Source organism: Streptomyces sp. B5E4 (genome assembly GCF_039871555.1).
In the GTDB taxonomy this organism is placed as follows: domain Bacteria; phylum Actinomycetota; class Actinomycetes; order Streptomycetales; family Streptomycetaceae; genus Streptomyces.
The window spans coordinates 1-57,671 of sequence record NZ_JBDPMI010000042.1; the positions used below are offsets into that span (position 1 = coordinate 1).

The 57,671-nt window shown below is 73.9% G+C and carries 13 protein-coding genes (1 of these 13 running past the window's edge); 5 read left to right on the top strand and 8 right to left on the bottom strand.

Features of this window, described 5'->3' with window-relative positions; genetic code table 11:
* A partial coding sequence (locus ABGA99_RS33685; RefSeq protein WP_347584115.1) for an SDR family NAD(P)-dependent oxidoreductase occupies positions 1–9,209 on the top strand: 9,209 nt, incomplete at its 5' end.
* A 190-nt stretch (positions 9,210–9,399) separates the two neighbouring features.
* Here ABGA99_RS33685 and ABGA99_RS33690 read toward each other — a convergent pair.
* Entirely contained in the window at positions 9,400–10,014 is a 615-nt protein-coding gene (locus tag ABGA99_RS33690) for a hypothetical protein (RefSeq protein ID WP_347577761.1), read from the bottom strand.
* A gap of 40 nt (positions 10,015–10,054) precedes the next feature.
* Positions 10,055–11,071, bottom strand: coding sequence for a 3-oxoacyl-ACP synthase III family protein (locus ABGA99_RS33695; protein WP_347577760.1), 1,017 nt, complete (start codon positions 11,069–11,071; stop codon positions 10,055–10,057).
* 316 nt (positions 11,072–11,387) lie between these two features.
* Here ABGA99_RS33695 and ABGA99_RS33700 point away from each other — a divergent pair, with 316 nt between their 5' ends.
* From ABGA99_RS33700 to ABGA99_RS33710, 3 genes are all read left to right on the top strand, one after another.
* The gene (locus ABGA99_RS33700; protein ID WP_347577759.1) at positions 11,388–12,572 is read left to right on the top strand and encodes a cytochrome P450; all 1,185 of its coding nucleotides are present in this window, start codon (positions 11,388–11,390) and stop codon (positions 12,570–12,572) included.
* A gap of 167 nt (positions 12,573–12,739) precedes the next feature.
* Positions 12,740–17,431 (top strand): type I polyketide synthase, encoded by a 4,692-nt coding sequence (locus ABGA99_RS33705; protein ID WP_347584116.1) that lies wholly within the window; start codon positions 12,740–12,742, stop codon positions 17,429–17,431.
* A 43-nt stretch (positions 17,432–17,474) separates the two neighbouring features.
* Complete coding sequence (locus ABGA99_RS33710) at positions 17,475–18,953, top strand: FAD-dependent monooxygenase (RefSeq protein WP_347584117.1); 1,479 nt, start codon at positions 17,475–17,477, stop codon at positions 18,951–18,953.
* Positions 18,954–19,068: 115 nt separating this feature from the next.
* Here the strand turns inward: ABGA99_RS33710 and ABGA99_RS33715 are convergent, their stop codons facing one another.
* Together ABGA99_RS33715 and ABGA99_RS33720 are read right to left on the bottom strand one after the other, a co-directional pair.
* A complete protein-coding gene (locus ABGA99_RS33715) occupies positions 19,069–20,517 on the bottom strand; it encodes an FAD-dependent monooxygenase (RefSeq protein WP_347577756.1) in 1,449 nt (482 codons plus the stop codon).
* Positions 20,514–21,536 (bottom strand): 3-oxoacyl-ACP synthase III family protein, encoded by a 1,023-nt coding sequence (locus tag ABGA99_RS33720; protein ID WP_347584118.1) that lies wholly within the window; start codon positions 21,534–21,536, stop codon positions 20,514–20,516. Before ABGA99_RS33720 ends, ABGA99_RS33715 begins: the two co-directional genes overlap by 4 nt.
* 288 nt (positions 21,537–21,824) lie before the next feature.
* Between ABGA99_RS33720 and ABGA99_RS33725 the strand changes: the two genes are divergently transcribed.
* A complete protein-coding gene (locus ABGA99_RS33725; RefSeq protein WP_347577754.1) occupies positions 21,825–22,739 on the top strand; it encodes a methyltransferase domain-containing protein in 915 nt (304 codons plus the stop codon).
* A 126-nt stretch (positions 22,740–22,865) separates the two neighbouring features.
* Here ABGA99_RS33725 and ABGA99_RS33730 read toward each other — a convergent pair whose 3' ends face one another.
* From ABGA99_RS33730 to ABGA99_RS33745, 4 genes are all read right to left on the bottom strand, one after another.
* Positions 22,866–24,128 (bottom strand): MFS transporter, encoded by a 1,263-nt coding sequence (locus ABGA99_RS33730; RefSeq protein ID WP_347584119.1) that lies wholly within the window; start codon positions 24,126–24,128, stop codon positions 22,866–22,868.
* Entirely contained in the window at positions 24,125–24,544 is a 420-nt protein-coding gene (locus ABGA99_RS33735; RefSeq protein WP_347577752.1) for a nuclear transport factor 2 family protein, read from the bottom strand. Before ABGA99_RS33735 ends, ABGA99_RS33730 begins: the two co-directional genes overlap by 4 nt.
* A complete protein-coding gene (locus ABGA99_RS33740; RefSeq protein WP_347584120.1) occupies positions 24,537–42,356 on the bottom strand; it encodes an SDR family NAD(P)-dependent oxidoreductase in 17,820 nt (5,939 codons plus the stop codon). The genes ABGA99_RS33735 and ABGA99_RS33740 overlap by 8 nt, the downstream gene beginning before the upstream one ends.
* An 81-nt stretch (positions 42,357–42,437) precedes the next feature.
* Positions 42,438–57,671, bottom strand: the 3' portion of a protein-coding gene (locus ABGA99_RS33745; RefSeq protein ID WP_347584121.1) for an SDR family NAD(P)-dependent oxidoreductase. Its footprint extends 1,542 nt past the window's final position; the window shows 15,234 of its 16,776 coding nt (coding positions 1,543–16,776); its start codon lies off the right edge, out of view — the gene reads right to left on this strand; it ends in the stop codon at positions 42,438–42,440.

The window sequence follows — 57,671 nt, forward strand, 5'->3', positions numbered from 1 at the left end:
CCCTCACCACCGCCCTCGCCACCGTCCACACCACCCACACCCCCCTCACCTGGCCCACCACCACCCACACCACCCACCTCCCCACCTACGCCTTCCAACACCACACCTACTGGCTCCACGACACCCCCACCACCGCCGACCTCACCACCACCGGCCTCTCCCCCACCGAACACCCCCTCCTCGGCGCCGAGGTCGAGCAGGCCGACGGCGGCGGGATGCTGCTCACCGGGCGGCTGTCGCAGGCCGACCACCCCTGGGTCGCCGACCACCTGATCCTCGGGGAGACCGTGCTTCCCGGCACGGCCCTCGTCGACCTCGCCCTGCACGCGGCCCGACGCGTCGGCTGCGACGCCCTTGAGGAGCTGACGCTCGAAGCCCCGCTCCACGTACCTGAGTCGACCCCTGTGCAGGTGCAGGTGCTCGTCGGTGCTCCGGACGCGACGGGCGGCCGTACGCTCGCGGTGTACGCGCGTCCGGTCGGTGCGGGCGACACCGCGTGGTCGCGCCACGCCCAGGGGCGGCTGGCAGTCGACTCGCCGAACACCGCCGGGCCGGGTGACGCGCAGTTCTCCGTCGGCGACGCCCGTACTCTGCCGGTTTCCGACGCGTACGCGACGCTGGCCGGGCGGGGGTATGTCTACGGACCCGTGTTCCAGGGCCTCACCGCGGCGTGGCAAGGCGACGGCGAGACCTTCGCCGAGGTGCGGCTGCCCGACGCGGACGCGGACGACCCCCGGTTCGTACTCCACCCCGCACTCCTGGACGCCACCCTGCATGCCGTGCTGCTCCACGGCCTCGCGGCCGGCGACGAGCCCGAACAGCACCCCGACGACGGCCTGCTCCTGCCCTTCGCCTGGTCCGGCGTGCGCGTGCACCGCGGGCCGGTCGCCGCGGCCCGGGTACGGATCAGGCCTGCGGGCGCCGATACGGTCTCCCTCACAGTCACGGACGAGGCGGGTGAACTGCTGGCCTCCGTCGAGTCGCTGGCGTTCCGCCGCGCCTCCTCCGCACAACTGGCCTCCGGCCAGGGCGAATCCGCGCAGGCGGAACACCACGCCGTCGAGTGGTCCCCGCTGCCCGCCGGTGCCCCCGCCGGTGCCCCGGGCGGCTGGGCGTGCGTCGGTTCCGCGCCCGGCGGACTGCCCGACGCGCCGCCCCCGTACGGTGACGTGGCGGCCCTCAGCGCCGCGGTCGCCGCCGGGATGCCCGCCCCCGACGTCGTCACCCTCGCCGTCCCCCCGACCGACGACGACCCCGCTGCGGCGGCCCAGCAGACCGCCGAAGCCGTCCTCGCCGCGCTCCGCGACTTCACCGCCGACGCCGCTCTCGCCGACGCGACGCTCGTCGTCGTCACCCGCGGTGCCGTGGCGGCGGGGGAGGGGATCGCTCCGAACCTCGCCGAGGCAGCCGTCTGGGGCCTGGTCCGCAGCGCCCAGGCCGAACACCCCGGCTCCTTCCTGCTCGTCGACCTCGACCCCGACCCGGCGGCCGGGAGCCCGGCCGATCTGACGGCCGTCGTGCGCCGCGCTCTCGCCGCCGACGAGCCGCAGGTCGCCCTCCGTGGCGACCAGGTCCTCACCCCGCGCCTCGTCCGCCGCGCGCTTCCCGCGGACGCCGCCCGGAACCCCTGGCAGGACGCCGGCACCGTGCTCATCACCGGCGGTACCGGCGCCCTCGGCGCCGTGGTCGCCCGGCACCTGGCCGAGCGCCACGCCGTGCCGCACCTGCTCCTCGTCAGCCGCCGCGGCGCCGACGCCCCGGGTGCGGCCGAACTCGTCGCGGAACTGCGCCGGTCGGGGACCGAGGCCACCGTCGCCGCCTGCGACACCACGGACGCCGACGCTCTCGCCGCCCTCCTGACCACCGTCCCGGCGGAGCACCCGCTCACCGGCGTCGTCCACGCCGCGGGCGTCCTCGAAGACGGCGTCGTGGCCACCATGACGCCCGAGCAACTGCGCCGCGTCCTGCACCCGAAGATCACGGCCGCGCTCCACCTCGACCGGCTGACCCGCGACCTGGACCTGACGGCCTTCGTCACGTTCTCCTCGATCTTCGGCGTCCTCGGCAACGCCGGCCAGGCCAACTACGCCGCGGCGAACGCCTTCCTGGACGCGCTGGCCCACCACCGCCGAGCAGCCGGCCGGGTCGCCACGTCACTCGCGTGGGGTCTCTGGGACACCGACTCCGGCATCACCCGGGACCTGGACGCCGCCGACATCGCCCGTATGGCACGCAACGGCGTCCTCGCCCTCACGCCGGAGGAAGCGCTGCCGCTGCTGGACTCCGGCTGCGGTACGGACCACGCCCTGCTCGTCCCGACGCGCTGGCACCTCCCCACCCTGCGCGCCAGTGCCGCGACCGGCACCCTCCCGGCCCTGCTGCGCCACCTCGTTCCCGCGCCCGCGCGCCGTGCCGTGTCCGCCGGTACGGGAGCGGGAGACGCGGCGCCGCTGGCTGAGCGGCTGACGGGCCTCGGCGACCCCGAGCGCCGTGGGCTGGTCCTGGACCTCCTGCGCCGCGACATCGCCACGAGCCTCGGCCACGCCTCGCCCGACCAGCTCGACCTGGAGGCCAGCTTCAAGGCGCTCGGGTTCGACTCGCTCACGTCAGTCGAGCTGCGCAACCGGCTCAGCGCTTCGACTGGCCTGCGGCTGCCGGCCACCCTCCTCTTCGACTACCCGACGCCGGACGGCCTCGCCGCCTACCTGCTGTCGTCCGCCGTCCCCGCGGACGACACCGCGCGCGCCGCGCCGCGCGCGAGCGGCACCGCCGGCCCGGACGACGAGCCGATCGCGATCGTCGGCATGGCCTGCCGCTACCCGGGCGACGTCGCCTCGCCGGAGGACCTGTGGCGCCTGGTGGCCGACGGCACCGACGCGATCACCCCGTTCCCGACGGACCGCAACTGGAACGTCGAGGAGCTGTACCACCCGGACCCCGAGCACAGCGGCACCTCGTACACCCGCGAGGGCGGCTTCCTGCACGACGCGGCCAAGTTCGACGCCGGGTTCTTCGGCATCTCCCCGCGGGAGGCGCTGGCGATGGACCCGCAGCAGCGGCTGCTGCTGGAGACGACCTGGGAGACGGTCGAACGCTCCGGCATCGACCCGCGCACGCTGCGCGGGAGTCAGACCGGCGTGTTCGTCGGCGCGATGTACCACGACTACGCCCGGTGGGCGGAGCAGGCGGCGGAGAGCGTCGAGGGGTTCACCCTGACGGGCACGTTCGGCAGCATCGCGTCGGGCCGGATCTCGTACATCCTCGGCCTGGAGGGTCCGGCGGTGACGGTCGACACGGCGTGTTCGTCGTCGCTCGTGGCCCTGCACATGGCCGCCCAGTCGCTGCGCCAGGGGGAGTGCGACCTCGCGCTTGCCGGAGGCGTCGCGGTGATGTCCACGCCGGGTACCTTCGTGGAGTTCAGCCGGCAGCGCGGGCTGTCACCGGACGGGCGCTGCAAGGCGTTCGGCGCGGCGGCGGACGGCACGGGCTGGTCGGAGGGTGTCGGGCTGCTGCTCGTGGAGCGGCTGTCGGACGCGCGCCGGAACGGGCACAAGGTGCTCGCGGTGGTGCGTGGTTCTGCGGTGAACCAGGACGGTGCGTCGAACGGGTTGACGGCGCCGAACGGTCCGTCGCAGCAGCGGGTGATCCGGCAGGCTCTGGCCAATGCCGGTTTGTCGACTTCGGACGTGGACGCCGTCGAGGCGCACGGCACGGGAACGACCCTGGGCGACCCGATCGAGGCGCAGGCGCTGCTGGCGACGTACGGCGAGGATCGCGAAGATGCACCGCTCTGGCTGGGGTCGCTGAAGTCGAACATCGGGCACACTCAGGCCGCCGCAGGTGTCGGCGGCGTGATCAAGATGGTGATGGCGATGCGGGAGGGGGTTCTCCCGCGGACGTTGCATGCGGACGAGCCGTCGCCGCACGTGGATTGGGCAGCCGGCGGGGTGGAGCTGCTGACGGAGCAGCGGCCGTGGACGGTGGACGAGGAGCGGCCGCGGCGTGCGGGTGTGTCGTCGTTCGGGATGAGCGGGACGAACGCCCATGTGATCGTCGAGCAGGCGCCGGAGTCCGAGACCGCACCCGCGGTGGTGGAGCCGGGTGGCGTGACGGCGTGGCCGGTCTCCGGCCACACGCCGCAGGCGCTGGCCGACCAGGCCCGGCGGCTCCACGGCTATCTGTCCGAGCGGCCAGACGTCACGTCGGCCGAGGTGGCGCACAGCCTGGTCACCGCGCGTTCCGCCCTGGGGCACCGCGCGGTTGTCGTCGGCGGTGAGCGGGACGAACTCCTGGAAGGACTGGCGGCGATCGCAGCCGGCGAACCGTCGGCTCGGGTGGTCAGCGGCGATGCCAGGACCGGTGGGAAGACGGTGTTCGTGTTCCCGGGTCAGGGTGCGCAGTGGGCGGGCATGGCCGCCGACCTGATCGAGACCGAGCCGGTCTTCGCCCAGGCCATCCGCGAGTGCGAGGCGGCCCTTGCCGTCTACGCGGACGACTGGTCGCTCACCGACGTCCTGGCCGATCCCGAGGGCGCGTTGCTGGAGCGGGTGGACGTCGTCCAGCCCGCGCTGTTCGCCGTCATGGTCAGCCTCGCGCGGCTGTGGCAGCACCACGGCATCAGCCCGGATGCGGTCATCGGCCACTCCCAGGGCGAGATCGCCGCCGCCCACATCGCCGGAGCCCTCACACTGGACGACGCCGCGAAGGTCGTGTGCCTGCGCAGCCAGGCCATCCGCGTCCTGTCCGGGCAGGGCACCATGGCCTCCGTCGCACTGCCCCACACCCAGATCGCGGAAGAGATCGCGGCATGGGATGGCAAGCTGTCGGTCGCCGTGGTCAACAGCCCCACCGCCACCGTGATCTCCGGCGACACCGACGCCGTGAAGGCGTACCTCGCTCAGTGCGAGAAGGCGGGGGTACGCAATCGGCTGCTGCCGGTGGACTACGCGTCCCACGGCCCCCACGTCACCGCGCTCCGCGACACCCTGCTCAGCACGCTTTCGGGAATCGAGCCGCAGGCAGCGTCGATCCCGTTCTACTCGACCGTCACCGGCGAGGAGTTCGACACCACCGGCCTGACCGCCGACTACTGGTACACCAACCTCCGCGAGACCGTCCGCTTCCACGACACCCTCACCCGACTCGTCGCCAGCGGCCACACCACGTACGTCGAGACCAGCCCTCACCCGACGCTGACGACCGCCATCACCGACACCGACCCGGCGGTCATCGCCACCGGCAGCCTGCGCCGCCACGAACACTCCCCCACCCAACTCCGCCTCGCCCTCGCCCACCTCCACACCCACGGCACCCCCGTCGACTGGCACCAGCCCCCCGCGCCCCTCACCGACCTCCCCACCTACCCCTTCCAGCACGAGCACTACTGGCTCGACGCCTCCGCCGCCGGGAGCGGCGACCCCGCCACCCTCGGCCTGCAGAGCGCCGAGCACGCCCTCCTCGGCGCGACCCTCCACCTCGCCGACGACGACAGCCGGTCCACCCTCCTCACCGGCAGCCTCAGCCTCCGTACCCACCCCTGGCTCGCCGACCACGCCGTCAACGGCACCACCCTCGTGCCCGCCGCGCTCTTCCTGGAACTGGCCTTCCGCGCCGGTGACGAGGTCGGGTGCGGGACCGTCGAAGAGCTGATGCTCAACGAGCCGCTGGTCCTCTCCCCGGGTGACGTCGCCCCTGTGCAGGTCACGGTCGGTACCGCGGGCGAGGACGGCCGGTGCGCGTTCGGGGTGTTCTCCCGTTCCGCCGGGGACGCCGAGGCGTGGACGCGCCACGCCGAAGGCGTGCTCGCGCCCGCCGACGACGTCATCGAAGGCACGACCGCCCCCGCGTTCACCGACCCGGCCGACGACACCGCCGGGACCGTCGAAGCGGACGACTTCTACGCCGGGTTGACCGAGCGTGGCTACGGCTACGGCGCCGCCTTCCGCGGTGTCCAGCGGGTCTGGCGTGACGGCGACGGGGTGGCCGCCGAGGTGGTGTTGCCCGAGCAGGTACGGGACGGAGCCGAGCGGTTCGGCATGCACCCGGCGCTGCTGGACGCCGTCCTGCACACCGCCCTCGCGGCCGACGACCCGGCGACGGGCGACGCCAACGGCGTCCTCGTCCCCTTCGTACTCTCCGGCGTGACCCTCGGCCGCAGCGGCGCCTCCACCGTGCGGGTGCGCGTGACCCCCGCCGGGGACGGCGCCGTGCGCGTCGATGCCGTCGATCCCGCCGGCCATCCCGTGCTGTCGGTGGCGTCGCTCGCCCTGCGCCCGGCCGCCGTGCTGGGCGCCGCGGACGCGGCCGGAGCCGATCTGCCCTTCACCGTCACCTGGACACCCGCCCACCTCCCCGCCCCCGCCGGCGAGACGTCCACCACCTGCGGTGTGCTCGGTGCGGATCCCCTCGGTCTGGCCGAGGCGTTGACGGCGGCCGGGGTGCCCGTGGTCACCGTCACGGACACCGACGGTCCGGACCTGGTCCTGCTCCCGGTCGGCGGTCCGGACCCGGACACCGGCGCCGAACCGTCCGCTGCCGCCGTCCGCCGCACCGTAGAAGACGTCCTCGTCGCCCTCCAGACATGGCTGGCCGACGACGCCCCGCCCCGTCCCGAGGCGCGACTGGTGGTCGCCACCCGGGGCGCCGTGGTCGCCGAATCCGGCGAACGGCCCGCCGACCTGGCCGCCGCGACCGTCTGGGGGCTCGTCCGCAGTGCCGTCACGGAGAACCCCGACCGCTTCCTCCTCGCCGACGTCGACGACGACCCCGACTCCCACCGTGCGCTCGTACCCGCCCTGCGCGGCGCCGTGCGCCGCGGCGAGACCCAGCTCGCCCTCCGCAAGGGTGAGACGCTGGTGCCCCGCCTCTCCCGTCTCGCCGGCTCCGGCTCGCTGCTCCTGCCGCCGGACGGCACAGACTGGCGGCTGGAGACGACCGGTCCGGGCACGCTGGAGAAGCTGGCGTTCATCCCGTCCACGCACGCCGAAGCACCCCTCGCACCCGGTGAGATCCGGGTGGCGGTACGGGCGGCCGGCATGAACTTCCGCGACGTGCTGATCGCGCTCGGCGTCTACCCCGGTCGGGCGATCATGGGCAGCGAGGCCGCCGGCGTCGTGCTGGAGGTCGGCGCGGACGTCACGGACCTGGTGCCCGGGGACCGGGTCATGGGCCTGTTCCTCCCCGGCGCCTTCGGACCGGTCTCCGTCACCGACCGCCGCACGGTCGTCCCGATGCCCTCCGGATGGACGTACGAGCAGGCCGCAGCGATCCCCGTGGTCTTCCTCACCGCGTACTACGGCCTGGTGGACCTCGCCGGGGTACGGGCGGGGGAGACCCTGCTCGTCCACGCCGCCACCGGCGGCGTCGGCATGGCCGCGCTCCAGCTCGCCCGCCACTGGGGCCTGGAGGTCTTCGGCACCGCGAGCCCCGGCAAGCGGGAGCTGCTGCGCTCGCTGGGCGTCGACGACCGGCACGCCGCGTCCTCCCGCGACCTGGACTTCGAGGCGGACTTCCGGGAGGCGACGGACGGCAAGGGCGTGGACGTCGTCCTGAACTCCCTGGCCCGCGAGTTCACCGATGCCTCGCTGCGCCTGCTGGCGCCCCGGGGCCGGTTCCTGGAGATGGGCAAGACCGACATCCGCGAGCCCGGCCAACTGGCCGAGCTGCGCGACGACATCAGCTACGACGCGTACGACCTCCGCGAGGTCGACCTCGATCGGATCGCGGAGATGCTGGCCGACCTGCGGGAGCTGTTCGAGAACGGCTCCCTGTCCCCCCTGCCCGTCCAGCCGTGGGACCTGCGCGAGGCCCCGGAGGCGTTCCGGTACATGAGCCAGGCCCGGCACACCGGCAAGATGGTCCTGACCACGCCGCGCCGCCTCGACCCGGAGGGCACGGTGCTCATCACCGGCGGCGTCGGCCTCCTCGGCGGCCTGCTCGCCCGGCACCTCATCACCACGCACGGCGTGCGCCACCTGCTGCTGACGAGCCGCCGCGGCCCGGCCGCGGACGGCGCGGCCGAGCTGCGCGACGAGCTGACCGCCCTCGGCGCGGACGTACGGATCGCCGCCTGCGACGCGGCCGATCGGGACCAGCTCGCCGCCCTGCTGGCCGACGTGCCCGCCACCCATCCGCTCACCGCCGTGGTGCACGCGGCGGGCGTGGTGGACGACGGCCTCCTCGGCGCGCTGGACGCCGAGCGGCTGGAGCGGGTGCTGCGGCCGAAGGTGGACGCGGCGCTCAACCTGCACGAGCTGACCCGGGACGCGGACCTGGCGGCGTTCGTGCTCTTCTCCTCGGCCGCCGGTGTCTTCGGCACCCCGGGGCAGGCGAACTACGCCGCCGCGAACGCCTTCCTGGACGCGCTGGCCGAGCGGCGGCGCGTGGCGGGCCTGCCCGCCACCTCGCTGGCCTGGGGCTACTGGGCCCAGTCCAGCGGGATGACCGCCCACATGCAGCAGGCCGACATCGCCCGCCTGGCCCGGCAGGGCATCGCGCCGCTGGCCGCCGACGACGGGCTGGCGATGTTCGACGCGGCGCTACGGGCCGGCAGCGCCCGGCTCGTACCCGTCGCGCTCGATCTGCCCGCTCTGCGCGGTCAGGCGGAAAGCGGCGAACTCGCCCCGCTGCTGCGCGGCCTGGTACGGGCAGGGGTGCGCCGCACGGCAGCCGCGAGCGAGACGGGGGCCGGCGGACAGTCGCTCGCCGAGCGGCTGGCCGGGCAGCCGGCGGACCGCCGGATGGAGGAACTCCTCGGCATCGTACGAGGCAACACCGCCGTCGTCCTGGGCCACGGCTCGGCCGACGCGCTGGGGGCGGAGCGGAGCTTCAAGGAGTTCGGCTTCGACTCGCTGACCGCCGTGGAGCTGCGCAACCGGCTCAACGCCGCCACCGGGCTTCGGCTGCCCGCCACCCTCGTCTTCGACTACCCCACCCCGCAGACGCTCGCCGAGCATCTGCGGGACGCGCTGGGCCTGGACGGGGCGTCGGCGGCGGAGCCCTCGGTGCTCGGGGAGCTGACGAGGCTGGAGGCCGCGCTCACCGTCCCGCCGGACGACACCGACACCCGTACGGAGGTGGAGAGCCGGCTGCGGGCGCTGCTGCGCCGGTTCGACCAGCCCGCGGACCAGGCGCAGCCGGGATCGGAGTTCGACGACGCCACGGACGACGAGATGTTCGCGATGATCAACCAGGAGCTGGGCCTGGAGTGACGCCGGGCGGCGCGGGGGCCCGGGGGAGCACCGTCCCCCGGGCCCCCGCGCGTACGGGAACACCGGCGCCGTCCGCCGCGTACGGGAAAGCATCCGGGGACACGGGAAAGCCGCCGAGATACGTACCTCGACGGCTTCCGCGGACGGAGGATCGGGCGCCCGTCCGGCGCTCAGCGGTGTACCCCGCGAGTCAGCGGTGCAGCTCGTAGCGGGACTCGGCGGCGGTCATGGAGCTGATCACCCACGACAGGTCGCCGCTCATCCCCGCCCAGGGGCCCTCGTAGCAGGCGACGCGGATGGTGGTGCGGCCACCGGAGAGCTGCGTCTCCATCTCCGTGTAGCCGAAGCCGAACAGCTTGTTGCCCTCCACCGTGGAGGAGACCAGCGAGACCGTGAAGTGATGGCCGGTCTCCGGGTCCTTGCGGATGATCCGCAGCCGGCCGGTGTCGGCGCCGATCTCCTCGCGGTCGGAGTTGTAGATCTTCTCCGTCACCAGGACGAGGTCGCCGACGCTGGGCCCGTCGGGGCTCAGCGGGGTGTACTCGCGGTCGGCCACCTCCTGGATGACCTTGTCCAGCAGGACCCGCTCACCCGGCTCGTCGGGGGCGTCCGGCGCGGCGACCTCCGCGAGCGGCCGCGGCACCGCCGCCGCGACGGCGCGCGCGGTGCTCCGCGCCAGCACCGCGAGGTTCGGCAGCTCCGCGTCCTGCGGGGTGTACTCGGCGTCCACGATCTGGCGCCAGGACGCGACGAGCCCGTCGATGACGGGGTTGTGGGTGAGCGGGGTCTTCGGGTCGATCGTCATGCGGACGGTTCCTTCTCTCGGGCGGTTCCACTCGGGCCGGTCAGGCCGGCTGTTCCAGTGCGTAGCCGGACCTGATCCACTTGCTGGCCTCGATGCTCACGCCGACGGCGCGGTCGCCGGGGCGCAGCCGGGGCAGCAGCAGTTCGAGCTGGAAGTAGGGGATCGCGTTGCCGGTGTTGCCGATCTCGGTGACCCGGCTGATGGCCTCGGTGTCCGTCAGGCCCAGGTGGTCGAGGGTGCGGCTGGTCATCCGCGAGGAGAGCTGCGGCGGCAGCAGGTAGTGCAGTTGCCCGCCCTCCCAGTCCAGCGCGTGCAGCATGTGCTTGAGGGCGTCGGCGGCCATCGGGGCGGCCGTGTTCTCGATGGTCTTGTAGTCCTCCGCGGCGGGCACGCCGTCGGCGGTGGAGGCCCGGCCGAACCAGTAGACGGTCTGGCCGGGTTCGCGGCCGGCGCCGACGAGGCGGGTGTGGACGTGCCGCAGCACGGGGCGGCCCTCGACGGGGTTCGTGCCGAGCACCGCGGCTCCCACGCCGTCGCCGAAGATCAGCCCGTTGACCTGAACCTCCAGCGGGACGCTGGCGGCGTCCACGTCGGGGCTGGTGTGCTTGGCGCTGGTGTCGCCGCCGATGACGAGGGCCGTACGGTACGCGCCGCTGCCCAGCAGGTCGAGCGTGACCTCCAACGCCTGTACGGCGCCGGTGCAGCCGGACTGCAACTGGAAGACGGGCACGCCGCTGATGCCGAGCCGGGCGGCGACCCGGCTGCCCGTGGCCGGCGCCAGATGGTCGGGGGTCGCGGTGCTCATCACCACCACGTCGACGTCACCCGCCGTCAGCCCGGCCTCCGCGAGAGCGCCGCGTGCGGCGCTCTCACCGAGGTCGGTGAGCGTGTGCGTGATCTTCCCGGAGGCCAGGTCGACGGCGAGATGCCGGCTGCGCGTGCCGATGAACTCGTCCACCCACTGCCGCCACACCGTCGGCATGCCGTAGTGGGCGGCGATGTCCTCGTTGGTCACCGGGGAGCCGGGCAGCGCCGTGCCCACCCCGTGAACGTACACCTGGGCATCGTTGTGGGGGACACCCATCCGAAGACCTCCCGGCTGCTGGACGGCGACAAAGAACGGATAACCGTCGGCGCAGAATGCAGAAAGCGCCGAATATCATGTTGATCAGTGGCGCTAAAGCGGGCCTTGTGCCCGGTTAAGGTCTGCGGGATAAAGGCGATTCGGGGCTGTCTCAGCGCTCCTGCACCGACTTATGCTGAGCCCGGTCCGGGCCGCGGCGAGAGTTATGCGTCAGGCGTTTCCTCTTGGTTCAGTCGTCACACGCTGTCCCTTCCCGCCGCCGCGTCAAGAATTCGGTACGGAGTGAGAAATGGCTGAAGAAACCACACCTGGCGCGCCGGGAGCCGAGTCGCCCGACCCCGTTGCGGCCCTGATGGGCAAGCTCGCCATGGGACGTGCCTTCAAGAGCGTCCTGTTCGACGACGACACCAAGACGTGGCAGATCCTTCGCTACGACGACGTGGCCGAGGTGCTCACCGACGCCTCCACGTACTCGGCCGAACTGGACCGCGTGATGCCGCTCGGCACGGTCAACCGCGCCAACCTCGGCTTCATGGACCCGCCGGAGCACAACCGGCTCCGGGCCCTGGTCAGCCAGGCGTTCACCCCGCGCACCGTGCGCGAGCTGGGGGCCCGGATGGAGACCATCACCGAGGAGCTGCTCGACGACCTCGGCGACCGGACCGAGTTCGACCTCATCGCCGACTTCGCGTACACCCTCCCGGTCATCACCATCGCCGAACTCCTCGGCGTGCCCGCCGAGGACCGCTCGCTGTTCCACAAGTGGGCCCAGGCGCGCGCCTCGACGACGAGCGCGGTCACCGACGTCCTCAAGGACGAGAACGTCATGGACGCCCTGCGCGAGCAGACCGAGTACTTCAGCAAGCACGCCCGCGAGCGGGAGAAGAACCCCGGCGACGACCTGCTGAGCAAGCTCACGCAGGCGGAGATCGACGGCGACCGGCTCGACGAGGAGGAGATCGCGAACTTCGCGGGGCTGCTCCTGATGGCCGGGCACGTCACCGCGACCTCCGTCATCGCCAGCGCCGTCCTCGCCCTGGACGCCAACCCCGAGCAGCGGGCCGCCCTCGGCGCCGACCTGAAGCTGATTCCCGGTGCCATCGAGGAAACGATCCGCTACTACCCGCCGCTCAGCCAGGCCTTCCGGGTCACCACCCGCGAGGTGGAGCTGGGCGGGGAGACCATCCCCGAGGGGCAGTTGGTCGTCGCCTGGCTGCTGTCCGCCAACCACGACGAGGGCCGCTTCACCGACCCGCAGCGCTTCGACATCACCCGCGACCCCAACCCGCACCTCGGGTTCAGCCGCGGCGTGCACTTCTGCCTCGGCGCGGCGCTCGCCCGGCTGGAGATCCGCATCGCCCTGGAGGGGCTGTACGGCCGCTTCCCCGGGCTGAAGGTGCTGCCCGGCGCCGAGTGGCACGACAACCTGCGGCTGATCGGCCCGCGGGTCCTGCCGGTGAGCACCGGCCGCTGACCGCGGCGGGACCGGAGCACATGACGGTCACAGGGCCGGGCCGCGCACGCCGCGCGCGCCCGGCCCGCGCGCAAGCGCGTGGAAGTTCGGGTTAGTGGCGCTTTAGCCCGCTTGGTGAGCATGGCCGCCCAAGCCCGACGTGTCGAGGAGCTGAGGGGATCAGCGCGATGGCCAACGAGGAAAAGCTCCTGGACTATCTCAAGTGGGTCACCGCCGACCTGCACGAGACGCGGCAGCGCCTCGCCGACGCCGAGTCCGGACGCCACGAGCCCGTGGCCATCGTCGGCATGGGTTGCCGGCTGCCCGGCGGGGTCCGTTCAGCCGACGACCTGTGGCGGCTGCTGTCCAGCGGCGGCGACGCCGTGTCCGCCTTCCCCCGGGACCGGGGCTGGGACGTCGAGGGACTCTACGACCCCGACCCCGACCGGCCCGGCCACACGTACGTCAAGGAGGGCGGATTCCTCTACGACGCCGCGCACTTCGACCCCGAGGCGTTCGAGATGACGCCCCGGGAGGCCGCCGCTACCGATCCCCAGCACCGGCTGCTGCTGGAGACCGCCTGGGAGACGTTCGAGGACGCCGGCATCGACCCCACCTCCCTGCGCGGCAGCGACACCGGCGTCTTCGCCGGCGTCATGTACAGCGACTACGCCACCCAGGTCAGCAAGGCGCTGGAGGGCTACGAGGGCCACATCAGCATCGGCAGCGCGCCGAGCATCGCCTCCGGCCGCATCGCGTACTCCTTCGGTCTCGAAGGTCCCGCCGTCACCGTCGACACCGCCTGTTCCTCCTCCCTGGTCGCCCTGCATCTCGCGGCGCAGTCCCTGCGGGCGGGGGAGTGCTCGCTGGCCCTCGCGGGCGGCGCCACCGTCATGTGCGGGCCCGGCATCTTCGTGGAGTTCAGCCGCCAGCGGGGCCTGGCCCCCGACGGCCGCTGCAAGCCGTTCGCCGCCGCCGCCGACGGCACCGGCTGGGCGGAGGGCTCCGGGCTGCTGCTGGTGGAACGCCTCAGCGATGCCCGCCGCAACGGCCACCGCGTACTGGCCGTACTGCGCGGCTCCGCCGTCAACCAGGACGGCGCCTCCAACGGCCTCACCGCGCCCAACGGCCCGTCCCAGCAGCGCGTCATCCGGCAGGCCCTCGCCTCGGCGGGGCTGTCGTCCGCCGACGTCGACGTCGTCGAGGCGCACGGCACCGGCACCACCCTCGGCGACCCGATCGAGGCGCAGGCGATCCTCGCCACCTACGGGCAGGGCCGCCCCACCGGCCGGCCGCTGCGGCTGGGCTCCGTGAAGTCCAACCTCGGCCACACCCAGGCGGCGGCGGGTGCGGCCGGGCTGATGAAGATGATGCTGGCGATGCGGCACGACGTGCTGCCCCGCAGTCTGCACATCGACGCGCCCACCCCGCACGTCGACTGGAGCGCCGGCGACGTCGCGCTGCTCACCGAAGACCTGCCGTGGCCCGCCGACGGCGAACGCCCGCGCCGGGCCGGCGTGTCCTCGTTCGGCATGAGCGGCACCAACGCCCACGTCGTCATCGAGGAACCGCCCGCCGAACCGCCCGCCGAACCGGCCGCGCCCACCCCCGAGCGGCAAGGGCCGGTCGTCCTGCGCGTCTCCGGCCATTCCCCGGCCGCGCTGCGCGCCCAGGCCGACCGGGTCCACCGCCACCTGGAGAGCCACCCGGAGCTGCCGCTGCCCGACGTGGCGCACACCCTGGCCGTCAGCCGGGCCACCCTCGACCACCGGGGCGTCGCCGTGGGCGAGAGCCGCGCGGACGTCCTCGCCGGGCTGCGGGCCGTCGCCGACGGCGGCGCCGCGGCCGTCACCGGCCGGTCCCGCGCGGGCCGTACCGCCGTGCTCTTCACCGGCCAGGGCTCCCAGCGCGCCGGCATGGGGCGCGAACTTTACGAGCGGTTCCCGGTCTTCGCCGCCGCCTTCGACGACGTGTGCGCGGCCTTCGCGCCCCACCTCGACCGGCCGTTGCGCGACCTCGTCTTCGCCGACCCCGGCAGCGACGAGGCGGCCCTGCTGGACCGTACCGGCTACACCCAGCCCGCCCTGTTCGCCGTCGAGGCCGCGCTGTACCGGCTCGCCGAATCCTTCGGCGTACGGGCCGACTTCCTGCTCGGCCACTCGGTGGGCGAGCTGAGCGCCGCGCACGTCGCCGGGATGCTGGACCTGCCCGACGCCTGCGCCTTCGTGGCCGCCCGTGGCCGGCTCATGGAGGCGCTGCCCGGGGGCGGCGCGATGGTGGCGCTGCAGGTCGCCGAGGAGCAGTTGCTGCCCATGCTGGAGGGCCGCGAGCACCAGGTCGGCATCGCCTCGGTCAACACGCCCACCACCACGGTGATCTCCGGCGAGGAAGCGGCCGTCGAGGAGATCCGCGCCTTCTGGGAGGTGTGGGGCCACAAGCACAAGCAGCTCAGGGTCAGCCATGCCTTCCACTCCCCGCTGATGGAGCCGATGCTCGCGGAGTTCACCGAGGTCGTCTCGCAGCTCACGTTCCGGCCGGCGAAGATCCCCGTCGTCTCCAACCTCACCGGCAAGGTGCTCGACGCCGACGAGGCCGCGTCCCCGCGCTACTGGGCCGACCACGTACGGCGCACCGTGCGGTTCGCGGACTCCGTCAACCATCTGGCGCAGCAGGACGTCCGCTTCTACCTGGAACTCGGGCCGGACGGCACCCTTACCGGACTCACCCACGACTGCCTGGCGACCGGCGCGGCGCAGAGCGCCGGCGGTGCCGTCCTCGCCGCCGCCCTGCGGCCCGGCGAGCGGGAGGCCACCGCCTTCATCACGGCGCTGGCCCGGTTGCACGCGGGCGGCACCCGGCTGGAGCTGGACCGGCCCGCCGCACCGGCCGCCCAGGAACCGGCCGCGGACGACGACGGGGCGGAGGACGACCTCCCGCCCACCCGGAGCGCACGCGGCACGCTCGTCAAGCTGCCGACCTACGCCTTCCAGAGCCGCCGACTGTGGGTCGACCCGCCGGAGGGCGCCAGGCCGCGCGCGTCCGGCTCCGACGATGCCCCCTTCTGGGACGCCGTCGAGAGCGGCGACCTGGAGCGACTGGCCGCCGCCCTGCACGCCGACGAGAGCCAGCGCGCCCAGTTGGCCGGCCTCCTGCCGGTCCTCACCGACTGGCGGCGCGCCCGCCGCAGCGGATACCGGCTGCGCTGGGACCCGGTCGTCCGGACCGGCCGGGACCCGGCGCCCACCGCGGCCGGCAGGTGGCTCGCCGTCGTCCCCGCCTCCTCGGGCCGTACGCCCGAGGTCGACGCGGTGACCGGCGCTCTCACCTCCGCCGGTCTGGACGTCGTCGCCCTGGCCGCCGACCCGGAGGCGGATCCGGAGCAGACGGTCGAGGAGATCCGCGCCCGGCTGGCCGGAACCCCCGGCGACGCCGGCCGGATCACCGCGGTGCTCTCCCTCCTCGCCCTGGACGAACGCCCTCACCCCGAACATCCCGTGTCCACGGGTACGGCCCTCACCGCCGCCCTGGTGCGCGCGGTGGCCGCCGCGGGAAGGCCGGTACCGGTGTGGGGCCTGAGCCAGGGTGCCGTCACCGTCGAGGGCTCCGACACCCCCCGCCCCGCACAGGCCCCGGCAGCCGCCGTGCTGCACAGCGCGGCGGCCGAGGTCCCCGGCTGGACCGGCGGCGTCATCGACCTGCCCGAGGACCTCGACGACACCGCGGCCCGGCGCCTCGCCGGCTTCCTGGCCGCCGCCGTCGAGAACGGCCGTCCGGGACAGGACAACGCCCCGGCCGCCGAACGCCAACTCGCCCTGCGTGCGTCGGGCTTCCACGCCCGGCGCCTTGCCCCGCTGCCCGCCGACGCCGCCGGGCCCGCCCCGTGGCAGCCCTCCGGGACCGTCCTCGTCACCGGGGCCGACACCCCGTACGGCGCACACGCCGCCCGCTGGCTCGCCCGGAACGGCGCCGACCACCTCGTCCTCCTGGCCGACCGGGCACCCGACGGGCTGGCCGACACCGGGGTGGACGTCACCGTACGGCCCGACCCGGGCGGCGACCGCGCCGCCCTGGCCGCCCTGCTGGCCGAGGCGCCGCCCACCGCCGTCGTCCACGCCGCCGGCGCCGCGCAGACGGACCCGTACGCCGCCCTGACCACCGCCCGCCTCCTGGACGAGCTGACCCGCGAAGGTGACCTGGCGGCGTTCGTCGTCCTCGCCGGGCTCGCGGGTGTCCTCGCGCTCCCCGGCGGCGGCGAACAGGCGCCCGCGTACGCCGCGTCGACCGCCCTGGTGGACGCCCGCCGGGCCGCCGGGCTGCCCGCCGCCGCCGTCTGCCTCGGCCCTCACGCGGACCTCGCCGACCCGGCGGCGCTCGGGCTGCGCCCGCTGCCGGCCGGGCCCGCCGTGGACGTACTCGGCCGGCTGCCCGCGGCCGGCGCCGACACCACCGTCGTCGCCGACGCCGACTGGCCCCGGTTCACCGCGGCCCAGGGCGACGCCCAGCGATCCCTGCTGCGCGACGTCCTGCCCGCGCCCGCGGCCACCGCACCCGGCGCCTCCGGCGCCGACCCGGACGCCGAGGCCGAACTGCTCGACGCCCGGCTGGCGGAGGCCGCCGACGAGGCCGCGGCCCGCGCCGTACTCCTCGACCTCGTGCGGGCCAGTGCCGCCGACGTCCTCGGTCTGGGCGGGGCCGCGGAGATCGACCCGGAGGGCAACCTCACCGAGATCGGCTTCTCGTCGTTCTCCGCCCTCCAGCTCTGCACCCGCCTCAACGCCGCCACCCGGCTCACCCTGCCCACGGTCGTCGTCTACGACCACCCGACCCCGGCTGGTCTCGCCGCGCTCCTGCACGGTCGACTCGCCGCAGCCACACGCTGACCGCCCCGAGCGGCGCGTGGAAGACCTTGGAATGGAGACTCACTTGACTGGCACCGTCGTCATCGCAGGAGCAGGCCCCGTCGGCCTGTTCCTCGCCAGCGAGCTGCGGCTGGCAGGGGTGGAGGCCGTCGTACTCGAACGCTCGCCGAAGGCGAACGAGCACACGATCGGCGGCACGCTGCACGCCCGTACCGCCGACCTGTTCGACCAGCGCGGCATCATGGACACCCTGCGCGCGGGCAAGCCCCCGCTGTGGCCGCGGCTGCACTTCGCGAGCTACTGGCTCGACCTCGAGCCGTACATGGAGGACGAGTACTCGCTGCTCCTGCCGCAGCAGTACACCGAGCAGATGCTGGAGGCCCACGCCGCGTCCTCGGGCGTCGACATCCGCCGCGGCCACACCCTCACCGGGCTCAGCCAGGACGCGGACGGCGTCACCGTGACCGTACGGGCCGACGACGGCGAGTACGAGCTCCAGGCCGCCTACCTCGTCGGCGCCGACGGTGCCGACAGCGCGGTGCTGAAGCTCGCGGACTTCGACGTCCAGGAGACCGGGCCGCGCTGGTACGGGCTGCTCGCGGACATCGCATCCGTCGAGGGCGAGTGGCACGCCGGCAACTACCCCGGCGGGCAGTTCGCCGTCATCCGCTCGCCCCACGAGGGCGGGCCCTCGCGCATCATGACGCTGGAGTTCCAGGAGGACGTGGCGCCGCCGCCCGCGGACGAGCCCGTCACGGTGGACGAGGTGATCGCCAGCACCGAGCGCATCACCGGCCGCACGCCCGTCATCGGCGAGGTCCAGTGGCTGCACCGCTACAGCTACCGCACCCGGGAGGCGCAGAACTACCGCGACGGCCGCGTGTTCGTCGTCGGCGACGCCGCCCACCTGCACGTCGCGTTCGCCGGCCACGGCCTCAACACCGGCCTGCACGACGCCGCCAACCTCGGCTGGAAGCTCGCCGCCGTCCTCTCCGGCCGCGCCGGGGACGCCCTGCTCGACACCTACGACGAGGAGCGCCGCCCGGTCGGCCACCGGGCGTGCGTGTTCACGCAGTCGCAGCTCTCGCTGCTCACCCAGGGCGAGCACTTCGACGTGCTGCGGCAGCTCTTCACCGACCTGGTGAAGCTGCCCGAGGTCAACCGGCACCTCATCACCACGGTGACCGAGGTCCGCTACGCCCTCGACGGCGCCGAGAAGGACGACGCGCACCCGCTGCTGGGCCGCCCCGTGCCCAACGAGCTGGTACGCACCGCGGACGGCAAGTCCACCGCCCTGGCGGAGGCGCTGAAGGCCGGGCGCGGCGCGCTGGTCGACCTCACGGGCGGCTCCGCCGGCCTGCCGGCGACCGACGGCCGCGAGGGCCACCTGGACCGCGTCTCCCTCGCCCCGGCCGAGGGTGTGGGCGCCGTGGCGCTGCTGATCCGCCCGGACGGGTTCGTGGCCTGGGCCGCGACGGCCGAGACCGGCACCGACGGCCTGGAGCCCGCGCTGCGCCTCTGGTTCGGCGAGGCAGCCGCCTGACACGCACGCACGAGAAGGGGCCCGGCCGATCGGCCGGGCCCCTTTCGTCGTATCCGTCGGCGTCGATCGGGTCTGCGGACCGGTGCCGGCGGCTCTGTCGTACGGGCCCTGGGCGTCAGCCGCGGACGGCCGACGGCGCCGGCCTGCGCAGCACCGCGAGGTCCGCGCCGCTCAGCCGCGGCTGCGGGAGCGGCTTCGCCCCCGAGGACGCCGCCGCGCGCACCGCGTCGAGCACCTGCGGATCCTCCAGACCCGACATCGGCTCCGACATCGACATCACACCGGTCATCGCCGCGTTGACCCCCGCGTCGCGGGAGGCGGCGGCCTGGAGCAGGTCCGCGAAACCCGCGCGCGCCGCCGCCCGTTCGGCCAGCCCCGCGTCCGCCGAGGTGATCCGGCAGTCGGGGAACCGCACGTCCTGCGACGTCGCCCACAACCAGGGGTCGTCCACCGCCGCGCTGACCGCGGCCACGGCCTGGCGCGCCCGTTCCGGCGCCGGGCCGTGCGCGGACAGCTCCGCGCGCAGCGCCCGCGCGGCGCGCGCCGCGGCCGTCATGCCGTGCCCGTAGGCCGGGTTGAGCGCGGACATGGCGTCCCCGACGACCAGCAACCCCGCCGGCCAGGCCGTCATCCGCTCGTAGCGCAGCCGCCGGTTGCGGGTACTGCGGGTGGTACGGGGGTCCGTCAGCGGCTCCGCGGCGGCCACCATGCGGGACACCAGCGGGTGCCTCAGGCTGCGCGCGAACGCCGCGAACCCCTCGGCGTCGGCGGCCGGGCGGGCGCCCCGGCTCCCCGACAGCGACACCATCCAGCGGTCGCCCTCGATGGGCACCACGAGGCCGTTGCGCGCCGGCTTGCCGGTCCGGTGGTCGGCGTACAGGCTCACCACGGGGAACGTCGCGGCGCCGTCCCCGGGGGCGCGGAAGATCCGCGTGGTGTACGTCAGTCCGGAGTCGACCGACTCCTCCTCGGCGGCAGGCAGCCCGAAGCCGCCCAGCCAGCTCTGCAGCGCCGAGCCGCGGCCCGTGGCGTCCACGACGAGCGTGGCGGCCAGCCGCTCGCCGCCCGCGGGGCCGGCCGTCGCGTCGGCGTCCCGCGGGCGCAGCAGTACGCCGTCCACGGCCTCCGCGCTCCCCGAAAGCCCGGCGGCGACGGTGCCGTCCAGCAGCGTCACGTTCGGCAGCGCGAGCACCCCGCGGCGCAGCACCCACTCCAGCAGCGGGCGGCTGCACGTGAGCATGAACTGCGTCTCGGGGAAGCGCTCGGCCCAGCCGGCCGCGGCCATCAGCAGCATGTCCTGCTGCACCGCGACCCGCCGCCCGCCGGCCGCGAGCACCCGCTCCGTCGTCCCCGGCAGCAGCTCCTCCACGGCCCGTACGCCGCCCGACCAGAGCACGTGCGCGTGGTCGGCCTGCGGCACGCCCGTTCGCGGGCCGGGCATGTCCAGCGCCACCCGGTCGCGTTCGACGACGGTGACCTCGTCCACGTAGGGCGCCAGCGCCGCCGCGGCCAGCAGACCGGCGACGCTGCCGCCGAGGACGACGGCCCGTACCGGCTCGCTCACGGCACCTCCACGGCGATCCCGCCGCGCGCCCACTCGGTCGCCTCGACCATGAGGCCCACCGCCCGCCCGCCGCCGGACAACCCGGCCAGGGCGTCCTCCAGTTGCAGCAGCATCAGGGCGTTGCCGCAGTTCCCGGCCTCCTCCACCCGGCTGACGCTGCGCACCCCGGCCAGACCCAGCGCCTCGGTCACCCGGTCCGTGACCCGGCCCGAGTGCTGCGGCGGCAGGACGACGTCGACGTCGGAGTCCTTCCACCCGTTGTCGTCCAGCAGCTCCCGCCACGCCTCGGCGGCCAGCTCCGGTACCCGCTCCTCGACGGCCCTCCGGTCGTCGGTGACCGCCGGCTGCCCCGTGTCGGCGTGTGCGCCGAACCACTCCAGGGTCTGGACCGGCGGGCCGCCCGCCAGCCGCGAGTCGACGCTGCGCAGCACCGGCGCGCCCGGCCGCGGCTCCGCGCTCAGCACCAGGCACCCCGCGCCGTCGCCGGCGAGCGCCACCGTCGTCAGCTCGGCCGGGGACAGTCGCTTGACGTCACCGCTCGGGTCGACGTGCTTGACCCAGGTGTCGCCGCCCAGCACCAGCGCCGTACGGGCCCTGCCGCTCGCCAGCCTGCGCACCGCGATCTGCAGCGCCTGCACGAACGCGGAACATCCGCCCTGCAGTTGGTACGTCGGCACCTCGTTGACGCCGAGGCGGTCCGCGACGACGTTGACGGTCGCGGGCATCAGCATGTCCGGCATGCTCGACCCCATCACCATCAGGTCGACGTCCGCCGCGTCCACCCCGGCCGCGGAGAGCGCGTCCTGCGCCGCCGCCGTGCCGAGATCCGCGAGGGAGTGGGTGATCGCACCGGATTCCAGGTCACGGGCCAGATGACGGGAATGGACCCCCACATTCGTCTCGGCCCACCGCACCCAGGCGTCGCCCGTGCCGAGCCGGCGCGCCAGTGCCGCGTTGTCGACAGGGGGACCGGGCAGGGCGGTTTTGACCGCCAGGATGTGGATGCTCCGGGAGTCCATCCCGCTCCTCTCCCGCGCACCACTGCGATGCGCGCCTCGTGGATCTCGCAAGGTCTGACCCCCGGGACACGCCCTGGGCACGACACAGGGGGTGCCGATCGTGCCGCCGCCGGCTAAAGCTGCGCTAACCCGTCGACTTTCAGGTTCGCTTTAGGTGACTCCTAGCCGACCCGACCAGAATTCCCCCATCCCATTTTCCCGCAGAACGGCCGTCAGCACGTGCCGCGGTGAGAGAACTCGGCCGTCGCCAAACCCTGCGGCCTGCTTGGTCAGGAGGAATAGCGAACCATGGCAAGACCGCAGGCATCCTTCCGTGAAGACGTCCGCATGCTGGGCGCGCTCGTCAAGTTCCGTATGGCGAAGGACTGGACGAAGAAGGTCCAGAGCATCTACGAGATGTACCCCCCCGGTCACCTCATGACCGAGAGCAGCACCTACTTCAACCAGGGCTACTGGGAGACCGGCGACGAGACGTACGACGACGCGCAGCAGGCGCTCGCCGGACTGCTCGCCGACGCCGCCAAGATGCAGGCCGGCGACGTCGTGCTGGACTGCGGCTTCGGCTACGGCGACCAGGACTTCTACTGGATGGAGAGCCGGCAGACCAAGCGGATCTCCGGCATCAACATCACGCCGCAGCACGTCGAGTACGCGAGCGCCCGCGCCGAGCGCGAGGGCGTCACCGACAAGCTCACCTTCCAGCTCGCCTCCGCCACCGAGATCCCCTTCCCGGACAACACGTTCGACCGGGTGGTCTCGCTGGAGTCGGCGATGCACTACCAGCCGCGCTCCACGTTCTTCGAGGAGGCCTTCCGGGTGCTGCGTCCCGGCGGCGTCCTGGCCACGGCCGACATCGTGCCCATGCCGCACGCGGGGCCGCGTGAGGACATCAAGTCGCACGCGATCGGCTGGCTCAACTGGACCGTCGACGAGCGCAACTGGCACGACCGCGACGTCTACGCCACCAAGCTGGGCGAGGCGGGCTTCGAGGACGTCGACGTCACGACCATCCAGCCGAAGGTGTGGGAGCCGTGGCGCGCCTTCATCACCAACAAGATGGCCGACCCCGCGTTCAAGAAGACCGTCAGCAAGCTCTACTTCCGCGTGCTGCAGAAGGCGTGGGCGAACCCGGAGCTGCTCAAGCGGGAGCTTGAGGACGTCGACTACATCCTGTCCTCGGCCACCAAGCCGATGGACGCCTGACGATCCGGCAGCAACACCACGTGGGGGGCGGTCCTTCAAGGACCGCCCCCCACCTTGCCGTTCCGGCCGTACGAAGCTCACGACACGGCGCCGGTACGCACCGTCAGTACGCGGCGCCGGACACCGTCAGGACACCGACCGGATCCGCAGCACCAGCGCGCTGCCGCCGAGCGTCAGCACCGCCGACATCGCGAACAGCGCCGGATAGCCGGCCAGCCACACGACCGGCCCGGCGAGGGCCGGAGCGAGCAGGTTGGGCGCCGTGTTCGCCACGTTGACCAGGCCCATGTCCTTCGCCCGGTCCGCGGCGGACGGCAGCACCTCCGTCAGCAGCGCCGAGTGCACCGCCAGGTACACACCGAACCCCGTGCCCAGCACGGCCGCGGCGGCCACCACGGCCGGCCACGTCGGCGCCACCGCCATCACCACCGACGACACCGCCAGCACCGCGCCGGAACCCAGCACGAACACCTTGCGCCGCCCCAGCCGGTCCGACCAGTAGCCGCCGAGCACGATCGTCACCAGCAGGAACAGCGCCGTGACCGCGGTGAGCTGGAGGACCGCCTCGTCGGCGTCCGCCACCTTCACCTCGTCCTCCAGGTAGTACAGCAGGTACAGCGAGGCCGACGCGCCGCTGAGCTGGGTGATGAACCGGCTCGCCCACGCCCACCCGAAGTCCGGGTGCTTGCGCGGATCCAGCCACATGCCCCGCCACACCGTGCGCATCTGCGGCCGCGCCGACTCCGGCAGCGGATCGTCCTTCGTCAGCAGCACGAACGGCAGGGCGAAACCGACGACGGCCACCCCCAGGGCCACGTACCCCGGACGCCCCGGCACGAGCGCCGACGCCACCGCCGCCCCCAGCACCGCGCCGAGCACCTGCGGCAGGTTCGTCCAGCCCGATACCAGCCCTCGCTGCGCCACCGGCACCCGGTCCGGGATCGCGGCGGTCAGCGACGCGAGCATCATGTTCAGGCCGACCTGGACGAACACCCAGGCGATGATGACGCCGGCGAGGGTGTCCTGCGGCGCCAGCGCCGCCAGGGACACGGCGGCCAGCAGCGCCCCCGTCACCGTCCACGGCCGCCGCCGGCCCAGCCTGCTCGTCGTACGGTCCGACAGCGCTCCGCACAGCGGCGTGGCCACCAGTGCCGCCAGCGCGCCCGCGGCCGTCACCCAGCCCAGCAGCGCCTTCTTGTTGTCCGGCGAGATGCTCTCGATCTGGTCGGGCAGCAGCACCTGGAGCGGCGCCATGAAGGCCATCCAGACCCCCATGTTGGCCAGCACCAGCAGGAAGGTCCACTTCCGGCCGACCGGCTCGGTCGGCTCCGCCAGCGCCGCCGGCGTGGTGACCGCCGGCGGCTCCGGGCCCCGTACGGGCGCGCTCACCGTATGACCTGGGCTTCCGGCGTTCTGGGCACGACCGTCGCGTCCGAACGCCCCCAGAACATGCGCATCTCCCGGATCAGACCGTCGGCCCCCACCCGCAGCATCGCCACGAAGTTCACCGACAGCCGGCTCCCCGCGGGCAGCCGCGCGTCGTCCAGCTCGGCCCGGCACGGCAGCAGCACGTGCTCGCCGTCCAGCGACGCCACCGGCTCCCCGGGCGTCTCCCGTACGTGGTTGGCCACCGCCTGCGCCAGATGCGTACGCACCGCGGGCCGCCCCGTCAGCGCACCGCTGCCGACCGGATCCTCATACCTGACGTCGGTCGCGAAGAGCGCAAGCGCACCGTCGACGTCGCCGTCGTTGAGGAGGCGGCAGTACTCCAGCGCCACCCGCTTGCGTGCTGCCTCATCAGGCATTCGAGTTCCTTCCCAGATCCTTGTCGATAAAGGCGAAGAGTTCGTCGCTGGACGCCGTCTGCAGCCGGTCGGACACCCCGTCCTCCCGCTCCCTGTCGGCCCCGAGCCGTGCCAGCACCGCCGAGAGCCGCTGCGCGACGCGGTCGCGTACGGCCTCGTCCTGGCCGACCGCGGACAACGCCGCGTCCAGCCGGTCCAGTTCGGCCAGCGGATCGACGGGCGCGGAATGCGGCACGGCCGGGCCGCCGTCGGCGAACAGCTCCTCGTCCAGCAACTCCGCGACGGCCGCCGGCGAGGGGTGGTCGAAGACGAGGGTGGCGGGCAGTCGCAGCCCGGTCGCGGCATTGAGCCGGTTGCGCAGCTCCACGGCGGTCAGTGAGTCGAAGCCGAGGTCCTTGAACGCCTTCTCCGGCGGCGCCGAGGACGTCGATGCATGGCCCAGCACCGCGGCCACGTGCCCGGAGACCAGCTCCACCAGAGCCTCGGCCCGCTCCGCGGGCTCCAGCCCGGCCAGCCGGCCGACCAGATCCGCAGCCCCGCGCCCGGCCGCACCCGCGGCCCGCCGGGCCGGCCGCGCCAGTGCGCGCAGCAGGGGCGGCGCCGTCTCCGCGTCGAGCTGCCCGGTCGACACCCCGGCGGGCAGCAGCACCGCCGGGCCGCCCGGGGCCGTGGCCGCGTCGAACAGCGCCATGCCCTGCTCGTTGGTCAGCGGCACGAGTCCCGAACGCCGCAGCTTGCCCACGTCCGCCTGGTCGAGGTGGCCGGTCATGCCGGACTGTTCGGCCCAGTAGCCCCAGGCGAGGCTGACGGCGGGCAGGCCCTGGCGGGTGCGGTGGTGGGCGAGGGTGTCGAGGAAGGTGTTGGCGGTGGCGTAGTTGGCCTGTCCGGGGGCGCCGAGGGTGGCGGCGGCGGAGGAGTAGAGGACGAAGGTGTCGAGCTTGAGACCTTGGGTGAGTTCGTGCAGGTTCCAGGCTGCGTCGACCTTCGGTTGGAGGGCGGTGGTGAGGTGGTCGGGGGTGAGGTTGGGGAGGGTGGCGTCGGCGAGTGCGCCGGCGGTGTGGACGACGGCGGTCAGCGGGTGCTCTTCCGGAATGGTGTCGAGGAGAGCGGTGAGCTGGTCGCGGTCGGCGGTGTCGCAGGCGGCGATGCGCACGTCGGCGCCGAGGGCGGTGAGTTCGTCGCGCAGCTCGGTGGCTCCGGTCGCGTCGGGGCCGGAGCGGCTGGTGAGCAGCAGATGGCGTGCGCCGTGGGCGGTGACGAGGTGGCGGGCGGTGTGGGCGCCGAGGGTGCCGGTGCCGCCGGTGATCAGGACGGTGCCCTCCGGCTGGAGGGTGAGCGCCCGGTCGGGGGCGGCGGTGTGGCGGGTGAGCCGGGGTGCGAGCATTTGGCCGCCGCGCAGGGCGAGTTGGGGTTCGTCCAGGGTGAGTGCGGCGGGTAGGGCGGCCTCGCTGTCGGGGTGTCCGTCGGTGTCGACGACCGTGATCCGGCCGGGGTTCTCACTCTGGGCGCTGCGGATCAGGCCCCAGAGGGGTGCGTGGACGAGGTCGGTGACGTCCTCGTCGTCGGCGGTGGCGACGGCGCGGCTGGTGAGGACGACGAGGTGCCGGTCCGCGTTCGCCTCGTCGGCCAGCCATTCCTGTACGTGGCCGAGGGCCTGCGCGACGGCCCGGTGGACCCGGTCCGGCATCGGGAGGGAGGCGTCGTCGGCGAGCTGGGCGTACGCGCGGTCGGCGAGCGCCTCCGTCGGCGGGGCGGTGAGCAGCGCGGCCCAGTCGGGTGCGGGCGCGGTGCCCGGCGCGGCGGGGAGCGGCGACCAGGCCATGGCGAAGAGCCGGTTCCGGGTGGCGGCCCCCGCGGCCGGGAGCTGCGAGACGTCCACCGGACGGAGGGTCAGCGCGTCGATCCGCGCCACCGCCGCACCCTGCGGGTCGCTCAGCTCCACGGTGACGGTCGTCGGACCGCTCGGGGTCACCCGCGCCCGTACGGACGTGGCCTCGGTGGCGTACAGCTCGACTCCCGACCAGGAGAACGGCAGTTGGACACCGTCGCCGTCGGCGGAGCCGAGGGCGAGCGCGTGCAGGGTGGCGTCGAGCAGCGCCGGGTGGAGCCCGTAACCGCTCGCCGCGGTGTCGGCGTCGAGGCCGACCTCGGCGTACACGTCGTCGCCCTTGCGCCAGGCCGCGGTGAGCCCCTGGAAGGCGGGGCCGTACTGGTAGCCGTGAGCGGCGAGGTCGTCGTAGAGGGTGTCCGTGGCCAGCGCCTCGGCACCCTGCGGGGGCCAGACGGCCATGCCGGTGTCCACGGGGGCCGGCGTCGACTCCGAGAGCACACCGGTGGCGTGCAGGGTCCACTCCGCGCCGTCCTCGTCCGCGGCCTGCCGCGAGTGGACGGTGACGGACGACCGGCCCGCGTCGTCCCCGCCCACGGACACGTGCAGCTGAACCGTCCCCCTCTCGGGGAGCACGAGGGGCGCCTGGAGGGTGAGTTCCGCCAGGTGGGGGTGGCCGGTGTGGTCGCCTGCGTGCAGAGCCAGCTCCACGAACGCCGTGCCGGGAAGCAGCACGACGTCGCCGACGGCGTGGTCGGCGAGCCACGGGTGCGTGGCGAGGGACAGCGTGCCCGTGAGGGTCGTGCCGCCGGTGCCGGGGTGCTCGATGGCCGCGCCGAGGAGGGCGTGTGCGGCCCCGGTGAGGCCGAGGGCGGCGGGATCGCCGCCGTCGGTGGCGGGGGCGTGGAGCCAGTAGTGCTCGTGCTGGAAGGGGTAGGTGGGCAGGTCGGCGGGCGTGGTGGGGGTGGCGTGCCACTCGACGGGGGCGCCGTGGGTGTGGAGGTGTGCGAGAGCGAGGCGGAGTTGGGTGGGGGAGTGCTCGTGGCGGCGCAGGGTGCCGGTGACCGTCAGGGCGGCTTCGCTCTCGGCGGGGGTGTCGGCGATGGCGGTGGTGAGGGTGGGGTGGGGGCTGGTTTCGACGTAGGTGGTGTGTCCGTCGGTGATCAGCCGGTTGAGGGTGTCGTGGAAGCGGACGGTTTCACGGAGGTTGGTGTACCAGTAGTCGGCGGTGAGTCCGGTGGTGTCGAACTCTTCGCCGGTGACGGTCGAGTAGAAGGGGGTCGATGCCTCGACCGGTTCCAGGCCCGCCAGTGTGTCGAGGAGTGTCTCGCGGAGTGCGGTGACGTGGGGTCCGTGGGAGGCGTAGTCGACGGGCAGCAGCCGGTTCCGTACACCGGCTTCTTCGCACTGGGCCAGATACGCCTTGACGGCGTCGGTGTCGCCGGAGATCACGGTGGCGGTGGGGCTGTTGACCACGGCGACGGACAGCTTGCCGTCCCATGCGGCGATCTCTTCCGCGATCTGGGTGTGGGGCAGTGCGACGGAGGCCATGGTGCCCTGCCCGGACAGGACGCGGATGGCCTGGCTGCGCAGGCACACGACCTTCGCGGCGTCCTCAAGGGTGAGGGCTCCGGCGATGTGGGCGGCGGCGATCTCGCCCTGGGAGTGGCCGATGACCGCATCCGGGCTGATGCCGTGGTGCTGCCACAGCCGGGCGAGGCTGACCATGACGGCGAACAGCGCGGGCTGGACGACGTCCACCCGCTCCAGCAACGCGCCCTCGGGATCGGCCAGGACGTCGGTGAGCGACCAGTCGTCCGCGTAAACGGCAAGGGCCGCCTCGCAGTCCGCGATGGCCTGGGCGAAGACCGGCTCGGTCTCGATCAGGTCGGCGGCCATGCCCGCCCACTGCGCACCCTGACCCGGGAACACGAACACCGTCTTCCCACCCGGCCGCACAGTCCCGCTGACCACCCGGGCGGAAGGCTGCCCCGCCGCGAACGCGGCGAGACCGTCCAGCAGTTCGTCCCGCTCCCCGCCGACGACCACCGCACGGTGGCCGAGGGCGGAACGGGTGCTGATCAGCCCGTGGGCCGCCTGGGCCGGGGTGATCTCAGCGTGCTCGCTCAGGTGGCTGTGGAGCCGCGCGGCCTGGTCGGCCACCGCCTGCGGCGTGTGGCCGGAGATCGGCCACACCACCACTCCGGCGGCCGGCTCGGCCGTCTCCTGCTCGTGCTCGGGTTCCTGGGCCTGCTCGATGATGACGTGGGCGTTGGTGCCGCTCATCCCGAACGACGAAATGCCCGCCCGCCGCGGCCGCTCCTCGTCCAGCGTCCACGGCCGCTGCTCGGTGAGCAACTGCACGGCGCCCGCGGTCCAGTCGATGTGCGACGAGGGCTCATCGACGTGCAGCGTCTGGGGAAGCACGCCTTCCCGCATCGCCATGACCATCTTGATGACGCCGCCGACACCGGCGGCGGCCTGGGTGTGCCCGATGTTCGACTTCAGCGAGCCCAGCCACAGCGGCGAACCCTCCGGCCGGTCCTGGCCGTACGTCGCCAGGACCGCCTGCGCCTCGATCGGGTCGCCCAGGGTCGTTCCCGTGCCATGGGCTTCGACGGCGTCCACGTCCGAGGTCGACAAACCGGCATTGGCCAGCGCCTGCCGGATCACCCGCTGCTGCGACGGACCGTTCGGCGCGGTGAGACCGTTCGACGCGCCGTCCTGGTTGACCGCCGAACCGCGTACCACCGCGAGCACCTTGTGCCCGTTCCGGCGGGCATCCGACAGCCGCTCGACGAGCAGCAGTCCCACGCCCTCCGACCAGCCCGTGCCGTCGGCTCCGTCCGCGAACGGCTTGCAGCAGCCGTCGGGCGCCAGACCGCGCTGCCGGCTGAAGACGACGAAGGCGTTGGGCGTGGCCATGATCGTCACGCCGCCCGCCAGCGCGAGATCGCACTCGCCCTGGCGGAGGGACTGCGCCGCCATGTGCAGCGCCACCAGCGACGACGAACACGCCGTGTCCACCGTCACCGCCGGCCCTTCCAGGCCCAGCGTGTACGCGATCCGGCCCGACGCGATGCTCGCGAGGCTGCCGGTGCCGAGGTAGCCCTCAAGCTCCTCCGAGATACTCCCCAGCCGGGAGAAGTAGTCCTGCGACGTGAGGCCGGTGAACACGCCGGTCTGACTGCCGTGCAGCGACTGCGGGTCGATGCCCGCGCGCTCGAACGTCTCCCACGCCGTCTCCAGCAGCAGCCGCTGCTGCGGATCCGTGGCCAGCGCCTCGCGCGGGCTGATCCGGAACAGGTCGGCGTCGAACTTCGCCGCGTCGTGCAGGAATCCGCCCCGGTGCGTCGTGGACGTACCCGCGTGGTCGGGGTCGGGATTCAGCAGGCTGTCCAGGTCCCAGCCCCGGTCGTCGGGGAACGGGCCGATACCGGTGCGCCCCTCCGCCAGCAGCCGCCACAGGTCCTCCGGCGAGGCGACGTCGCCGGGGAAGCGGCAGGCCATGCCGACGATCGCGATCGGCTCGTCGTCGGCCCGCGCGGCGGCCGCGGTGCGGGCCCGCGGGGCGTCGGTCCCGGCGTCGGCGCCGAGGAGCTGCCCGAGGAGGAACTTGGTGAGCGCCCGCGGGTTCGGGTGGTCGAAGACCACGGTCGTCGGGAGCTGGACGCCGGTGGCGGCGCCGAGGCGGTTGCGCAGTTCGACGGCGGTCAGCGAGTCGAAGCCGAGGTCCTTGAACGCCCGGTCGGCGGCCACCTCCCCGGTGCGGCCGAGGACCGCCGCCACGTGCTGGCCGACCAGCGTGAGCACGCGCTCCTGCCGGGCCGCGGGGGACAGGTCGGCGAGCGTACGGGCCAGCCCTCCCGCCGCGCCGGGCCCTGCCGCGGCGGCGACCCGCCGCGCGGGACGTACCAGACCGCGCATCATCGGCGGGACACTGCCGCCCGCGGCCAGCCGCGCCGGATCGAGGTCGATCGGCAGCAGCGCGGGCGCGCCTGCGGCCAGCGCCGAGGCGAAGAGCCGGAGCCCGGTCTCCGTCCGCAGCGGCCGGACGCCGCCGCGAGCCAGGCGGTCGGTGTCCGCCTGGCTCATGTGCCCCGTCATGCCGCTGGCCTCGGCCCAGTAGCCCCAGCCCAGCGACAGGGCGTGCTGCCCGCGGCCGTGCCGGTGCAGCGCGAGGGCGTCGAGGAAGGCGTTGGCGGCGGCGTAGTTGGCCTGGCCGGGCGCGCCCAGGCCGGCCGCGGCGGAGGAGAAGAGGACGAAGGTGTCGACGCCGCGCTCGGCGGTCAGCTCGTGCAGGTTCCACGCCGCGTCCACCTTCGGCCGGCGGACCGTCGCCAGGTGGGCCGGCGTGAGCTGCTCGGTCGTGGCGTCGTCGAGCACGCCGGCGGCGTGCACGACGCCGGTGAGCGGGTGGTCGTCGCTGACGGTGTCGAGGAGGGCGGCGAGTCGGTCGCGGTCGGCGGTGTCGCAGGCGGTGATCTGGACGGTGGCGCCGAGTGCGGTGAGTTCTTCGTGGAGGGTGCGGGCGCCGGGGGCGTCGGGTCCTGACCTGCTGGTGAGCAGGAGGTTCCGGACGCCGTGGGCGGTGACGAGGTGGCGGGCGACGTGGGCGCCGAGGACGCCGGTGCCGCCGGTGACCAGGACGGTGCCGTCCGGGTCGATCGGGGCCGGGATCGTCAGCACGACCTTGCCGACGTGCCTCGCCTGGCTCAGGAACCGGATCGCCTGCTGGGCGTCGTGGATGTCCCAGGCCGTGACGGGCAGCGGGGCGAGCGCCCCGCCGGCGAACAGCTCGCCCAGCTCCCGCAGCATCTCCTGGATGCGGTCCGGGCCGGCGTCACCCAGGTCGAAGACCTGGTACGTCCGGCCGGGGTACTCCTCCGCGACCGTCTCCGCGTCCCGGATGTCGGTCTTGCCGATCTCGACGAACCGGCCGCCGTCACCGAGGAGCCGCAGTGAGGCGTCGGTGAAGTCCCCGGCCAGGGAGTTCAGTACGACGTCCACGCCGCTGTCCTCGGTCGCCGTACGGAACCGCTCCTCGAAGTCCAGCGTCCGCGACGACGCGATACGGGCGTCAGGCAGCCCGTACTCCCGCAGCACGTGCTGCTTGGGCGCGCTCGCCGTGGCGTAGACCTCCAGCCCCCAGTGCTCGGCGAGGTGGAGGGTGGCCGTCCCCACGCCGCCCGTCGCCGCGTGCAGCAGCAGCCGCTCGCCCGCCTGCACGCCGGCCAGGTCGGACAGACCGTAGTACGCGGTGAGATAGACGATCGGCACCGTCGCCGCCTCGGCGAAGGTCCAGCCGTCGGGGATGCGGGTGACCAGGCGTGCGTCCGTCATGGTGATCGGCCCGGTGCCGGACAGCAGGCCCATCACCCGGTCGCCGACCGCGACATGGGTGACGTCGGGCGCCACCTCCAGCACGACGCCGGCGCCCTCGCCGCCCAGCGAGCGCACGTCGGCCACCATCCCGAGCGCGACGACGACGTCGCGGAAGTTCAGCCCCGCGGCGCGCAGCGCGATACGGACCTGGCCGGGCTCCAGCGGCGCGGCGGCCTCCGGGAAGTCGACCAGCCGGACGTCCTCCACCGTCCCGCCGCCGGTCACGCCGAGGCGCCATGCCAGCGCGTCCGCGGGCGGCGTCAGCCGCTCCGGCGCCGGGTGGCGGGCCAGCCGGGGCGCGTGGAACGTACCGTCGCGCAGCGCGAGCTGGGGTTCGTCCAGGGTGAGCGCGAGGGCCACTTCCGCGGGCGTGGGCGTGCGGTCGGTGTCGAGGAGCGTGATGCGGTCCGGGTGCTCGGTCTGGACGCTGCGGATCATGCCCCACAGCGGGGCGTGCACCAGGTCGGTCGGGTGCTCCCCGGCGCGGGCCGCGACGGCACCGCCGGTCAGGACCACCAGACGGGAGTCCGCTGCGCCCTCGTCGGCCAGCCAGCCCTGGAGCGCGGCCAGCGCCTGCTCGCTCGCGGCCTGGACGCGCTCGGGCAGCGGCAGTTCCCCGGCCTCGTCGAGGCGGTCGAGGACATCGGCGTCCGGCGCGGCCTCGGCGCCGGCGAGGAGGAACGTGTACCGCTGCTCCCGCGGCTCCTCCGGCGGTGTGAGCTGCGTCCAGGCCACGCTGAACAGCCGGCTGTCAGCGTCCGGTGCGGGCGCCGACAGTTGCGCCGGGTCGACGGGCCGCAGGGTGAGTGCGCGAACCCGGGCGACGGGCTGGCCCGTCGCATCTGCGAGGTGCAGGGTGACGTTGCGGGGGTCGGAGCGCTCGATGCGTACGCGCGCGGCCGTGGCCCCGGTCGCGTACAGGCTGACACCCGCCCAGGAGAAGGGCAGCGCGACCTCCGCGTCGTCCCCGCCGCTCCGGGTGTCGGCGCCCAGGGTGTGCAGGGCGGCGTCGAGGAGCGCGGGGTGGATGCCGTACCCGGTCACGTCGGTGGCGGGGTCGAGGCCGACCTCGGCGTACAGGTCGTCGCCCTGGCGCCAGGCCGCGGTGAGCCCGCGGAACGCGGGGCCGTAGCCGTAGCCGCGCTCGGCCAGGTCGTCGTACAGGGTGTCCACCGGCAGCGCCACGCCGTCCGCCGGCGGCCAGGCGCCGAGGTCCGCGCCCGCCGGGTCGCCGTCCTCGTCGGCGAGGACGCCGACGGCATGGGTCACCCACGGCTCGTCGTCGGCCTGCCGCGTGTGTACGGAGACGGGGCTGCGGCCCTGGTCGTCCTCCGGGCCGACGGTGACCTGGAGCTGCAGCGTCGCGTCCTGGGGGATGACGAGGGGGGTCTGCAGGGTGAGTTCGGCCAGGTGGGGGTGCGCGGTCCGGTCGCCCGCGTGGAGGGCGAGGTCGACGAGCGCGGCGCCGGGGAGGAGGACCGTGCCGGCGACGGCGTGGTCGCCGAGCCAGGGATGGCTGCGGAGAGAGACCTGTCCCGTGAAGCTGAAGGTGCCCGAGTTGTCGGCGTGCTGAAGCGACGCGGGGAGGAGGGGGTGGTCGGTGTGCTGGAGGCCGAGGGACGCCGGGTCGCCGCCGGTGGCGGGGACGTCGAGCCAGTAGGTCTGGTGCTGGAAGGGGTAGGTGGGCAGGTCGGCCGGAGCGGTGGGAGTGGTGTGCCAGTCGACGGCCGTGCCGTGGGCGTGCAGGTGCCCGAGGGCGAGGCGGAACTGGGTGGGGGAGTGCTCGTGCCGCCGGAGGGATCCGGTCACGGTCACGGGCGTGTCGGTGCCGGAGTCGGTGATGGCGGTGGTGAGGGTGGGGTGGGGGCTGGTCTCGACGTACGTGGTGTGTCCGCTGTCGACCAGGCGCGTGAGGGTGTCGTGGAAGCGGACGGTCTCACGCAGGTTGGTGTACCAGTAGTCGGCGGTCAGGCCGGTGGTGTCGAACTCCTCGCCGGTGACGGTCGAGTAGAAGGGGATCGATGCCGGGCCCGGCTCCAGGCCCGCGAGCGTGCTGAGCAGCGTCTCGCGGAGCGCGGTGACGTGGGGGCCGTGGGACGCGTAGTCCACCGGCAGCAGCCGATTGCGTACGCCCGCCTTCTCGCACTGGGCGAGGTAGGCGGTTACGGCGTCGGTGTCGCCGGAGATCACGGTGGCGGTGGGGCTGTTGACGACCGCGACCGACAGCTTCCCGTCCCACGCGGCGATCCCGTCCGCGACCTGCGCGTGAGGAAGAGCGATGGACGCCATGGCGCCCTGGCCGGACAGGGCGCGGATGGCCCGGCTGCGCAGGCACACGACCTTTGCCGCGTCCTCAAGCGTGAGGGCCCCGGCGATGTGGGCGGCGGCGATCTCGCCCTGGGAGTGGCCGATGACCGCGTCGGGCTTGATGCCGTGGTGCTGCCACAGCCGCGCGAGGCTGACCATGACCGCGAACAGCGCGGGCTGGACCACGTCCACCCGCTCCAGCAACACACCTTCCGGATCGGCCAGGACGTCGGTGAGCGACCAGTCGTCCGCGTAGACGGACAGCGCCGCCTCGCACTCCGCGATCGCCTGGGCGAACACCGGCTCGGTCTCGATCAGGTCGGCGGCCATGCCCGCCCACTGCGCACCCTGACCCGGGAAGACGAACACCGTCTTGCCCTCGGAGCGCACATCTCCGGTGACGACCCGCGCGGACGGCTCGCCCGCGGCGATCGCGGCCAGGCCCTCCAGCAGTTCGTCCCGCTCGCCGCCCACGACGACCGCCCGGTCGCCGAGCGCCGGTCGCGTGGTGACCAGGCTGTGGGCGACGCCGGCCGGAGTGATCTCGGGGCGTTCGGTCAGGTAGGCGTGCAGTCGACCGGCCTGATCGGCGAGCGCCTGGGGCGTGTGGCCGGAGACCGGCCACACCACCACCCCGCCCGGCTCGACCACGGCGGGCGCCGCCTCGGGCTCCGGGGCCTGCTCGATGATGACGTGGGCGTTGGTGCCGCTCATCCCGAACGACGACACCCCCGCACGCCGCGGCCGCTCCTCGTCGACCGTCCACGGGCGCTGCTCGGTCAGCAGCCGTACCCCGCCCGCGGTCCAGTCGATGTGCGACGAGGGCTCGTCCACGTACAGCGTTTGCGGCAGCACGCCTTCCCGCATCGCCATCACCATCTTGATGACGCCGCCGACACCGGCCGCGGCCTGGGTGTGCCCGAGGTTCGACTTCAGCGACCCCAGCCACAGCGGCGTGTCTTCTGCGCGGTCCTTCCCGTAGGTCGCGAGCAGTGCCTGCGCCTCGATCGGGTCGCCCAGGGTCGTTCCCGTGCCGTGCGCCTCGACGGCGTCCACGTCCGAAGTCGACAAACCGGCATTGGCCAGCGCCTGCCGGATCACCCGCTGCTGCGACGGACCGTTCGGCGCCGTCAACCCGTTCGACGCACCGTCCTGGTTCACCGCGGAACCACGCACCACCGCCAAGATGCGGCGCCCGTTGCGTACGGCGTCCGACAGCCGCTCCACGAGCAGCAGCCCGACACCCTCCGACCAGCCCGTCCCGTCGGCGCCGGCCGCGAACGGCTTGCAGCGCCCGTCCGGTGCCAGTCCGCCCTGGCGGCTGAACTCGGTGAAGCAGCCGGGTGTGGCCATCACCGTCACCCCGCCCGCCAGCGCGAGCGTCGACTCGCCGCTGCGCAGCGACTGGCACGCCAGGTGCAGCGTCACCAGCGACGACGAGCACGCCGTGTCCACCGTCACCGCCGGGCCCTCAAGCCCGAACGTGTACGACACGCGCCCGGAGGCGATGCTCAGCGCGCTGCCGATGCCGACCTGCCCCTCGAAGCCCTCCGGGGTCTCGGTCAGCCGGGACAGGTAGTCCTGGGAGATGACGCCCGCGAAGACGCCGGTGGCGGTGTTCCGCAGCGTGTGCGGGTCGATGCCGGCCCGTTCGAACGCCTCCCACGCCGTCTCCAGCAGCAGCCGGTGCTGCGGGTCGGTGGCCAGCGCCTCGCGAGGGCTGATCCGGAACAGCTCGGCGTCGAACTCGGCCGCGTCGTAGAGGAATCCGCCCTGCGACGTGGCGGACGTCCCCAGGCGCTCCGGGTCCGGGTCCATGAGCCGGTCGAGGTCCCAACCGCGGTCCTCGGGGAAGGCCCCGATACCGTCGCGGCCCTCGCTCACCAGCCGCCACAGGTCCTCCGGCGAGGCGACACCGCCGGGGAAGCGGCAGGCCATGCCGATGATCGCGATCGGCTCGTCCTCGTCGGCGCGCGGGCCGACGGCGGGGGAGAGCGCCGTCTGCGGCAGCGCACCGAGCAGTTCGTCCAGTACGAAGCGAGCCAGCAGGGCCGGCGTCGGGTGGTCGAAGACCAGCGTCGTCGGCAGTTGCAGGCCGGTGGCCGCGGTGAGCCGGTTGCGCATCTCGACGGCCGTGAGCGAGTCGAAGCCCAGCTCGCGGAAGCTGCGGTCGGCGCCGACCGCGGTCGCGTCACCGAGGACCAGTACCGTCGCCACATGGCTGCGGACCAGGTCCAGGACGTGCCGCTCCCGGTTCTCGGGCGCCATCGCGGACAGTTCGTCGGCCAGTGACGAACCCCGGCCGCCACTGCGGGCGGCGCCCCGGCTCGCGGGCGTTGCGGCGGCCCGGCGCGGCTGCACCAGCGCGCGGAGCAGCGGCGGCGCGGTGGCGGGGTCGAGGACGCGGGTGTCCAGACCGGTCGGCAGCAGGAAGGGCCGGCTGCCGGACAGGCCCGCGTCGAGCAGTTCCAGGCCGTGCGCCGTGGTGAGCGGGACGACGCCCGCGCGGCTGACCCGCGCGACGTCGGCGTCGTCCAGGTGCCCGGTCATGCCGCTGGCCTCGGCCCACAGACCCCAGCCGAGCGAGGTGGCGGGCAGGCCGCGGCGGTGCCGCAGTGCCGCGAGGGCGTCGAGGAAGGTATTGGCCGTGGCGTAGTTGGCCTGGCCGGGCGCACCGAAGGTGGCGGCGGCGGAGGAGAACAGGACGAACGCGTCCAGCTCCAGGTGCTCGGTCAGCTCGTGCAGGTTCCAGGCGGCGTCCACCTTCGGGCGGAGGACGGCGGCGAGCTGTTCGGGGGTGAGGCGGTCCACGGTGGCGTCGTCGAGTACGCCCGCGGTGTGGACGACGGCGCGGAGCGGATGCGCGTCGCTCACCGTGTCGAGGAGGGTGGCGAGTCGGTCGCGGTCGGCGGCGTCGCAGGCAGCGATCCGTACCTCGGCGCCCAGGGCGGTGAGCTGGTCGTGCAGCTCGGTGGCGCCGGGGGCGTCGGGTCCTGACCTGCTGGTGAGCAGGAGGTTCCGGACGCCGTGGGCGGTGACGAGGTGGCGGGCGACGTGGGCGCCGAGGACGCCGGTGCCGCCGGTGACCAGGACGGTGCCGTCCGGGTCGATCGGGGCCGGGATCGTCAGCACGACCTTGCCGATGTGCCTCGCCTGGCTCAGATGACGCAGTGCCTCGGGCGCCCGCCGGATGTCCCAGGAGGTGACGGGCAACGGCCGCAGCACGCCGCTCTCGAACAGCTCCCGCAGCTCCTCCAGCATCTCCTGGATGCGGTCGGGACCGGCGTCACCGAGGTCGAACGCCTGGTACGTCGTGCCGGGGTACTCCTCGGCGACCGTCTCGGGGTCCCGGATGTCGGTCTTGCCGATCTCGACGAACCGGCCGCCGTCGCTCAGCAGCCGCAGCGAGGCGTCGGCGAACTCCCCGGCCAGGGAGTTCAGTACGACGTCCACTCCCGCGCCGTCGGTCGCCGTACGGAACTGCTCCTCGAAGTCCAGCGTCCGCGAGGACGCGATACGGGTGTCCTCGACCCCGTACTCCCGCAGCACGTGCTGCTTGCCGGAGCTGGCGGTGGACAGGACGTTTACGCCCCAGTGCCGCGCGAGTTGCAGGGTCGCCATGCCGACGCCACCGGCGCCGGCGTGCACGAGCAGCCGCTCGCCCGGCTCGACGGCCGCCAGGTCCACCAGCCCGTAGTAGGCGGTGAGGAAGACGATCGGCACGGTGGCCGCCTCCGCGAAGGACCAGCCCTCCGGGATACGGGACAGCAGCCGGGCGTCCGTGACGGTCACCGGGCCGGTGGTGGTGAACAGGCCCATCACCCGGTCGCCGGCCGCGAGATGGGTGACGTCGGGTGCGGCCTCCACGACGATGCCGGCGCCCTCGCCGCCCACGGCGCGCACGTCGGCCACCATGCCGAGCGTGACGACGACGTCGCGGAAGTTCAGCCCGCCGGCCCGTACCGCGACCCGCACCTCGCCGGGCCCCAGGTCCGCCCCCGCCTCCGGCGACGGGACGAGCGCGACGTCGTCCAGGGAGCCCTGGCCGGTCACGCCCAGGCACCAGTGGTCCTCGCCGGGCGGGGGGGTCAGCACGTCGTCGGCCGCGGACCGCCCCAGGCGGGCGGCGAGGGCACGGCCCTCGCGTACGGCGGTCTGCGGCTCTCCGCAGGCCAGGACGGCGCCGAGCGCCGCCACGGTACGAGGGTCGCCGTCCACGTCGAGCAGGAGGAAGCGGTCCGGGTGCTCCGACTGCGCGGAGCGCAGCAGCCCCCATGCGGCGGCCGCCACCAGGTCGGTCACCGGGTCGCCGGGCTCGGCGGCCACGGCCCCCGACGTCACGACGGCGAGCCGGGTGCCGGCCAGCCGCTCCTCCGCGAGCCAGCGCTGGACGAACTCCAGCAGCCGGGTGTTCGACTCCCGCACCCGTGCGGGCAGGGGCGAATCGCCGGGGTCGCCCACCGGCAGCAGGACCGTGGCCGGGACCTCGTCGCCGGCGAGGAGCGCTTCGAGGTCCGCGACGGCCCGGCCGCCGCCGGCGCCGGGGACGCCGTCACCGCCGGCCGGCGGCGCGAGGAAGACGTACCCGGGGGTGGTGTCCGTCTCCGGGAGGGTGAGCGGGGCCCAGTCCAGCGTGAACAGGCTGTCGTGGTGCGGATCGGCCGCGGCGGCCTGCCGGAGCTGCGCGGCGTCCACCTGCCGCAGCGTCAGCGAACCGACCCGGCCCACGGGGCTGCCCGCCGGGTCGGCCAGCGTGATCCGCGCCGAGGTCGGCGTCACCCGGCGTACGTGGACGCGGAGGAAGTCGGCGCCGGTGGCGTGCAGTTCGACGTCGCTCCAGGAGAACGGAAGCTGCGTGCCCTCCTCGCCGCCGGGGGCCAGTCCGAGCGCGTGCAGGGCGGCGTCCAGGAGCGCCGGGTGGATGCCGTAGCCGCTCGGGTCGGTGCCGGTGTCCGCGGCGAGGGCGACCTCTGCGTACACGTCACCGTCCGCGGCACGCCAGGCGGCGGACAGACCGCGGAAGGCGGGGCCGTAGTGGTAGCCGTGCTCTGCGAGTTCGTCGTACAGCGACCCGACGGGCAGCGACTCGGCCCCGGCGGGCGGCCAGGCGGCGAGATCGACGGCCGGGTCGCCCTCCGGGCCGCCGGCGGGCGTCGCGGTGAGGAGACCCGTGGCGTGCGGGGTCCAGACGTCGCCGTCCTCGGCGCGCGAGTGGACCGTGACCGGACGCTGCCCGCTGCCGTCCGCGTCGGCGCCGGCGGTCACCTGGAGGTGGAGGGTGCCGTTCTCGGGGAGCACCAGCGGGGTCTGGAGGGTGAGTTCAGCCAGGTGGGGGTGGCCGGTGTGCTCGCCCGCGTGCAGCGCGAGGTCGACGAAGGCCGTGCCGGGGAGGAGGACCGTGCCGTCGACGGCGTGGTCCGCCAGCCAGGGGTGTGTACGCAGGCTCAGGCTGCCGGTGAACGTGACGGCGCCGGCGCCGTCCGCCAGCTCCATCGCCGCGCCGAGCAGCGCGTGCTCGGTACGCCGCAGCCCGAGGTGCCCCGGGTCGCCGGCCCAGGCGGGGGCGTTGAGCCAGTAGGTCCGGTGCTGGAACGCGTACGTGGGGAGGTCGACGGCGCCGGAGGTGCCGGGCCAGGCGAGGGGGGTGTGCGCGGTGTGGACCGTGGCGAGCGCCGTCGTCAGCGCCTCCACCTGCCCCCGTTTGCGCTGCTGCGCCGCCACGGCGGTGGCCGGGGCGGTGAGGGTGTCGGCGGTGAGGGTCGCCAGGGTGGTGTCGGGGCCGAGTTCGAGGTACGTGCTCGTGCCCGCCTGCTCCAGGTACGTCGTGACGGCGGCGTAATCGACGGTGTGACGCAACTGCCCGGCCCAGTACTCGGGCGAGGCCGCCTCGTCGGCGGTGAGGGGTTGTCCGGTGCGGTTGGAGACGACCGGCAGGGCCGGTGCCTGGGCGGCGGTCTCGGCGACTGCCGCGCGGAACTCCTCCAGGATCGGGTCCATGTGCGCGGAGTGGAACGCGTGGCTCACCCGCAGCCGCCGGGTGGTCACACCGGCCTCGGCGCACCGCTCGGCGACGGCGTCGACGGCCTGGGTGTCACCGGAGACGACCGTGGACACGGGGGAGTTGTGCGCGGCGATCGACGCGCCGTCGACGTCCTTGAGCAGCCCGGCAGCGGTGTCGCGGTCGGTGGCCATGGACAGCATGGCGCCGCCGGTGGGCAGGGTCCCCATGAGCCGGGCCCGGGTGGCGACCAGCCGGGCCGCGTCCGCGAGGGTCCATACGCCGGCGAGGTGGGCGGCGGTCAGCTCCCCGATGGAGTGACCGGCCAGGAAGTCCGGGCGGATGCCGAAGGATTCTGCGAGTCGGTAGAGGGCGACTTCGTAGGCGAAGAGTGCGGGCTGGGTGTAGGTGGTGTCGTCGAGCAGATCGGCTTCGGGGCTGTCGGCCTCGGCGAACATCAGCGGCTTGAGCGGCTGCGGCAGGTGGGTGTCCAGTGCCGTGCACGCCTCGTCCAGGGCCTCGGCGAACACGGGGTAGGTGTCGTACAACTCCGCGCCCATACCCGCGCGCTGTGCACCCTGGCCCGTGAACAGCAACGCCAGCTTGCCGCCGGCCGCCGTGCCCACGACGGCGCCCCGCACCGGCGTCTCCTCCGCCACGGCGGCGAGCCCGGCCAGCAACTCCTCGCGGTCCGCACCGAACACCACGCCCCGGTGGGCGAGCGCCGCCCGCGTCCGCAGCAACGCGGAGCCCACGGCCCGCGCGTCGGTGTCGGGGTTCTCCTCCAGCCAGGTGCGCAGCTTCCCGGCCTGGGCGGCGAGCGCCTCCGAGGTGTGACCCGACAGCGCCCAGACCGCCGGGCCCGGGGCCTGCTGCTCGTCCGCCGGCTCCTCTTCCTCCGCCGCGGCGGGCGGGCCCTCGATCACCACGTGGGCGTTCGTGCCGCTCATGCCGAACGACGAGACTGCGGCGCGCAACGGCCGCTCGGGGTGTGCCCACGCCCGCGGCTCCGTCAGCAGCCGGACGGTACCCCCGGACCAGTCGATGTGCGGCGACGGCTCGTCCACGTGCAGCGTGCGCGGCAGCACCCCCTCGTGCATCGCCATGACCATCTTGATGATGCCCGCAACGCCGGCGGCGGCCTGGGTGTGCCCGAGGTTCGACTTGACCGAGCCCAGCCACAGCGGTGCGTCGCCCGACCGCCCCTCGCCGTACGTGGCGAGCAGCGCCTGCGCCTCGATCGGGTCGCCCAGCGTCGTCCCCGTACCGTGCGCCTCGACGACGTCGACGTCGGCGGCGGTCAGGCCCGCGTTGGCGAGCGCCTGGCGGATCACCCGCTGCTGCGACGGGCCGTTGGGCGCCGTCAGGCCGTTGGAGGCCCCGTCCTGGTTGACGGCGGAGCCGCGCAGGACCGCGAGAACGGGGTGCCCGTTGCGCTGCGCGTCCGACAGCCGCTCGACCAGCAGCAGCCCGACGCCCTCCGACCACCCGGTCCCGTCCGCGGCGGCGGCGAACGGCTTGCAGCGCCCGTCCGGTGCAAGACCGCGCTGCCGGCTGAACTCCACGAACGTACCGGGCGTGGCCATCACCGTCACACCGCCGGCCAGCGCCAGCGTGCACTCGCCCTGGCGCAGCGCGTGCGCGGCCAGGTGCAGCGAGACGAGCGACGAGGAGCACGCCGTGTCCACGGTGACCGCGGGCCCCTCCAGGCCGAAGCTGTACGCCACCCGGCCGGAGGCGATGCTGCCCGCGCTGCCGTTGCCGACCTGCCCCTCGAAGCCGGCCGGCACCTGGTGCATCAGCCGCGAGGAGTAGTCGTTGTACATCACGCCGGTGAAGACACCCGTCCGGCTGCCCTGCACCGACTGCGGGTCGATACCCGCCCGTTCGAACGCCTCCCACGCCGTCTCCAGCAGCAGCCGCTGCTGCGGGTCGGTGGCCAGCGCCTCGCGCGGGCTCATGTGGAACAGCTCGGCGTCGAAGTCGGCGGCCTCGTGCAGGAACCCGCCCTCCCGCACGTACGACGTAGAGGGGTGGTCCGGGTCCGGGTGGTACAGCGACTCCACGTCCCAGTCGCGGCCGGAGGGGAACTCCCCGACCGCGTCCCGGCCTTCGTGCACCAGCCGCCACAGGTCCTCCGGCGAGCGGACGTCGCCGGGGTAGCGGCAGGCCATGCCGACGATGGCGATCGGCTCGTGCTCCTGGGACTCGGCGTCGTGAAGCCGCTGCCGGGTCTGGTGCAACTCGGCAATGACGCGTGCCAGGTAATCCCGCAGCTTGTCTTCGTCCGCCATCTGTCCTGCTCCCCTGCCTTGCCGAGCCGTGCCGATTGAATTGCCGAACGTTGATCGCGGCCCGGGAAGGGCCGTGAGGGCTCAGAGCCCGAGATCCTTCTCCACGAAGCTAAAGAGCTCCTCATTGCTGGCTTTGCGCAGCGAGTCGAGGACTTCCTCGCCGCTCTCGTCGGACGCGCCCGGGGCCGCCAGCCTGGCGAGCAACGCCTCCAGGCGCTCGACCAGAACCACCCGCTCCGGGTCGTCCGAAGGCCGCGCGGACAGCGTCGCGCCGAGACGGTCGAGGTCGTCCACGGTGACGACGCCCCCGCCCGCACCGCGCCCGGGGGCGAGGCGCGCGGCGAGGTGGTCGCCCAGCGCCAGCGGCGTCGGGTAGTCGAAGATCAGCGTCGCCGGAAGCTGCTGCCCGACCAGCGCGCCCAGCTTGTTGCGCAACTGGACGGCGGTGAGCGAGTCGAAGCCCAACTCCGAGAAGGGCCGGTCCGCGTCGACGCCCCGCTCGCCGCTGTGCCCGAGGACGAGCGCCACCTCGCGGACCACCAGCGCACGTACCCGCTCGGTCCGCTGCTCGGCGTCGAGCCCGGCCAGCTCCGCGACCAGTGCGCCCGACTGGACCGAGGCGCCGGCCCCGGTGCCCGCGCTCGCCGCCGGCCGGCGGACGCCGCGTACCAGCGAGCGCAGGAGCGGCGGGGCGGACGCCGGATCGAGGCGGGCGGTGTTGAGGGCGACGGGCAGGAGGTGAGCAACGGGGGCGGCGATGCCGGAGTCGAGGAGGGCGAGGCCCTGCTCTGTGGTCAGCGGAGTGACGCCGCTGCGGACGAGCCGGGCGACATTGGTGTCATCCAACTGCCCGGTCATGCCGGACTGTTCGGCCCAGAGGCCCCAGGCGAGGCTGGTGGTGGGGAGTCCGCTGTGGGTGCGGTGGTGGGCGAGGGTGTCGAGGAAGGTGTTGGCGGTGGCGTAGTTGGCCTGTCCGGGGGCGCCGAGGGTGGCGGCGGCGGAGGAGTAGAGGACGAAGGCGTCGAGCTTGAGACCTTGGGTGAGTTCGTGCAGGTTCCAGGCTGCGTCGACCTTCGGTTGGAGGGCGGTGGTGAGGTGGTCGGGGGTGAGGTTGGGGAGGGTGGCGTCGGCGAGTGCGCCGGCGGTGTGGACGACGGCGGTCAGCGGGTGCTCTTCCGGAATGGTGTCGAGGAGAGCGGTGAGCTGGTCGCGGTCGGCGGTGTCGCAGGCGGCGATGCGCACGTCGGCGCCGAGGGCGGTGAGTTCGTCGCGCAGCTCGGTGGCTCCGGTCGCGTCGGGGCCGGAGCGGCTGGTGAGCAGCAGATGGCGTGCGCCGTGGGCGGTGACGAGGTGGCGGGCGGTGTGGGCGCCGAGGGTGCCGGTGCCGCCGGTGATCAGGACGGTGCCCTCCGGCTGGAGGGTGAGCGCCCGGTCGGGGGCGGCGGTGTGGCGGGTGAGCCGGGGTGCGAGCATTTGGCCGCCGCGCAGGGCGAGTTGGGGTTCGTCCAGGGTGAGTGCGGCGGGTAGGGCGGCCTCGCTGTCGGGGTGTCCGTCGGTGTCGACGACCGTGATCCGGCCGGGGTTCTCACTCTGGGCGCTGCGGATCAGGCCCCAGAGGGGTGCGTGGACGAGGTCGGTGACGTCCTCGTCGTCGGCGGTGGCGACGGCGCGGCTGGTGAGGACGACGAGGTGCCGGTCCGCGTTCGCCTCGTCGGCCAGCCATTCCTGTACGTGGCCGAGGGCCTGCGCGACGGCCCGGTGGACCCGGTCCGGCACGGGAAGGTCCGGGTGCTGATCGAGGGTCGCGTACACGTCGGGCTTGGCCGCGCCTTCCACCGGGACCTCCGCCCCGGCCGACAGCACGGCCCACGGCGTGGACGAGACCGCGAGCCCGGATACGGGCACCGGGTTCCACTCCACGGCGAACATCCGCCCGCTGTGCGCGTTCCCGCCGATCGACGCCAACTGGCCGCGGTCGACCGGCCGCACCGTCAGCCGCTCCACCCGGGCCACCGGCGCTCCCGCGGTGTCGGCCAGCGTGATGCGCGCCGTGTCCGCGGACTCGCGCCGCAGATGGGCACGGAGCGCCGAGGACCCGGTGGCGTGCAGCTCGACGCCGGACCAGGAGAACGGCAGCCGGGCGTCGTCGCCGTCGTCGGCCAAGAGGCCCAGGGCGTGCAACGTGGCGTCCAGCAGCGCCGGGTGGAGGCCGTAGCCCGTGGCGTCGGCTCCGGCGCCGAGCGCGATCTCGGCGTACACGTCGTCGCCTTCGCGCCAGGCCGCGGTCAGGCCCTGGAAGGCCGGGCCGTACTGGTAGCCGCGCAGAGCCAGGTCGTCGTAGACCGAGTCGACGGCGACCGCCTCGGCCCCGGCCGGCGGCCAGACGGTGAGGTCGGAGCCGAAGTCGGCCTCCGTGGCAGCCGTGAGCCGGCCCGTGCCGTGCAGCGTCCACGGCTCGCCCCGTCCGCTCCGCGAGTGGACGCTGACGGCGCGCCCGCCCTCGGCGTCCTCGGACGCGACGATCACCTGAAGGTGCACGGTGCCCTGGTCCGGGACGACGAGCGGAGCTTCGAGCGTGAGGTCCGCCAGGCGGAGCGCGCCCACCTGCTCACCCGCGTAGAGGGCGAGTTCGACGAACCCGCTGCCCGGCAGCAGCACGGTCCCGAAGACGGCGTGGTCCGCCAGCCACGGGTGCGTACGCAGGGAAAGCCGCCCGGTGAAGGTGACCGCGTCGCCGTCCGCGTGCTCCACGGCCGCGCTGAGCAGCGGGTGGTCGGCCGTACCCAGCCCCAGTCCTTCGGCGTCGCCGGTCGACGGCAGGGCGTCGAGCCAGTAGCGCTGGTGCTGGAAGGCATACGTGGGGAGATCGCCGAGTACGGGCGCCGCGGCGGTGGGCCAGTCGACGGGGGAGTGCACCGTGTGGACCGCGGCCATGGCGCCCGTGAAGGTGTCGGTCTGCCCCCGCTTGCGCTGTTGGGCCGCCACGGTGGTGGCGGGCGCGGTGAGGGTGTCGGCGGTGAGGGTCGTGAGTGTGGCGTCCGGGCCGAGTTCGAGGTACGTGCTCGTGCCGGCCTGCTCCAGATAGGCGGTCACCGCGGCGTATTCGACGGTCTGCCGCAGTTGCTCCGCCCAGTAGTCCGGCGAGGCCGCCTCTTCCGCCGTGAGGGGCTCTCCGGTGCGGTTGGAGACCACCGGCAGGGCCGGTGCCTGGGCGGCGGCCTCGGCGACGGCCGCGCGGAACTCCTCCAGGATCGGGTCCATGTGGGCCGAGTGGAACGCGTGGCTCACCCGCAGCCGCCGGGCGGTCACACCGATGTCGGAGCACCGCTCCGCGACCGTGTCCATGGCCTCGGCGTCGCCGGAGACGACGGTGGAGACGGGCGAGTTGTGCGCGGCGACCGAGACGCCGTCGACGTCCTTGAGCAGGCGGGCGACGGTGTCCCGGTCGGCGGCCACGGAGAGCATGGCGCCGCCGGTGGGCAGGGTCCCCATGAGCCGGGCCCGGGTGGCGACCAGCCGGGCGGCGTCGGCGAGGTCCCATACCCCGGCGAGGTGGGCCGCCGTCAGCTCCCCGATGGAGTGGCCGGCAAGGTGGTCCGGCCGGATCCCGAAGGACTCGGCCAGTCGGTAGAGGGCGACTTCGTAGGCGAAGAGTGCGGGCTGGGTGTAGGTGGTGTCGTTGAGCAGATGGGCTTCGGGGGTGTCGGCCTCGGCGAACAGCAGCGGCTTCAACGGGCGCGGCAGGTGGGCGTCCAGCGCCGCGCAGGCGTCGTCCAGTGCTTCGGCGAAGACGGGGTAGGAGTCGTACAGGTCGGCGCCCATGCCGGGGCGCTGCGCGCCCTGGCCGGTGAACAGCACCGCGAGCTTCCCGGCCCGGTACCGCCCCGCCACGGCCCGATCCGACTCCTCACCACGCGCGACGGCGTCCAGACCGGCGAGCAGCTCCTCGCGGTCCGTACCGAAGACCACCGCCCGGTGGTCCAGCACCGCACGCGCACGCACCAGAGACGCACCGACCGCGTGCAGGTCTGTCTCGGGCTCTCCGGTCAGGTGGGCCCGGAGCCGGCCCGCCTGCGCGGCCAGCGCCTCCGCCGTGTGCCCGGAGAGCGGCCACACCACCGGGCCCGGCCCGGCGGTGGCGACGGCCTCGCCGGCGTCGTCGGCCGGCGGCTCCTCGATGATCACGTGCGCGTTGGTGCCGCTCATGCCGAACGACGACACTCCCGCGCGCCTCGGCTTCTCGGCACGCGGCCACGGCACCTCGTCGCGGAGCAGTTCCACCGCGCCCGCCGACCAGTCGATGTGCGGCGACGGCTCGTCCACGTGCAGGGTCCGGGGCAGGACCCCGTACCGCATGGCCTGCACCATCTTGATCACACCGCCGACCCCGGCCGCGGCCTGGGTGTGGCCGATGTTGGACTTGATCGAACCCAGCCGCAGCGGCGCGTCCGCGGGCCGGTCCTGGCCGTACGTGGCGAGCAGGGCCTGCGCCTCGATGGGATCGCCGAGGCTCGTGCCCGTGCCGTGCGCCTCGACGGCGTCGACGTCGGCGGGGGAGAGGCCCGCGCCGGCCAGGGCCTGCCGGACCACGCGCTCCTGGGACGGGCCGTTGGGCGCGGTCAGGCCGTTGGAGGCGCCGTCCTGGTTGACGGCGGAGCCGCGGACGACGGCGAGGACCGGGTGGCCGTTGCGCCGGGCGTCCGAGAGCCGCTCGACCAGCAGCAGCCCCACGCCCTCCGACCAGCCCGTCCCGTCGGCCGCGCCCGCGAAGGCCTTGCAGCGTCCGTCAGGTGCGAGCCCGCGCTGCCGGCTGAACTCCACGAACATGTTGGGGCTCGCCATCACCGACACCCCGCCCACGAGGGCGAGATCGCACTCGCCCTCGCGTAGCGCCTGGCCCGCCATGTGCAGCGCCACCAGCGACGACGAGCACGCCGTGTCGACCGTGATCGCCGGGCCCTCCAGGCCGAACGCGTACGAGACGCGGCCGGAGGCGATGCTGCCCGCGCTGCCGATCCCGATCTGCCCCTCGAACCCCTCCGGGATCCGGGACAGACGCGAGTAGTAGTCCTGGGAGATGACGCCGGTGAACACACCGGTCCGGCTGCCGTGCAGCGAATGCGGGTCGATGCCCGCGCGCTCGAACGTCTCCCACGCGGTCTCCAGCAGCAGCCGGTGCTGCGGGTCCGTCGCGGTCGCCTCGCGGGGGCTCATGCCGAAGACCGCGGGGTCGAACTGCTCGGCCTCGTACAGGAAGCCGCCCTCGCGGACGTACGACGTGCCCGGATGGTCGGGGTCGGCGTCGAAGAGCGCGTCGGTGTCCCAGCCCCGGTTCTCCGGGAACGCACCGATCGCGTCCCGGCCCTCGGCCACCAGCCGCCACAGGTCCTCGGGCGAACGCACGTCGCCCGGGTAGCGGCAGGCCATCCCCACGATCGCGATCGGATCACCGTCGAGCCGGCCGCCGGCCGAGGGCACGTAGGCAGCCTCGGGCCGGACGCCGAGCACCGTCTTGCGCAGGTGCTCCGCGAGCGCGGTGGGCGTGGGGTGGTCGAAGACGAGGGTGGCGGGCAGCCGCTCACCGACGGCCGCGGACAGCCCGTTGCGCAGCTCGACGGCCGTCAGGGAGTCGATGCCGAGATCCTTGAACGAGCGGTTGACGGCGACCGCGTCCTCGCCGTGCCCGAGGACCGTACCGACGTGGCTCGCCACCAGCCGCAGCAGCACGTCCCGCTGCTCGGCGGCGCCCAGCCCCGAGAGCCGCCGCGCGAGAGCGGAGGAGTCCCCGCCGCCGGCCACGTCGGCCGCGGCCGCCTGGCGTCGCTGGGCGCGCAGCAGGCTACGGAACAGGGCGGGCGCCTGCGCCGCGTCGAGCCGCGCCGGATTGACGGCGGCCGGGACCAGGAACGGCACCGCGGAGACGCAGCCCGCGTCGAGGAGGGCGAGGCCCTGCTCGGTGGTCAGTGGCGCGAGACCGCCGCGGGAGAGGCGGGCGACGTCGGTGTCGTCCATGTGCCCGGTCATGCCGGACTGCTCGGCCCAGAAGCCCCAGGCGAGGCTGACGGCGGGCAGACCGCGGCGGGTGCGGTGGTGGGCGAGGGTGTCGAGGAAGGCGTTGGCTGCGGCGTAGTTGGCCTGCCCCGTCGCGCCGAGGGTGGCGGCGGCGGAGGAGTAGAGGACGAAGGCGTCGAGCTTCAGGCCCTCGGTCAGCTCGTGCAGGTGCCAGGCGGCGTCGACCTTCGGCTGGAGGACGGTGGTGAGGTGGTCGGGGGTGAGGTTGGCGAGGGTGGCGTCGGCGAGGGTGCCGGCGGTGTGGAAAACGGCGGTCAGCGGGTGGCCCGCGGGGATCGCGTCGAGGAGCGCGGCGAGCTGGTCGCGGTCGGCGGCGTCGCAGGCGGCGATCCGTACCTCGGCGCCGAGGGCGGTCAACTCGTCCCGGAGCGCCGCGGCATGGGGCGCGTCGGGGCCGGAGCGGCTGGTGAGCAGCAGGTGGCGTACGCCGTGGGCGGTGACGAGGTGGTGCGCGGTGTGGGCGCCGAGGGTGCCGGTGCCGCCGGTGATCAGGACTGTGCCCTCGGGGTCGAGCGTGAGGGTGTCGCCGGCCGGGGGAGTGTGGCGGGCGAGCCGCGGGACGAGGGGCCGGCCGTCGCGCAGCGCGAGCTGGGGCTCGTCGAGGACGAGAGCGGCCTCGATGTGCGGTGTGGGGTCGGCAGCGGGGTCGTCGGTGTCGATCAGGGTGATACGGCCGGGGTGCTCGCTCTGGGCACTGCGGACGAGACCCCACAGGGGTGCGTGGACGAGGTCGGTGACGTCCTCGTCAGCGGTGGTGGCCACCGCCCGGTGGGTGAGGACCACAAGGTGACGATCCGCGTTCGCCTCGTCCGCGAGCCATTCCTGTACGTGGCCGAGGGCCTGCCCGGCGGCGTGGTGGACCTGCGCCGTCAGCGGGCTTGCCGCGTCCGCGGGCTCCGGCGTCAGCCGGTCCGCGGAGGAAAGTACGGCGTCCGCCGCGGCCCCGGCCGTGAGGAGGGTCCAGTCGCGTGCCGCGGTGCTGACGGCGGGCGCGTCGGCAGGGGGGAGAGCGGCCCAGTCCATGCGGAAGAGCCGGTTGTGCGTGCTCGTACGGGCGTTGGCGAGCTGAACCGGGTCCAGGGGCCGCAGCACGAGGGAACTGACCTTGGCCACGGGCCGGCCGGTGACATCGGCGAGCACGACGGCGACCGTCGTCTCGTCCACCCGCGTGACCTGGGCACGGACGGTGCTTGCCCCGGTCGCGTACAGGCTCACGTCGTTCCACGAGAACGGCAGATACACGCCGCCGCTGATGGCGTCGGTGAGGCCGAGGGTGTGCAACGCGGCATCGAGCAGGGCGGGGTGGACGTCGAAGCCGGAGGCGTCGGTGGAGGCGTCGAGGCTGACCTCGGCGTAGAGGCTGTCGCCCAGGCGCCACGCCGCGGTGAGGCCCTGGAAGGCCGGCCCGTACTCGTTGCCGCGGGCGGCGAACGCCTCGTACAGGTCGTCGACCGGCACCTGCACCGCACCGGCCGGGGGCCAGGCGGCGAGGTCGTCGGCGACGGCCTCGGCGGGGCGCGCGGTCAGCACGCCGACGGCGTGCAGCGTCCACGGCTCGTCGTCCGACCCACGGGAGTGGACGGTGACCGAACGGTCCTCGGCGTCGTGCGGCCCCACCGCCACCTGGAGTTGCAGGGTGGCCTTGTCCGGGAGGACGAGGGGGGCTTGGAGGGTCAGCTCGGTGAGGTAGGGGTGCGCGGTGTGCTCGCCCGCGTGGAGGGCGAGGTCGACGAAGGCGGTGCCGGGGAGGAGGACGGTGCCGTTGACGGCGTGGTCGGCGAGCCAGGGGTGGGCGCGCAGACTGAGGCTGCCGGTGAACGTGACAGAACCGTCCACGGCGGCGTCGACGGCGGCGCCGAGGAGGGGATGGGTGCTGGGGCGGAGGCCCAGGTCGGCGGGGTCGCTGCTGGGAGTGGGGACGTTGAGCCAGTAGTGCTCGTGTTGGAAGGGGTAGGTGGGGAGGTCGGTGAGGGGTGCGGAGGGCTGGTGCCAGTCGACGGGGGCGCCGTGGGTGTGGAGGTGCCCGAGGGCGAGGCGGAGTTGGGTGGGGGAGTGTTCGTGGCGGCGGAGGGTGCCGGTGGCGATGGCCGCCGGGTCCGTGTCGGTGATGGCCGTGGTGAGGGTGGGGTGAGGGCTGGTTTCGACATACGTGGTGTGTCCGTCGGTGATCAGCCTCGTGAGGGTGTCGTGGAAGCGGACGGTCTCGCGGAGGTTGGTGTACCAGTAGTCGGCGGTCAGGCCGGTGGTGTCGAACTCCTCGCCGGTGACGGTCGAGTAGAACGGGATCGACGCTGCCTGCGGCTCGATTCCCGAAAGCGTGCTGAGCAGGGTGTCGCGGAGCGCGGTGACGTGGGGGCCGTGGGACGCGTAGTCCACCGGCAGCAGCCGATTGCGTACCCCCGCCTTCTCGCACTGAGCGAGGTACGCCTTCACGGCGTCGGTGTCGCCGGAGATCACGGTGGCGGTCGGGCTGTTGACCACGGCGACCGACAGCTTGCCATCCCATGCCGCGATCTCGTCGGTGACCTGGCTGTGCGGCAGCGCTACGGACGCCATGGCGCCCTGGCCGGACAGGACGCGGATGGCCTGGCTGCGCAGGCACACCACCTTCGCCGCGTCGTCCAGTGTGAGGGCCCCGGCGATGTGGGCGGCGGCGATCTCGCCCTGGGAGTGGCCGATGACCGCATCCGGGCTGATGCCGTGGTGCTGCCACAGCCGGGCGAGGCTGACCATGACCGCGAACAGCGCGGGCTGGACGACGTCCACCCGCTCCAGCAACGCGCCCTCGGGATCGGCCAGGACGTCGGTGAGCGACCAGTCGTCCGCGTAAACGGACAGCGCCGCCTCGCACTCCGCGATCGCCTGGGCGAACACCGGCTCGGTCTCGATCAGGTCGGCGGCCATGCCCGCCCACTGCGCACCCTGACCCGGGAACACGAACACCGTCTTCCCCTCGGACTGTTCGCCACTGGCGACCACCCGCGCGGACGGCTCGCCCGCGGCGATCGCCGCCAGGCCCTCCAGCAGTTCGTCCCGCTCACCGCCCACGACCACTGCCCGGTGGCCGAGGGCAGAGCGCGTGGTGATCAGGCTGTGCGCCACCTCCGCCGGTGAGACTTCCGGCCGCTCCAGCAGATGGGTGTGCAGTCGCCCCGCCTGGTCGGCGAGCGCTTGCGGCGTGTGGCCGGAGATCGGCCACGCCACCACCCCGCCCGATTCGGCGCCCTCACCCGCGGTCTCGGGCTCCGGCGCCTGCTCGATGATGATGTGCGCGTTGGTGCCGCTCATCCCGAACGACGAGACACCGGCGCGACGGGGCCGCTCCTCCGGTACGTCCCAGGGGCGCTGCTCGGTGAGCAACTGCACGGCGCCCGCGGTCCAGTCGATGTGTGACGAGGGCTCATCGACGTGCAGCGTCTGGGGAAGCACGCCTTCCCGCATCGCCATGACCATCTTGATGACGCCGCCGACACCGGCCGCGGCCTGGGTGTGCCCGAGGTTCGACTTCAGCGACCCCAGCCACAGCGGCGTGTCTTCTGCGCGGTCCTTCCCGTAGGTCGCGAGCAGTGCCTGCGCCTCGATCGGGTCGCCCAGCGTCGTTCCCGTGCCGTGCGCCTCGACCGCGTCCACGTCCGAAGTCGACAAACCGGCATTGGCCAGCGCCTGCCGGATCACCCGCTGCTGCGACGGACCGTTCGGCGCCGTCAACCCGTTCGACGCACCGTCCTGGTTCACCGCAGAACCACGCACCACCGCGAGCACCTTGTGCCCGTTCCGGCGCGCGTCCGACAGCCGCTCCACGAGCAGCAGCCCGACACCCTCCGACCAGCCGGTGCCATCCGCCCCGTCCGCGAACGCCTTGCACAGCCCATCCGGCGCCAGCCCGCGCTGCCGGCTGAAGACGACGAAGGCGTGCGGTGTCGGCATGACGGTGACGCCTCCGGCCAGCGCGAGATCGCACTCGCCCTGGCGGAGGGACTGCGCCGCCATGTGCAGCGCCACCAGCGACGACGAGCACGCCGTGTCCACCGTCACCGCGGGGCCCTCAAGACCCAGCGTGTACGAGATCCGGCCCGACGCGATGCTGCCGAGAGTGCCCGTGCCCATGAAGCCCTCGTACTCGTCGGGCACGGACGGCAGGCGCGTCAGATAGTCCTGGTTGACCAGCCCCGTGAAGACACCTGTCCGGCTGCCGTGCAGCGCCTGCGGGTCCATGCCCGCGCGCTCGAACGTCTCCCACGCCGTCTCCAGCAGCAGCCGCTGCTGCGGGTCCGTGGCCACCGCCTCGCGCGGGCTGATCCGGAACAGCGCGTGGTCGAACTCGGCGGCGTCGTACAGGAAGCCACCGCGGCGGACGTACGAGGTGCCGAAACGCGACGGCTCGGGGTCGAAGATCGCGTCGAGGTCCCAGCCGCGGTCCTCGGGGAACTCCCCGATGCCCGTACGGCCCTCCGCGAGCATCTGCCACAGGTCCTCCGGCGAGGCGACGCCGCCGGGGAAGCGGCAGGCCATGCCGACGATCGCGATCGGCTCGTCGTCCGCCGCCGTCGTGCGGTGGGCCGGCGCCAGGGCCGCGGCGGACGGCGTGCCGCTCTCGTCGAGGACGGTGGCGAGGAGGAAGTCCGCCAGTACGGCGGGCGTCGGGTAGTCGAAGACCAGCGTCGAGGCGAGGACGAGGCCCGTCGCGCCCGCGAGGCGGTTGCGCAGTTCGACGGCGGTCAGCGAGTCGAAGCCCAGCTCCTTGAAGGGGCGGGTCGGGTTCACCGCCGCGCCGCTGCCGTGCCCGAGGACGGCGGCGACGTGGACGTTGACGAGGCTCAGCAGGTGCTTGCGCCGGTCGTCCCGGGTGAGCCGGACGAGCTGGTCGGCCAGTCCCGACCCGCCGTCCGTGACCGCCGAGGCGGCGACGCGCCGGCCTCCGGTGCGTACCAGACCGCGCAGCAGCGGCGGCACCGTACCGCTCACGCGGCTCGCGTCGACCAGGGCGGCGACCAGCATCGGGTGGCCGCTGGCAAGGCCTTCGTCGAAGAGCCGCATGCCCAGCTCGGTGCCCAGCGGCGTCACACCGCCGCGCTCCAGACGGGCGAGCGCGTCGGCGTCCATGTGCTGCGTGAGCCCGGATGCCTCGGCCCAGAAGCCCCACGCGAGGGACAGCGTGGGCAGACCGGTGCGGCGGCGCTGTGCCGCGAGGGAGTCGAGGAAGGTGTTGGCCAGCGCGTAGTTGGCCTGGCCGGGCGCGCCGAGGGTGGCGGCGGCGGAGGAGAAGAGGACGAAGGCGTCCAGGTCGGCGTCGGCGGTCAGCTCGTGCAGGTTCCAGGCCGCGTCGACCTTCGGGCGCAGCACGGACCGCAGCCGCTCGGGGGTGAGGTTGGCGACCGTCGTGTCGTCCAGCGCCCCGGCCGCGTGGATGACGCCGCGCAGGGGGTGTTCGGCGGGGAGGGTGCCCAGGAGCGCGGCGAGCCGGTCGCGGTCCGCCGCGTCGCACGCCTCGATACGGACCCGGGCGCCCAGCGCCGTCAGCTCCTCCCGCAGCTCCGCCGCCCCGCTCGCGTCCGGTCCCGACCGGCTGACGAGCAGCAGGTCCCGTACGCCGTGCTCGGTGACCAGGTGCCGGGCGAAGTGCCCGCCCAGCACGCCCGTGCCGCCGGTGATCAGCACGGTACCGTCGGCGCGGAACGGAGTGGGCAGGGTGAGGACCACCTTGCCGATGTGCCGCGCCTGGCTGAAGTACCGCAGCGCCGTCCGCGCCTCGTGGAAGTCCCACGCCGTCACGGGCAGCGGCCGGAGCGTCCCCGCCTCGCACAGCTCCCGCAGCTCGGCGAGCATGACCTGCACCCGCTCCGGCGTCGCTTCGCCGAGGTCGAAGGCGCGGTAGGCGACGCCGGGGTTGTCCGCGCGGACGGCGTCGGCGTCGCGGATGTCGGTCTTGCCCATCTCCATGAACCGGCCGCCGTCGCCCAGCAGCCGCAGCGACGCGTCGACGAAGTCCCCGGCGAGGGAGTTCAGTACGACGTCCACCCCGCCCTCGGCACCGAGGGCCGTCCGGAAGTGCTCCTCGAAGTCCAGCGTCCGCGAAGACGCGATGTGGGCGTCGTCGAGCCCGTGCTCCCGCAGGATGTGCTGCTTGCCGGGGCTCGCGGTGGCGAAGACCTCCACGCCCCAGTGCCGCGCGAGTTGCAGGGTTGCCATGCCGACGCCACCGGCGCCGGCGTGCACCAGCAGCTTCTCGCCGGGCCGGATCCGCGCCAGGTCGGCCAGTCCCAGGTACGCGGTGAGGAAGACGATCGGCAGCGTCGCCGCCTCCGCGAAGCTCCACCCCCGCGGAATCGCCGTCACCATCCGGGCGTCGGCCTTGGTCACCGGGCCCGTACCGTGGATCAGCCCCATCACGCGGTCGCCGACCGCGACATGGGAGACGTCGGAAGCCACCTCCAGTACGACACCGGCGCCCTCGCCGCCGAGGGCGCGTGCGTCGTCCACCACGCCCAGGGCGACGGCCACGTCACGGAAGTTCAGCCCCGCCGCGTGCAGCCGGATACGGACCTCGCCGGAGGCAAGGGGCGCCTCGGCCTCCGGGAAGTCCACCAGAGCGAGGTCTTCGAGGGTGCCCCGGCCCGTGACGCCCAGCCGCGTACCGACGCCGTCCCCGGCCTGCGCGAACCGCTCGGCCCCGGGGTACCGGGTCAGCCGGGGCACGTGCGCGGTGCCCTCGCGCAGGGCGACCTGCGGCTCGTCGAGGGTGAGTACGGCGGGCAGGGCGGCCAGGCTGTCGTCGTGCCCGTCGGTGTCGACGAGGACGATACGGCCGGGGTTCTCACTCTGGGCGCTGCGGAGCAGCCCCCACAGAGAAGCGTGGACGAGGTCGGCCGGCGACTCGCCGGGCTGTGCGGCGACGGCGTTCCCGGTGACGACGACCAGCCGGTCCTTGCTCCGTGCGTCGTCGGCCAGCCACTCCTGCACCACGGCCAGTGTGCCCTCGGCGGCGGCCTGCACCTGCTCGGGCACGGACCGCTCGGCGTCCACCGCGTCGAGCACGGCATGCGTCGGCCTGCCCTCCAGCCACCGCGCCGGGACGCCGAGCGCCACGGCCGCCCACCCCTCGCCGGCGGCCGCCTCGGACGTCGCCTCCGGTACGGGGACGGGCGTCCACCCGACGGAGAACAGCGAACTGTGCGGGCGGCCGGAAGCGGCGGCCTTGAGCTGCGCCGGGTCCACCGGGCGCAGGGTCAGCCGGCCGACCCGGGCCACGAGGCGGCCGACCGGGTCGGCGAGGGTCAGCTCCGCGCTGTTCGCCGAGTGCCGGACGAGCCGTACGCGGAGGGTCGTCGCGCCGGTGGCGTGGAGCTGCACATCGCTCCAGGCGAACGGCAGCAGCACCTCGCCCGTCGCGGCGCCGTCCAGGGCGAGGGTGTGCAGGGCGGCGTCGAGCAGCGCGGGGTGCACGCCGTAGCCGTCGGTGTCGGCGTCGACGTGTACCTCGGCGAAGAGGTCGTCGCCCTGGCGCCAGGCCGCGGTCAGGCCGCGGAAGGCGGGGCCGTAGTCGTAGCCGTGGGCGGCGAGGTCGTCGTAGAGGCTGTCCGTGGCCAGGACATCGGCGCCCAGGGGCGGCCAGGCGGTCAGGACCTCGTCCGTGTCCGCGGAGGCGGGGGAGTGGGCGGCGAGCGTCCCGCGGGCGTGGGTGGTCCACGGCTCGCCGGCGTCGGCACCCTCGGGGCGGGAGTGGACGGTGACGGTTCGCGTGCCGGTCTCATCCGTCAGGCCGGTGATGACCTGGAGCTGGAGGGTGGCCTTCTCGGGGATGACGAGGGGGGCTTGGAGGGTCAGCTCGGTGAGGTAGGGGTGCGCGGTGTGCTCGCCCGCGTGGAGGGCGAGGTCGACGAAGGCGGTGCCGGGGAGGAGGACGGTGCCGTTGACGGCGTGGTCGGCGAGCCAGGGGTGGGTCCGGAGGCTGAGGCTGCCGGTGAGGACGGTGGACTCGTCGCCGCCCTCGGCGAGTTGGAGGGTGGCGGGGAGAAGGGGGTGGTTCGTGTCCTGGAGGCCGAGGGTGGCCGGGTTGGTGTGGGCGGTGGGGACGTCGAGCCAGTAGTGCTCGTGTTGGAAGGGGTAGGTGGGAAGGTCGGCGGGGTCGGTGGGGGTGGTGTGCCAGTTGACGGGGGTGCCGTGGGTGTGGAGGTGGGCGAGGGCGAGGCGGAGTTGGGTGGGGGAGTGTTCGTGGCGGCGGAGGGTGCCGGTGGCGATGGCCGCGGGGTCGGTGTCGGTGATGGCGGTGGTGAGGGTGGGGTGGGGGCTGGTTTCGACGTAGGTGGTGTGGCCGCTGGCGATCAGCCGGGTGAGGGTGTCGTGGAAGCGGACGGTCTCGCGGAGGTTGGTGTACCAGTAGTCGGCGGTGAGTCCGGTGGTGTCGAACTCCTCGCCGGTGACGGTCGAGTAGAAGGGGGTCGATGCCTCGACCGGTTCCAGGCCCGCCAGCGTGTCGAGGAGTGTCTCGCGGAGTGTGGTGACGTGGGGTCCGTGGGAGGCGTAGTCGACGGGCAGCAGCCGGTTCCGTACACCGGCTTCTTCGCACTGGGCCAGGTAGGCGTTGACGGCGTCGGTGTCGCCGGAGATCACGGTGGCGGTGGGGCTGTTGACCACGGCGACGGACAGCTTGCCGTCCCATGCGGCGATCTCTTCCGCGACCTGGGTGTGCGGCAGTGCGACGGAGGCCATGGCGCCCTGGCCGGACAGGACGCGGATGGCCTGGCTGCGCAGGCACACGACCTTCGCCGCATCGTCCAGGCTCAGCGCCCCGGCGATGTGGGCGGCGGCGATCTCGCCCTGGGAGTGGCCGATGACCGCATCCGGGCTGATGCCGTGGTGCTGCCACAGCCGGGCGAGGCTGACCATAACGGCGAACAGCGCGGGCTGCACCACGTCCACCCGCTCCAGCAACGCGCCCTCGGGATCGGCCAGGACGTCGGTGAGCGACCAGTCGTCCGCGTAAACGGCAAGGGCCGCCTCGCACTCGCGGATGGCCTGGGCGAAGACCGGCTCGGTCTCGATCAGGTCGGCGGCCATGCCCGCCCACTGCGCACCCTGGCCCGGGAACACGAACACCGTCTTCCCCTCGGAGCGATCACCTCCGGTCACGACCCGTGCCGAAGGCTCACCCGCCGCCACCGCGGCCAGCCCCTCCAGCAGCTCGTCCCGCTCACCACCCACGACCACCGCTCGGTGGCCGAGGGCAGAGCGCGTGGTGATCAG

Bases quoted from the DNA above. Each gene is read 5' to 3' on its own strand.
- ABGA99_RS33735 (WP_347577752.1), bottom strand. From the start codon at position 24,544: ATGCCTGATGAGGCAGCACGCAAGCGGGTGGCGCTGGAGTACTGCCGC.
- ABGA99_RS33725 (WP_347577754.1), top strand. From the start codon at position 21,825: ATGGCAAGACCGCAGGCATCCTTCCGTGAAGACGTCCGCATGCTGGGC.
- ABGA99_RS33700 (WP_347577759.1), top strand. From the start codon at position 11,388: ATGGCTGAAGAAACCACACCTGGCGCGCCGGGAGCCGAGTCGCCCGAC.
- ABGA99_RS33690 (WP_347577761.1), bottom strand. From the start codon at position 10,014: ATGACGATCGACCCGAAGACCCCGCTCACCCACAACCCCGTCATCGAC.
- ABGA99_RS33720 (WP_347584118.1), bottom strand. From the start codon at position 21,536: ATGGACTCCCGGAGCATCCACATCCTGGCGGTCAAAACCGCCCTGCCC.
- ABGA99_RS33740 (WP_347584120.1), bottom strand. From the start codon at position 42,356: ATGGCGGACGAAGACAAGCTGCGGGATTACCTGGCACGCGTCATTGCC.
- ABGA99_RS33705 (WP_347584116.1), top strand. From the start codon at position 12,740: ATGGCCAACGAGGAAAAGCTCCTGGACTATCTCAAGTGGGTCACCGCC.